The 57,671-nt window shown below is 70.9% G+C and carries 45 protein-coding genes, 1 tRNA gene and 2 pseudogenes (1 of these 48 only partly in view); 18 read left to right on the top strand and 30 right to left on the bottom strand.

Features of this window, described 5'->3' with window-relative positions:
• Positions 1-65: 65 nt before the first annotated feature.
• Positions 66-317 (bottom strand): annotated as a pseudogene (locus BM140_RS08025) (integrase core domain-containing protein); the annotation flags it as partial.
• Positions 318-403: 86 nt separating this feature from the next.
• Complete coding sequence (locus tag BM140_RS08020) at positions 404-1,567, bottom strand: hypothetical protein (protein ID WP_165616416.1); 1,164 nt, start codon at positions 1,565-1,567, stop codon at positions 404-406.
• Here BM140_RS08020 and BM140_RS08015 point away from each other — a divergent pair.
• Positions 1,551-2,741, top strand: a complete 1,191-nt coding sequence (locus tag BM140_RS08015; RefSeq protein ID WP_165616415.1) for a recombinase family protein — start codon at positions 1,551-1,553, stop codon at positions 2,739-2,741. The two genes, BM140_RS08020 and BM140_RS08015, sit on opposite strands and share 17 nt — an antisense overlap.
• On the opposite strand, the gene BM140_RS08010 is transcribed toward BM140_RS08015, so the two are convergent.
• Positions 2,712-2,788 (bottom strand) — tRNA-Arg (locus BM140_RS08010). The genes BM140_RS08015 and BM140_RS08010 overlap by 30 nt on opposite strands.
• Positions 2,789-3,277: 489 nt before the next feature.
• Here BM140_RS08010 and BM140_RS26685 point away from each other — a divergent pair.
• Positions 3,278-3,475 (top strand): hypothetical protein, encoded by a 198-nt coding sequence (locus BM140_RS26685; protein WP_425287049.1) that lies wholly within the window; start codon positions 3,278-3,280, stop codon positions 3,473-3,475.
• A gap of 149 nt (positions 3,476-3,624) precedes the next feature.
• Here the strand turns inward: BM140_RS26685 and BM140_RS08000 are convergent, their stop codons facing one another.
• The 6 genes from BM140_RS08000 to BM140_RS07975 all read right to left on the bottom strand — a co-directional run bounded on the left by BM140_RS08000 (position 3,625) and on the right by BM140_RS07975 (position 11,707).
• Positions 3,625-5,370, bottom strand: coding sequence for a methyl-accepting chemotaxis protein (locus BM140_RS08000; RefSeq protein WP_131803762.1), 1,746 nt, complete (start codon positions 5,368-5,370; stop codon positions 3,625-3,627).
• Positions 5,371-5,961: 591 nt separating this feature from the next.
• Positions 5,962-7,017 (bottom strand): SLAC1 anion channel family protein, encoded by a 1,056-nt coding sequence (locus BM140_RS07995; RefSeq protein WP_091943784.1) that lies wholly within the window; start codon positions 7,015-7,017, stop codon positions 5,962-5,964.
• A gap of 42 nt (positions 7,018-7,059) precedes the next feature.
• Positions 7,060-7,854, bottom strand: a complete 795-nt coding sequence (locus BM140_RS07990) for an SDR family NAD(P)-dependent oxidoreductase (protein ID WP_091943835.1) — start codon at positions 7,852-7,854, stop codon at positions 7,060-7,062.
• A 113-nt stretch (positions 7,855-7,967) separates the two neighbouring features.
• Positions 7,968-10,190, bottom strand: a complete 2,223-nt coding sequence (locus tag BM140_RS07985; RefSeq protein ID WP_091943782.1) for a xanthine dehydrogenase family protein molybdopterin-binding subunit — start codon at positions 10,188-10,190, stop codon at positions 7,968-7,970.
• Between the two features lie 10 nt (positions 10,191-10,200).
• Complete coding sequence (locus tag BM140_RS07980; RefSeq protein WP_091943780.1) at positions 10,201-10,647, bottom strand: (2Fe-2S)-binding protein; 447 nt, start codon at positions 10,645-10,647, stop codon at positions 10,201-10,203.
• A 103-nt stretch (positions 10,648-10,750) separates the two neighbouring features.
• Positions 10,751-11,707, bottom strand: coding sequence for a GlxA family transcriptional regulator (locus BM140_RS07975; RefSeq protein WP_091943778.1), 957 nt, complete (start codon positions 11,705-11,707; stop codon positions 10,751-10,753).
• Between the two features lie 179 nt (positions 11,708-11,886).
• Here BM140_RS07975 and BM140_RS07970 point away from each other — a divergent pair.
• Positions 11,887-12,603 (top strand): annotated as a pseudogene (locus tag BM140_RS07970) (transposase).
• A 311-nt stretch (positions 12,604-12,914) separates the two neighbouring features.
• Here the strand turns inward: BM140_RS07970 and BM140_RS07965 are convergent.
• The 3 genes from BM140_RS07965 to BM140_RS07955 form a co-directional block, all read right to left on the bottom strand.
• Positions 12,915-13,406 carry an opioid growth factor receptor-related protein gene (locus BM140_RS07965; RefSeq protein WP_091943776.1) on the bottom strand — a complete coding sequence of 164 codons (492 nt, stop codon included), beginning with the start codon at positions 13,404-13,406 and terminating at the stop codon, positions 12,915-12,917.
• Positions 13,403-14,413 carry an NAD(P)H-dependent glycerol-3-phosphate dehydrogenase gene (locus BM140_RS07960; protein WP_091943775.1) on the bottom strand — a complete coding sequence of 337 codons (1,011 nt, stop codon included), beginning with the start codon at positions 14,411-14,413 and terminating at the stop codon, positions 13,403-13,405. Before BM140_RS07960 ends, BM140_RS07965 begins: the two co-directional genes overlap by 4 nt.
• A gap of 165 nt (positions 14,414-14,578) precedes the next feature.
• Positions 14,579-15,748 carry a ceramide glucosyltransferase gene (locus BM140_RS07955; protein WP_091943773.1) on the bottom strand — a complete coding sequence of 390 codons (1,170 nt, stop codon included), beginning with the start codon at positions 15,746-15,748 and terminating at the stop codon, positions 14,579-14,581.
• Positions 15,749-15,865: 117 nt separating this feature from the next.
• On the opposite strand from BM140_RS07955, the gene BM140_RS07950 reads away from it, so the two are divergent.
• Positions 15,866-16,759 (top strand): histone deacetylase family protein, encoded by an 894-nt coding sequence (locus tag BM140_RS07950; RefSeq protein ID WP_091943771.1) that lies wholly within the window; start codon positions 15,866-15,868, stop codon positions 16,757-16,759.
• Positions 16,760-16,766: 7 nt separating this feature from the next.
• Here BM140_RS07950 and BM140_RS07945 read toward each other — a convergent pair whose 3' ends face one another.
• The 3 genes from BM140_RS07945 to tsaA all read right to left on the bottom strand — a co-directional run bounded on the left by BM140_RS07945 (position 16,767) and on the right by tsaA (position 21,259).
• Positions 16,767-19,166, bottom strand: coding sequence for a putative bifunctional diguanylate cyclase/phosphodiesterase (locus BM140_RS07945; RefSeq protein ID WP_244535339.1), 2,400 nt, complete (start codon positions 19,164-19,166; stop codon positions 16,767-16,769).
• A gap of 4 nt (positions 19,167-19,170) precedes the next feature.
• Complete coding sequence (locus tag BM140_RS07940) at positions 19,171-20,592, bottom strand: cytochrome P450 (protein WP_091943767.1); 1,422 nt, start codon at positions 20,590-20,592, stop codon at positions 19,171-19,173.
• A gap of 166 nt (positions 20,593-20,758) precedes the next feature.
• Positions 20,759-21,259, bottom strand: a complete 501-nt coding sequence (tsaA, locus tag BM140_RS07935) for a tRNA (N6-threonylcarbamoyladenosine(37)-N6)-methyltransferase TrmO (RefSeq protein WP_091943834.1) — start codon at positions 21,257-21,259, stop codon at positions 20,759-20,761.
• A 91-nt stretch (positions 21,260-21,350) separates the two neighbouring features.
• Between tsaA and BM140_RS07930 the strand changes: the two genes are divergently transcribed.
• Positions 21,351-22,838 carry an AMP nucleosidase gene (locus BM140_RS07930; protein ID WP_091943766.1) on the top strand — a complete coding sequence of 496 codons (1,488 nt, stop codon included), beginning with the start codon at positions 21,351-21,353 and terminating at the stop codon, positions 22,836-22,838.
• Between the two features lie 14 nt (positions 22,839-22,852).
• Here the strand turns inward: BM140_RS07930 and BM140_RS07925 are convergent, their stop codons facing one another.
• The 3 genes from BM140_RS07925 to BM140_RS07915 form a co-directional block, all read right to left on the bottom strand.
• Positions 22,853-24,550, bottom strand: a complete 1,698-nt coding sequence (locus BM140_RS07925) for a methyl-accepting chemotaxis protein (protein ID WP_091943764.1) — start codon at positions 24,548-24,550, stop codon at positions 22,853-22,855.
• 194 nt (positions 24,551-24,744) lie between these two features.
• Positions 24,745-27,249 carry a PBP1A family penicillin-binding protein gene (locus BM140_RS07920; RefSeq protein WP_091943762.1) on the bottom strand — a complete coding sequence of 835 codons (2,505 nt, stop codon included), beginning with the start codon at positions 27,247-27,249 and terminating at the stop codon, positions 24,745-24,747.
• 145 nt (positions 27,250-27,394) lie between these two features.
• The gene (locus tag BM140_RS07915) at positions 27,395-28,027 is read right to left on the bottom strand and encodes an HdeD family acid-resistance protein (protein WP_425287048.1); all 633 of its coding nucleotides are present in this window, start codon (positions 28,025-28,027) and stop codon (positions 27,395-27,397) included.
• Between the two features lie 181 nt (positions 28,028-28,208).
• Here BM140_RS07915 and BM140_RS07910 point away from each other — a divergent pair, with 181 nt between their 5' ends.
• The 5 genes from BM140_RS07910 to BM140_RS07890 all read left to right on the top strand — a co-directional run bounded on the left by BM140_RS07910 (position 28,209) and on the right by BM140_RS07890 (position 35,049).
• On the top strand, positions 28,209-29,399 hold the full coding sequence (locus BM140_RS07910) for an HlyD family secretion protein (protein ID WP_483127897.1): 1,191 nt from the start codon (positions 28,209-28,211) through the stop codon (positions 29,397-29,399).
• Positions 29,396-30,982, top strand: coding sequence for a DHA2 family efflux MFS transporter permease subunit (locus BM140_RS07905; protein WP_244535338.1), 1,587 nt, complete (start codon positions 29,396-29,398; stop codon positions 30,980-30,982). The genes BM140_RS07910 and BM140_RS07905 overlap by 4 nt, the downstream gene beginning before the upstream one ends.
• 601 nt (positions 30,983-31,583) lie before the next feature.
• On the top strand, positions 31,584-32,522 hold the full coding sequence (locus tag BM140_RS07900) for a pirin family protein (RefSeq protein WP_091943757.1): 939 nt from the start codon (positions 31,584-31,586) through the stop codon (positions 32,520-32,522).
• 102 nt (positions 32,523-32,624) lie between these two features.
• The gene (locus tag BM140_RS07895; RefSeq protein WP_091943755.1) at positions 32,625-34,391 is read left to right on the top strand and encodes a monovalent cation:proton antiporter-2 (CPA2) family protein; all 1,767 of its coding nucleotides are present in this window, start codon (positions 32,625-32,627) and stop codon (positions 34,389-34,391) included.
• Between the two features lie 127 nt (positions 34,392-34,518).
• Positions 34,519-35,049, top strand: a complete 531-nt coding sequence (locus tag BM140_RS07890; protein ID WP_091943753.1) for a phosphate-starvation-inducible PsiE family protein — start codon at positions 34,519-34,521, stop codon at positions 35,047-35,049.
• Between the two features lie 91 nt (positions 35,050-35,140).
• Here the strand turns inward: BM140_RS07890 and BM140_RS07885 are convergent, their stop codons facing one another.
• Entirely contained in the window at positions 35,141-36,625 is a 1,485-nt protein-coding gene (locus BM140_RS07885) for an MDR family MFS transporter (protein ID WP_091943752.1), read from the bottom strand.
• A 125-nt stretch (positions 36,626-36,750) separates the two neighbouring features.
• On the opposite strand from BM140_RS07885, the gene BM140_RS07880 reads away from it, so the two are divergent.
• From BM140_RS07880 to BM140_RS07870, 3 genes are all read left to right on the top strand, one after another.
• Positions 36,751-37,365, top strand: coding sequence for a DUF938 domain-containing protein (locus tag BM140_RS07880; protein ID WP_244535337.1), 615 nt, complete (start codon positions 36,751-36,753; stop codon positions 37,363-37,365).
• Positions 37,366-37,486: 121 nt separating this feature from the next.
• Positions 37,487-40,771, top strand: coding sequence for a DEAD/DEAH box helicase (locus tag BM140_RS07875; protein ID WP_091943749.1), 3,285 nt, complete (start codon positions 37,487-37,489; stop codon positions 40,769-40,771).
• 139 nt (positions 40,772-40,910) lie between these two features.
• On the top strand, positions 40,911-41,336 hold the full coding sequence (locus tag BM140_RS07870) for an RNA polymerase sigma factor region1.1 domain-containing protein (RefSeq protein WP_091943747.1): 426 nt from the start codon (positions 40,911-40,913) through the stop codon (positions 41,334-41,336).
• A gap of 124 nt (positions 41,337-41,460) precedes the next feature.
• Here the strand turns inward: BM140_RS07870 and BM140_RS07865 are convergent, their stop codons facing one another.
• Positions 41,461-42,615, bottom strand: a complete 1,155-nt coding sequence (locus BM140_RS07865; RefSeq protein ID WP_091943744.1) for a GNAT family N-acetyltransferase — start codon at positions 42,613-42,615, stop codon at positions 41,461-41,463.
• A 2-nt stretch (positions 42,616-42,617) separates the two neighbouring features.
• Positions 42,618-44,012, bottom strand: a complete 1,395-nt coding sequence (locus BM140_RS07860) for a lipopolysaccharide biosynthesis protein (protein WP_425287047.1) — start codon at positions 44,010-44,012, stop codon at positions 42,618-42,620.
• A gap of 359 nt (positions 44,013-44,371) precedes the next feature.
• Here BM140_RS07860 and BM140_RS07855 point away from each other — a divergent pair, with 359 nt between their 5' ends.
• Entirely contained in the window at positions 44,372-44,515 is a 144-nt protein-coding gene (locus tag BM140_RS07855; protein ID WP_165616409.1) for a NepR family anti-sigma factor, read from the top strand.
• A 309-nt stretch (positions 44,516-44,824) separates the two neighbouring features.
• Here the strand turns inward: BM140_RS07855 and BM140_RS07850 are convergent, their stop codons facing one another.
• The 5 genes from BM140_RS07850 to BM140_RS07830 form a co-directional block, all read right to left on the bottom strand.
• Positions 44,825-45,820 carry an SGNH/GDSL hydrolase family protein gene (locus BM140_RS07850; protein WP_091943740.1) on the bottom strand — a complete coding sequence of 332 codons (996 nt, stop codon included), beginning with the start codon at positions 45,818-45,820 and terminating at the stop codon, positions 44,825-44,827.
• Positions 45,742-46,878 carry an OpgC family protein gene (locus BM140_RS07845; RefSeq protein ID WP_091943737.1) on the bottom strand — a complete coding sequence of 379 codons (1,137 nt, stop codon included), beginning with the start codon at positions 46,876-46,878 and terminating at the stop codon, positions 45,742-45,744. Before BM140_RS07845 ends, BM140_RS07850 begins: the two co-directional genes overlap by 79 nt.
• A gap of 322 nt (positions 46,879-47,200) precedes the next feature.
• A complete protein-coding gene (locus tag BM140_RS07840; protein ID WP_091943735.1) occupies positions 47,201-47,959 on the bottom strand; it encodes an HAD-IA family hydrolase in 759 nt (252 codons plus the stop codon).
• Positions 47,953-48,636: a ribulose-phosphate 3-epimerase gene (gene rpe, locus BM140_RS07835; RefSeq protein ID WP_091943732.1), complete on the bottom strand. Its 684-nt coding sequence runs from the start codon at positions 48,634-48,636 to the stop codon at positions 47,953-47,955. The genes BM140_RS07840 and rpe overlap by 7 nt, the downstream gene beginning before the upstream one ends.
• Positions 48,637-48,951: 315 nt before the next feature.
• Positions 48,952-50,874, bottom strand: coding sequence for a M10 family metallopeptidase (locus tag BM140_RS07830; protein WP_091943730.1), 1,923 nt, complete (start codon positions 50,872-50,874; stop codon positions 48,952-48,954).
• Between the two features lie 222 nt (positions 50,875-51,096).
• Here BM140_RS07830 and BM140_RS07825 point away from each other — a divergent pair, with 222 nt between their 5' ends.
• The 4 genes from BM140_RS07825 (at position 51,097) to BM140_RS07810 (ending at position 54,671) form a co-directional block, all read left to right on the top strand.
• A complete protein-coding gene (locus tag BM140_RS07825; protein WP_091943728.1) occupies positions 51,097-52,647 on the top strand; it encodes a CYTH and CHAD domain-containing protein in 1,551 nt (516 codons plus the stop codon).
• Between the two features lie 140 nt (positions 52,648-52,787).
• Positions 52,788-53,294 (top strand): CYTH domain-containing protein, encoded by a 507-nt coding sequence (locus BM140_RS07820; protein ID WP_091943726.1) that lies wholly within the window; start codon positions 52,788-52,790, stop codon positions 53,292-53,294.
• 76 nt (positions 53,295-53,370) lie between these two features.
• Positions 53,371-53,568 carry a hypothetical protein gene (locus BM140_RS07815; RefSeq protein ID WP_091943725.1) on the top strand — a complete coding sequence of 66 codons (198 nt, stop codon included), beginning with the start codon at positions 53,371-53,373 and terminating at the stop codon, positions 53,566-53,568.
• Positions 53,569-53,729: 161 nt separating this feature from the next.
• Positions 53,730-54,671: a hypothetical protein gene (locus tag BM140_RS07810; protein ID WP_091943723.1), complete on the top strand. Its 942-nt coding sequence runs from the start codon at positions 53,730-53,732 to the stop codon at positions 54,669-54,671.
• 4 nt (positions 54,672-54,675) lie between these two features.
• Here the strand turns inward: BM140_RS07810 and BM140_RS07805 are convergent, their stop codons facing one another.
• The 4 genes from BM140_RS07805 to BM140_RS07790 all read right to left on the bottom strand — a co-directional run.
• Complete coding sequence (locus tag BM140_RS07805; RefSeq protein ID WP_091943721.1) at positions 54,676-55,515, bottom strand: alpha/beta hydrolase; 840 nt, start codon at positions 55,513-55,515, stop codon at positions 54,676-54,678.
• Positions 55,516-55,674: 159 nt separating this feature from the next.
• Positions 55,675-56,457 carry an anti-sigma factor family protein gene (locus BM140_RS07800; protein WP_091943719.1) on the bottom strand — a complete coding sequence of 261 codons (783 nt, stop codon included), beginning with the start codon at positions 56,455-56,457 and terminating at the stop codon, positions 55,675-55,677.
• 121 nt (positions 56,458-56,578) lie between these two features.
• Entirely contained in the window at positions 56,579-57,151 is a 573-nt protein-coding gene (locus BM140_RS07795; RefSeq protein WP_091943717.1) for a sigma-70 family RNA polymerase sigma factor, read from the bottom strand.
• A gap of 320 nt (positions 57,152-57,471) precedes the next feature.
• Positions 57,472-57,671, bottom strand: the end of a protein-coding gene (locus tag BM140_RS07790) for a L,D-transpeptidase family protein (RefSeq protein WP_091943715.1). 1,093 nt of this gene lie beyond the right edge of the window; the window shows 200 of its 1,293 coding nt (coding positions 1,094-1,293); its start codon lies off the right edge, out of view; its stop codon occupies positions 57,472-57,474.

Raw genomic sequence — 57,671 nt, 5'->3', positions numbered from 1 at the left:
GCACTGACCTTGCCCCCAGTTTGACCTTGCCCCCTGTCAGCCCCCGTTCATAACCAGAGTTCGTTCTAGTTCTGGTCCTGCTTGGACCGAGTTGCAAACGCGTTCGGGGTGAGCCCGCCGAGGCTCGTGTGAGGGCAGCAGGTGTTATAGTCGACCCGCCACGCCTCGATGATGGTCCGGGCCGCCGGCAGGCTCTGGAAGAGATGCTCGTTCAGGCACTCGTCGCGCAAGCGCCCATTCAAGCTTTCGACGAAGCCGTTCTGCTGCGGCTTGCCGGGGGCGATGTAATGCCACTCGACCGCACGCTCTTCCTGCCAGTGCCGCTAGCGGATCAATTGTCGATGCGGCTCCGCTGCGACCATTGCACCGGAGCCTACAAAGAGGCTCGGCGAGCCCATCAGCCTCAGGTCGGCCCCGCGTCCTCTGGATCGTCGTCGTCCTCGTAGGCAGACGTGCCGCTGCTGCCGTCGTCGGGCATATCGTACAGGTCGCCCTGGTCGGATACCTCCATGGCGATTCCGGCCCCGAACCAGGGGCGCCCGGGCATGAGCGTGGTCAGCTCGGACCAGACAACGGCGGTCCTGCCGGGCGACAGAGCCTCCCGATACGCCGCTTGCAGGCGGTCATACGTCTCCTCGGCCTGCCGGGGCGTCGTCGTGCCAAGGTAGCCACCGGGTGCGACGGCCAGCACGCAGCCGTACCATTCGAGCAGGTCGCTCCAGAGATCGCGGCGGATGACTTCGCGTTCGATCGCCTGCTCCAGCGCCACCCGGCAGGCGGCCCCGTCTTCGGACCGGTACCAATCGGGCAGATGGTTCTTGAAAACGGGCGCTGCCCCGACGAGATCAGGATGAACGCTGGCCAGCCGTGGCAGGAGCTCGTTCAGGTCGAGGTGGTCGACATCCAGCGAGGCGAGCGGCCGATCGTACAAGGGGAAGCGCTCACGCACGCTGAGGGGTGGCTTGCCGACGTCGAGCCAGCTCGGTGCCGAAGCCTCGACCAGCGCGTGCACCGTCTCCGGATCCAGGACGGAATGCTCTGCTTCGGGATCGGCAGGCGCCGCCGAGGCCGTGTTCGGAAGTGCCGACCCATCCGCCGATTCCGGACCGTGCCCCTCAATGGCAGGGGAGGCCGACCCCTGCTCTCCGCTTCCCGGATCGGTCTCGTAATCGGGAAGCGTCGGCGTCTCCTCGCTTCCCAGATCGGATGAGGTTGCGACCGTCGTCCCGATGGGCGACGCCGCCTGCGCGCTCGAAACCGGGGCAGGCGCGGCCGCGTCGGGCTTGCCCGACGGATCCGCCGCCGCGGCATACAGATCCGCCATCGTCAGTTCGAGCAGGCAGGCCGCACGTCGTTGCCCGAGCTCTTGCATCTTGCGGGCGAAGGCCTGTGTCGCGGCCTCCTGGTCTGCCTCGATCACCGCGAGTTGCCGCAGTAGGCGGTTACAGCGGGCACGCAGCTTCTCCTCGCCCCAGACGTACGGTGCGTCGGGACGGGGCTGCTGGGGCTGCAACCCGAAGCGGGCGCGCAGGGCCTCGAATACCTCGCGGATGTCCGGGTTGGTCACTCTCCGCTTCTGGAACGGCTCGAAGGCGCCTTACGGCTACCGAACGGTCGAGGCCGGGCAGAAGGGCAGACGGACAAAGAAGGTCCTCGCCATCGATCCGGTCGAGGCCGAGGTGGTGCGGCTGATGTACCGCCTGATCGTCGAGGGCGATGGTCAGTCCGGTCCGATGGGCGTCAAGTCGGTCTGCACGTGGCTGAACGCGCGCGGGATCCTCACGCGCAAGCTCTGTCGTTGGGGGATCGGACCGCTGCACGACATCCTGACGCGGCCGCTCTATGCCGGAACCTACCAGTTCAACCGACGAGACTCGAAGACCCGGCAGCGCAACCCGACGAGCGAGATCGTCGAGGCCCCGGCACCGGCGATCGTCAGCCAGGAGCTCTACCAAGCCGTCCAGGACACCTTGCGCAGCCGTCGCCCGTCCGAGGCTTCACCGCCCGAGGTAACGGGACCGGTGCTGCTGACCGGCCTGGCCGTGTGCGGCCGATGCGGCGGGGGCATGACCATGGCCACCGGCACCTCCAGCACGGGCAAGGTCTACCGCTACTACAAGTGCTCGCCGCAGATGCGGATCGGCGAGAAGGCCTGCCGGGGCATGAACATCGGGATGGCCAAGCTGGACGCTCTAGTCACCACGGCGCTCGAGCAGCGGCTTCTGACCACGGAGCGCCTGCAGGAGATCCTGTCGGAGCTGGCGGCGCGTCGCCAGGCGCGGGTCGGCCCTGCCCAGGTGCGGATGCAGGCACCGGCAGATGCGATGACGGATGCGGGCACGCGTCTGAAGCGGCTCTACAGCTCGATCGAGGATGGGATCGCGGATGGTGCGGATCCGACGCTGAAGCAGCGGCTCGACAAGCTGCGCACCGATCGAGATCAGGCGCGGGCCGCGCTGGAGCGTTTACGCGAGCAGATCCGGGAGCCTGTGGCGATGGCATCCGAACGCGTCGCGACATTCGCATCTGAGATGCGGGCGCGACTGCGGGAGGGCGAGGTTCCGTTCCGGAAGGCCTACATCCGTGCGGTCGTCGATCGTGTGGAAGTACAGCCCGACGAGATCCGCATCGCAGGTTGGCGTGACGTTCTGGAAAGGGCTGTTGCGAACGGACTTGCCGCCGCTACCGGCGTTCGCAGTTCTGTTCGTGAATGGCGCACCCGACACGATTCGAACGTGTGACCTTTGCCTTCGGAGGGCAACGCTCTATCCAGCTGAGCTACGGGTGCTGAGCCGCTTCGTCAGTAGCCCAACTGGACCGCCCGCGCAACGCCGCTGAGCGGGAGAAATGAAAATCCTGACCGCTCAACGGGATGAACGCGTGGCCCTCCTCAGGCAAAGGTCACACGTTCGAATCGTGTCGGGTGGCGCGGGTTGGTTGAGGCGCAGCGGCTGTTAATGTGGGGGATCGCGGTTGCAGCGCTGATGCGGCGCACGGCGTGTGCCGCTGATGTGCCGGTCGAGCGCAGGGCAGAGTCTGGATCACAGAGGAACTCGGTCGCCGTGCGGCCCCAAAACCTTCGAAGATGAGTCGCCGCCGCACTGACGAGCGGGGTTTTCTGAGGAACGCTCGCCTCGAAAGGGGTCGGCGCGGCGCGGAACATGATGTCGTGGCAAGGCGACGATTTCCGAGGTCACCCCGCAGGACCCTCTACGCGCATTCCGCTCCGGGCCGACCATAAGCGGATTGGGAGCCATTGCCGGATCATCTCGCGGCTGTGGCCGCGAGGGCGGCGGCCTTCGCGAACTCCTTCGGCTGGGCCGAGACCGCCCGCGCCGCCGGGCTCCTGCACGACATCGGCAAGGCCTCGGCCGAGGTCCAGCCTATCTGCGCGGCCAGGGGCCGAACCGCGACCATTCCATCGCCGGGGCACGGGTGGGCGCGGCGCTCGACCCGACTCTGCTCGGGCGGCTGATTGCGGCGATCGTCGCGGGGCATCATGCCGGGCTGAGCGACGGCGCTGACCTCGACCGCCGGCTCGATCCGTCCCATCCGATCCCCGATGGACCGGCCCCCACGGGATGGTCCGCGTTCGAAGTCAGTACAGGGTCATCTCCGGCAAAGTCAGGCGCGGTAGGCCATGCGCAGGCCGCCCCAGTGTCGGCCGGCCACGCGGATCGGCGCGTCGACCTCCTGCATCATGACCGTGCGCCCACCGAGGTCGCGGGCGTAGGACTGGACGAGGAAAGGCTCGGTGTTGCGGGCGGCCATCAGGCCCGCCCGGTCGTCGAAGATCCGGCGATTGCGGCAATGGGCGTTATTCCAGTCGGGTTCGCCCCGGCGCTGCCGATGCGAATAGGCACGGTTGTGGACCGGGAGGTAGCCGTTACGGTCCACCGCCACGCAGAAGACGAGGTCCGCATCCAGCCCCAGCAGTCGCTCCTGGATCGGCGGCAGCAGCCGATCCAGCGCGGGCACGGCCGCGGTCAGGTGCTGCTGCGGATCGGTGCCGGGCACCGCCTCGTAAGCCACGTCGAACAGGGCCGCCTCGGTGAGCTGACCAGCCCGGATCGCCGCCTCCAGCGCGGCGGCGATCTCGGCGGCGGCGGCTTCGGCCCGCTCGCCGCGCGGGCGGTTCTTCCGGTCGAGCGTTTCCGAGAGTGCGTCGACCCGGGCCGCGTAGGCGCCGTCCGCATTCTCCGCGCACAGGTGCAGGCCGAGGCGGCTCCGAGCCACCACCCGGGCCTCGACCTCCCCGAGTTCCGCGATGTCGAGCTTCAGCACCTGACCGGGGCCGGCCTCGATCTCGGCCTGCGGCGTCACCAGAAGGCCGTTGCGACTGACATCGACCGTGCGCGCGGGCACGCTTGCGGCAGCGCCCTGGCGGATCCGCGCCGCCAGGGCGACGGGCAGCCGGAGATCGGCGCGGCGGTTGCCGAGTTCGTTGTTGCGCAGCACGACGAGGAAACGGCCGAGCAGGCGGTCGATCGTCTGCGAGGAGGCGTCGGCGGCGCGGTTCACGTCCGCGGCCGCCTGTGCCTCCCGCTCGATCGCCTCGGTGCTACCGACCACCTGGGTCACGAACCGGGCGACCGACTCGGCCGAGCGCCTCAGCTCGGCCGTCGAGGCATTCTGCTGCTCGACGGCTGCGACCACCTCGACGAAGCGTGGGCCGACCTGCTCGACGAGCCGGGCAGCCTGCTCCACCGCATCGGCCGAGCCCATCGCCTCGCCCTGAAGCGTCTCGATCGTATGCCGGATCCGGTCGGTGGCCCGCGCCGTCTGCCCGGCGAGATCCTTGACCTCCTGGGCCACCACGGCGAAGCCGCGCCCGTGCTCGCCCGCGCGAGCGGCCTCGATCATGGCGTTCAACGCGAGCAAGTTGGTCTGGCGCGTGATGCCCGCGATCAGGTCGATGATCGTGCCGATCTCGTCCGAAGAGGCACGCAACTGGCCGATCCGGGCCTGAACCTGCCCGATGACGGCGGTCACGCCGTCCAGAAGCCCGGCCGCGGCGTGAATCTGAGCGCTGATGCTGGCGGCGGCGGCCGTCAGTTCTTGGGCGGAGCCCGCGAGCAGCCGGGCCGTTTCGTCGACCGTGCGCGTCTCCGTCACCAGGGCGTGGGTCCGTTCACCGATGCCCGCGAGCGAGGCGTTCGCCTCGACGACGGCACGCCCGACCTCGGCGGAGGTCGTCTGCACGGACCGGACGAGGAGATGCAGGTCGGCCTCGATCTGGTCGATGATTGCGCCGGGGCGTTTCCCGGGCGCGACGACCGGCGCTTCCGGCTCGGGCGCGGATGCGGGATGCGGGTCGGGCATGGACCGGGACGGCGCGGTGGCGCGCTTCGACACTGCAAACTTATGCATGTAGCCCAGCACCGCGCTCGCCTCACCCGTTCGTATTTTTCAATGATTTCGATCAATACTGCATTTTAGCAATGAATGATGTATTAATTTGAGGCCGACTAGGCCAGCTGGATCGAGCACCAAACTTGATCAGCCGTTCGGCCTAGTCATCAGCCGGGAACACCATTCAGGCAGCCTCCGCCCATGTCACGCTGAGCCGGACGATCGGTCCACGATCGAGTTGATCCGTCGCAGCAAACTGCAGGCCGATCGCGCCAGCTTCGGCATGGGCCACCGAGGCGCGGCGGCTGCGTCCGCCCCAAGCTCGACCGTAAGCCCGGTTCCGGCGCGGGGGACGCCGAACGTGCCCGCCTCGCCCAAGAGGCAGGAGGCAGGATGCGCCGAGGATAGCTCGACGAAGCTCATAGACGCAGAAAGCACTACCTTGCCGAACAGGCAGATCTTCTATGAATTTGCCCTGCCAATACCTGAGATTGAGCATCTTTTTGCGCAATGATAGACCGCAAGATTGACCGTGATCTGAGAATTTTGCTTCTGCCCTCCCTCACAACGCGCGATTTGCTGACCTGAATCAATTAAAATGATCGATCGTCACTGCGCCAGCGTGCGAAGCTCTCCACGGAAGAGGCCGATCAGGGTCCGGGCGAGCAGCCACGCGACGATCAGAGTCGTGAGCGCCAGCAGGCCGAGTGCGAGAGCGTCGATTGCAGGTCCGGGCTGAACCGTCGCGATGCGCAGAGCGGCGACGGACGCGGCGGCGAGGGGGAAGCTTACGCCCCACCAGGATACGCGAAACGGGCAGGCCCGGCCGAACCGGGCGAGCTTCGGCAGCAGCACGGCGAGAAGAAAGAGTGCGACCGCGAAGAGCGACTTCGCGAAGAGGTCGATCCCGCCCGTCGTCGCCACATAGGCCGAGAACCCGACCGCGAAGGGCGCCACGAGGATCAGGAGCGACGGCTGCAACGCGGCCGGCAGCGGCGTTTCGAACAGAAGGCGCGAGAGGATCAGCGTGAACAGCGGCAGCGCGAAGAACAACCCCACGGCCAGCCCGAAGATCATCACCCCCGGCATCGGCGGCAATCCGAGCCCCGGAAGGGCGAGCGGCACGTCGAGGAGGCCGACGACCGGCACGATCCAGGCGGGCGTCGCATGGGCGGCCTGTTGCCGGTCGCTGAGCCATCGCGTCACGATCAGCCACGCGAAGAGGGCCATGCCGACGGCGCCGACGATCCACAGCACGCGCGCCAGCGTCAGGCTCAGGGGCGCCAGCGGGATCGGCAGCAGGAGCAGGCTGATCAGCGGCGTACCGAACAGGTTGCCGGCGATGGGGTGGCGGAACTCGGCGCGCACGGCCTGCGGGGCGACGCAGGCCTTGGCGGCGTAGCCCGCCGCGATCGCGAGGAAAGCGACGCTGGCGACGACGCCGACGGAGGGACCGATCCAGGGTGGCGTCCCGTATCGAGCCTGCGCCAACGTCCAGGCGACGCTCAGGCCCGTCAGCCCCATCACCGCCGCGAACAGGCCGACAGGCAGCGCTTCGACCTGCCGCCAACCACCCGGCAGCGGTGCTTGGTCCGAGGCTCGATGGGCCGTCAACGCGGCTTCGGAGGCCGGAGCGCTCGGCGCATTCTCGACGACCTGCAGCATCGACCGTCTCCCCCTCACGCAGGCTCCCGAACGCCTCGCCTGTCAACCGACATGATAGCGGGCGGCAGGCATCCGGTGGGAGAGGTTCGGACCGAGGTGGAACCGGGCTGCCTCGAAGGTCTGCCAGTCGGCCATGTCCGGGAGCGAGGGAAGGGTGACGATCTCGCCGACGTCGAGGCCGGCGAGGGCCGCCGCCACGAGGTCGCCCGCCTCCATGATCATCGCCGCGGGGATCTGCCCGATATCCGCGCCGGCCCGATCGAAGAATTCGGTGCGGGTGACGCCGGGCAGCACGGCCTGGAGGCGCACGCCCTTGCCGCCGAGTTCGGCCGCGAGCCCCTGCGTCAGTGCGAGGACGAAGGCCTTCTGCGCGGCATAGGCGGCGTTGAAGCGCTCCGGAATGAGGGCGACGGCCGAGGCGATGTTGACGATGGCGCCGCCGCCCCGGTCGGCGAAGGCGCGCGCCGCCGCGAAGGTCAAGGTCTGCAACGCCCGGACGTTGAGGTCGAGCATGCCATCGTAGAGCTCCGCCGGACTGTCGAGGGACGGTCCCAGCGGCCCGAGCCCGGCACCGTTCACGAGCAGACGCAGATCCGCATCCGTGGCGACGCGGTCCCGCACCGCGGCGAGGTCGGACGGTCGGGTGAGGTCGGCGGCCATGACCTCGACGGCGACGCCGGCCTCCCGCCCGATGCGCTCGGCCGCCGCCCGCAGCCGGGCGGCATCGCGCGCGACGAGGACGAGGTCGTGGCCTCGGGCCGCCAGCCGGTCGGCGTAGACCGCGCCGATGCCCGAGGAAGCGCCCGTGACGAGCGCCGTGCCTGCATGCGGTGTCATCGTGGATTCCCAGAGCATCGGTCCGAAAGGTGGCCGCCGGCTTTCGGAAAAACCGATGCGGCACAAGAACCGAGCGCACCGTCCTGGATACGATATCCAGGACGGTGCGCTCGTCAGGCGGCGGAGAGCTTGGTGTTGGCGATCGGCAGTGCGCGGATGCGCTGGCCGGTCAGCGCCGCGATGGCGTTGAGGATTGCGGGCGGCACGCCCGGAAGGCCCGGCTCGCCGACGCCGCCCATCGGCGCGCCGCTCTCGACGATGCGCACATGGACCTTCGGCATGTGCTCGCGGCGCAGGACCGGATAGGTGTCGTAGTTCTGCGATTGCCGCACGCCGTCGCGGTAGACGATCTGCTCGAACAGGACCGAGGACAGGCCGAGCACGGCGGCCGATTCCACCTGCGCCTTGACGATGGCCGGGTTGACGATGCTGCCGGGGTCGAAGGCGATCCAGAGATTGTGGACGCGGGCCTCGCCCCCCTCCACCGAGACCTCGGCGATGGTGGCCGTCTCGGATCCGAACGGCGAGGCCATGGCGAGACCGCGCGCGCGCATCCCGCCTTCGCCTTCATAGGGCCCGCGCCGCCAGCCGCCGGACATCTCGGCGACCGTCGTGAGGAGGGTGCGGTGCCGTGCGCTGCCGCCGAGCAGCGCCATGCGGAGCGCGAACGGGTCCTGCCCGCCGGCGCCCGCGACCTCGTCCAAAAAGCTCTCGTAGAACGCGTCGTTCATCGAGTGCCCGACCGAGCGCCAGAACGCGATGTTCACCGGGTGGGCGATCTTCGTGAAGGTCATGCGCCGGTTGGGCACGGCGTAGGGCTTGCCGACGATACCCTCGACCGCGGACGGATCGACCGGCGTCTGCATCATCATGCTGAAGTAGCGGCCGATCGGGCCCTCACCCACCGTGCGCACTTCGAGCGCCGTCGGCTGGCCCGCGGCGTCGAGGGCGGCGCGGAAGCGGCTGAAGCTCAAGGGACGCACCGCGTCGCGGGCGAACTCCTCCTCACGCGACCACAGCACCTTCACGGGGCGCCCGGTGGCCTTGGCGAGCAGGATCGCCTGCGGGAACGGGTTGCCGGCCTCGTAGGTGAAGTGGCGCCCGAAGAAGCCGCCGAGCATCGGCGAGTGGATGCGCACCTGGGCCGGCGGCAAGCCGGCGACCTTCGCCGATACCGCCTGGAACACCTCGGGCATCTGGTTCGGGAGCCAGACGTCGAGGGTGCCGTCGGGCTCGAAGCGCGCGATGGAAGAGGGCGGCTCCAGCTGGGCGTGGGCGAGGTAGGGGGCCTCGTAATCGGCTTCCACCACCTTGGCGGCTCTCGCGAAGGCGCCGGCCACGTCGCCCTGTTCCTCGGCCACGTGGCCCGGATCGGCGGAGGCTTTGAGGGCCGCGAGCATGGTCTCGGAGGAGAAATCGGCCGCGACCGTGTCGATGCCGCTCGGCTTCGCCGCCGACCACTCGACCTTGAGCGCCTCGACGGCCTTGCGCGCCCGCCACCAGCTGTCCGCCGCGACGGCCACCGCTCCCGGCAGGCGGTGGATCGAGTGCACGCCCGGCATGGCCTTGACCTCGGCCTCGTTGGCGAGGCGCGTCGGCTCCGTGCCGAGCCGGGGCGCGTGCTGCACGGCAGCGTAGAGCATGCCGTCGACCTTCTGGTCGATGGCGTAGACCGCCCGGCCGGTGGACTTGTCGCGGACGTCGAGCCGGGGAACCGGCTGGCGGATGTAACGGAAGTTTTTTGGGTCGCGCAGGGGCACAGCCTCGTTGGGCTTCAGCTTCAGCGCGTCGGCCGCCAGCTCGCCGTAGGGCAGCGCGCGGCCCGTGGCGGCGTGCAGCACGACCCCGTCGCTCGTGGTGAGTTCGCTATCCTGCACCTTGAGCCGGGCGGCGGCCGCACGGATCATCAGGTCGCGGGCGGTGGCGCCGAGGCGGCGCATGGTTTCGTAGCTCGACCGGGTCGAGAAGCTGCCGCCGGTCATGCGGATGCCGTTCACGACGGCGTAGTCGGGGCCGGGCGGGGCGCATTCCACGACGAAGCGGGAGGGCGGCACGTCGAGTTCCTCGCCGACGATCTGCGCCATACCGGTGGCGATGCCCTGGCCGCCCTCCACGAAGGGGCTGAGCAGCTTGATGGTGCCGTCCGGGTGGATCTCCAGAAAGGCGGCCACCCGCGTCCCCGGCTTCGGCGCCAGCGCGCCGGCGCCCTCGGCGGGACCCTGCGCTTCCGCACGGGCGAGGCGCACCGGAAGGACGGCGCCAAGCACGAACGCGCCGCCAATGGCCGTCAGGAAGGTGCGGCGCGACGGAGACGCGCCAGGGAGAAGCGGGTGCATCGCGAACTCCTCAGGCGGCGGCCTGCCGCACGGCGGCGGCGATGGCATTGTAGGTTCCGCAGCGGCAGAGATTCGTCATCGCCTCGGCGATGTCGCCGTCGGTCGGATGCGGCGTCTGCTTCAGCAGGGCGGTGGCGGCCATGACCTGGCCGGATTGGCAGTAGCCGCATTGCGGCACCTGCAGCGCCACCCAGGCCTCGACGACCTTCCGGCCGATCTCGTCCTGCTCGATCGCCTCGATCGTGGTGACGACTTGATCACCGACGCTTTCCAGCGACACCTGGCAGGAGCGCGTCGCCTGCCCGTCGAGATGAACGGTGCAGGCCCCGCATTGGGCGATCCCGCAGCCGTATTTGGTGCCGGTCAGCCCGAGCGTGTCGCGCAGGACGAAGAGCAGCGGCGTATCCGGCTCGGCATCGACGGCGTATTGGCGACCGTTGATCGTCAGGCTCACCATGGCCGCGGCTCTCCGACAGTAAGCAGCCCCCAGGGCCATGCTTACGCAGAGGTTTCGGAACGGCCTACGTCATAATTGCCACGTTTTCGGACATGCCGGCGGGTCACACGACGGCGAGCGGTCCGGCCGCTCGACGAATCGCCCGCGGAACGTCGCCCTGGACGCGAAGGAAGGCCCGGCGCATCCGCTCGCGATTGGCGAAGCCGGCGGCGTCGGCGATCTCCTCGATGGGCAGGCGGCTCTGCTCCAGCAGGTGCTTGGCAGCCTCGACCCGCATCGCCTCAATCGCCTTGGCCGGCGATACTCCGGTCTCGGCCCGGAAGGCCCGCGTGAACTGGCGGGGACTGAGACAGGCGACCGCCGCGAGATCTTCGGTGGTCAGCGGGAGCCGTAGATTCTGCCGCGCGTAGGCGAGGACGCTCTGGATGCGGTCGCTCGGCGCATCGAAGTCGAGGAGTGCCGAGTGCTGGGCTTGTCCCCCGGCCCGCCGACGCTCCATGACGAGCCCCCGCGCCACGGTTTGGGCCACCCCGCGGCCGAGATCGCGCTCGACCATGCCGAGGGCGAGATCGATGCCGGCCGACATGCCGGCGGAGGTCCAGATGTTGCCGTCCGCGACGTAGATCTTGTCGATATCGAGCTTGCAATCGGGATAGCGGGCGCGGAACTGCGGCGCGTAGTGCCAGTGCGTCGTCGCGCGCCGTCCATCGAGAAGACCGGCCTCGGCCAGGATGAAGGCCCCGAGACACAGGCCGGCCAGCCGCCGCGCGGAACCGGCCGCCTCCTGCACATAGCCGAGAAGGTCCGCACTCGGCACCGGGATACCGACCCCGGCCGCGACAAGGATCGTGTCGAAGGCGGACGAATCGCCCAGCCGCTCCGTGTCGATACTGGGCCCCAACCCTGAACGAACGAGGCCACCGGTCTCGGAGAGGACACGAACGTCATAGGCCGGCTCGCCGGTGTATTTGTTGGCGACTGCGAAGGGCGAGGTCGCCGCCAAGCCCATGAAATCGAAATCAGGGCAAATCACGAGACCAATGCGCCGGACGCCAGCCATCGATGTCCTCTCCAGCCCGCCTGCCTAACTCCGAGTTCTACATCAGGCGATAGCCGAGCCGGGGCAAGCAGGGCGGCCGAAAACGAGGCATATTCGTCCAGGGCCAGCCCCGCCCGATGGCCTGCTGCCGGTTTCCCGGACACCCGGTTTAGGTGAGATGGTGAAGCCGGAGGTACTCCATGCAGCGTCGCAAGTTCGGACGTGAGTTCAAGATCGAGGCGGTCCGACTGGTTCGGGAACGCGGTGTCAGTGTTGCGCAGGCGGCGCGCGACCTCGACGTTCACGAGACGATGCTGCACCGGTGGGTGAAGCAGGCGGCGGCCGATCCCCAACACGTTTTTCTCGGCCAGGGGCAGATGAAGCCCGAGCAGATCGAGATGAATTTCGCCTTCATCGCAAAGCATCGCGCTGTCTGGCAGGTCGCGTGGATGTGCGCGGCGCTGAACGTGTCGCGCTCTGGCTTCCACGCGTAGCTCACCCGGCAGCCCAGCCAACGCGCGCGGGACGACGGAGCCATCCTGAGCAAGGTCCACGCGAGCTTCGTGGCCAGCGACCGCACCTACGGCGCGAGGCGCGTCTGGTATGACGTGCTCGCCGAGGGCGTCTCGTGCAGGCTGCACCGCATCGAGCGATCATGCGCGAGAACGCCCTGCGGGCACGGCCACGCCGACGTGACCTGCTCGATGAGCCGGTCGGGCAACGTGTGGGACAACGCGGCGATGGAGCGCTTCTTCTCGTCGCTGAAGACCGAGCGCACCGCCCGGCGGACCTACCGCACGCGGGATGAAGCCCGTGGGGACGTGTTCGATTACATCGAGCGCTTCTACAACCCGGCGCGGCGGCACTCGACTCTGGGCTACCTCAGCCCTGTCGAGTTCGAAAACCGTGCCCAATGAGCTTAGGACGGTGTCCACCAAACCCGCAGCAGCCCAGCCAGAGCCGCCCGTCTACAGAACTCGACGCACCGAACCGCACATATCCGCCCCCGGCTGATCCTCTCAATCAGCCAGGTCCATAGCCAGCCGGTCAGGTCAGCACCTACAGGGTGGCTCAGGTTCAAGGTCATTGCAGGGGTGGCCTTGGCTTTACGGATCGCTTGGCCGGTGGAGCCGGTCGGGTGAGCACAGCCGGCCAAGTCCAGGGCAATCGAAGCGGCGCGTCGGCGCGCGCCCTCGATCTCGTCGCCCCGACGAATGCGCCAAGAGCCTCATGAACTCAGGATACGTTCCCGTGCGCAATCAGCGCTCTCAACAGCCCGCTGCCAGAACACGAGGCTGTCGGGGTTCACGGGCGAACCCGCCGCCTGAACCCTTCGCATCACCGCCTCATGAAAATCCCGCGCAGCGTCGCGGCCGATCAGGTCGCGGAGCGCCGTGAGGATGCGGGTGATGCGCAGGTGGTTGTGATCGTAGGCGCGCAGCCAGCCGTCGGTGGCCTCGTAGAAGCGCGCCATCCGGGCGGTCGCCGCCCTCAGCCCGTCGAGGGCCGCCGGGTCCGCGCGGATGGCCTCGGCCTCCGCTTGCGTCAACACTGGAGCGCCGGGGACGACGCGGCTCGCCTCGGGGAGCGGAAAGCACCACTGGATGAAGTCGTGGACGCCCTCGATGCGGGCATCGTCGAAGGCGAGCACGTCGGCGAGACGCCGCCCGGCGCCGTCGCGGCCGTGGCCGGCGAGGAAGGCGTGGATCCTGTCGCTCACTCGACCTCCCCCTTGAGCGGGCGCGACAGCAGGCGGCTCATGGCGGCGTCCACCGTGAGATCGCCTGCGACCACCGCGGCCACGGCCTCGGCCACCGGCATCTCGACCTCGCGGGCGCGGGCGAGGCCGACGAGGGCGGCGGCCGTGAAGGCGCCTTCCGCGAGCTTGCCGCCCGCCGCCTCGTCGGGCGTGGCGCCTCTTCCGAGCCGTTCGCCGAAGGCGAAGTTGCGCGATTGCGACGAGGAGGCGGTCAGCACGAGATCGCCGAGCCCCGACAAGCCCATCAGCGTCTCGGCCCGGCCCCCGTAGGCGCGGGCGAAGCGCATCAGCTCGGCGAAGGCGCGGGCGATGAGCGCGGCCCGCGCGCTCTCGCCGAGGCCGCGGCCGGCGACGATGCCGGAGGCGATGGCGAGCACGTTCTTGCCCGCCCCGCCGATCTCGACGCCGCGCACGTCATCGGTGTGATAGAGGCGGAAGGCCGGGCCCGAGAGCAGGCCGGACAGGCGCGCGGCCTCGCGCCCGTCGGCGCAGGCGAGCGTCACCGCGGTCGGCAATCCCCTGGCGACGTCGACGGCGAAGCTCGGCCCCGACAGCACCGCGACCGGGCGATCCACCCCGATCACCTCGGCGGCGACCGCGCTCATGAAGCTGTCGCTGCCGCGCTCGATCCCCTTGGCGCAGAGCACGATGGGGGCGTCCGGCCGCAGCACGGGGGCGAGCGTCCCGAGCACGCCGCGCAGGGTCTGGGCCGGGACGACGAGGAGGACGGTGCCGGCCTCACCGAGCGAACCGATCTCGTCGGTCGCCCGCACGCCCTCGTGCAGCCCGATGCCCGGCAGGTAGCGCGCATTGGTGCGGCTCGCCTGCATCCGCGCGGCGGCCTCCGCGTCGCGCAACCAGAGCGTCACCGGATGCCCCGCGGCGGCGGCGGCGTTGGCGAGCGCCGTGCCCCAAGCCCCGCCGCCGATCACCGCGACGCCGCGCGCTCCGTCCGATGCCTGCCCCATCCCGCACTCCGCCGGCAATTCTTGGAGGGGGCCGTCGGCGCGACGGCCCCCGTACCGGAGCTAGATGTGCGTTCCCCGGGCCTTGTCTATCCGAATCCGGAGGGGGCGGCCCGAATTCGGGGGGGCTCATCCGGATCCGGATCGTCCCCGAGCACGCAAAAAAAATTAAGCCGCGGCGGTCGGGCCCGTCTCCAGCGGCGCGGCCTCGCGGGGGCGGATGTCCATCGGGTTGCCGCGCCAGACGATGGCCGTACGGCCCCAGGCGCTGACCCAGACCGCCGGCAGCAGCGCGTCGCGCACGAGGAAGGCCGGCACCAGAAGCGGCGAGCGGGGCCAGCCGGCCCGGACGGCGAGCGCGTACTCGGCGCCGTACCAGAGCGCGCCGGCACCTGCGAGCAGGGCGCTCGCCTCCGCGCTGCTGATGGCGAGCGCCGCGAGCGTCAGCGGCAGCAGGGGGGCGATGCCGATCTCGGGGGCGAAGAACAAGGGGAAGGTGACCCGCCGCAGCCGGGCCCAGCGCACCTGCCGCGACCAGACCTCGTTGAGGCTGCGCCGTCCGAGCGGCTGGCGGAACGGCGCGGCGACGAGATGGACCCGGCAGCCGGCGGCGCGCACGAGCTTGGTCGCCGCCGCATCCTCGGCGATCTCGGCGTTGAGCGCGCGGATGCCGCCCCGCGTCTCGAGGAACGGCTTGTTCCACAGCATGCTCTTGCCCTGGGCAAAGCCCAGGCCCAGGGCCTCGCCGGCATATTGCCAGCGCGCCTGGAGGGTGTTGAGGAAGGCGCATTCGACCAGCGCGAAGAACCCGTCCGGCCGGTCGCCGATCGGCGTCGAGCAGACGAGACCGGTGTCGGGCCGCCACGCCGCCTGCATCTGCTGGATGTAGTCCGCTGGCATCATCACGTTCGAATCGGCCAGGATCACCCAGTCGTGGGCGGCCGCGTCCCAGCCGCGGACGCAGTTGTTGAGCTTCGGGTTGCCGCCGAGGCGCTCGTCGCCGAGGATCAGCCGCGAGGGGATGTGCGGGTATTCCGCCCGCATCCGTTCCAGCATCGGCAGGATCGGGTCGGCGGCATCGGCCACGCAGAAGATCAGCTCGTAGGCCGGGTGATCGAGCCGGAAGCTCGCCCGCAGGGTCTCCTCGCTGAAGGCCTCCAGGCCGCGCAGCGGGCGCACCACCGAGACGGGGGCGTTGGCCGGAAACGCGGAGGAGCGGCGCCGCCGCCCGATGCGGAGCATCGCCACCGCGAGGCTCGCGAGGTTGACGAGCACGAGCGCGAGGGCCGCCCAGAGGACGAAGCTCGCGAGCGTGCCGCTCTCCGGCAAGGCGACCATACGGGGCGTCTCCGAACGACGTGATGCGGCATCGGGCGCGAGGGCGCGCCCCTTCACGGCCCTAGCAGCGCCGCCGTATCAGGCGTGTGACATCGCAAGCTGCCCGAAGGCGCCTCCTTGCCGCCGATCGTGTTCCATCCGGCCTACGAGGCCGCCCTGCCGGAAGGCCACCGCTTTCCGATGCAGAAATATAGCCGGCTCGCCGAGATTCTTCGTGCGCGCGGCCTGGTGCCGGACGGCTTCGTCACGCCCGAGCCCGCCGACGCGGCCCTGCTCGCGGGCGCGCATGATCGGGCTTACGTCGAGGCGGTGCTGACCGCGCAGGTGCCGCGGGCGATCGAGCGGGCGATCGGCCTGCCGGTCACCGAGGCGGTGGTCGCCCGCTCCCGCGCCTCGTCGGGCGGCACGCTCCGCGCCGCGCGGCTCGCGCTGGAACACGGGCGGGCGGGCAGCACGGCGGGGGGGAGCCATCACGCCCGGCGTAGCGGTGGGGCGGGCTTCTGCGTGTTCAACGACGTGGCGGTGGCGGCCCTCGCGCTCAAGCGGGAGGGCCGCATCCGGCGGGCGCTGGTGGTCGATCTCGACGTGCACCAGGGCGACGGCACCGCCGATTGCCTCGCCCGCGAGCCCGACCTGTTCACGCTCTCGGTCCATTGCGAGCGCAACTATCCCACCGACAAGGTCCCGGGCGACCTCGATATCGGTCTGCCCGACGGGCTCGGCGACGCCGCTTATCTGGCGGTGCTGGAGGCGCGGCTGCCGCCGCTGGTCGAGGGGTTTGCGCCCGACCTGATCTTCTACAATGCGGGGGTCGATCCCCACCGCGACGACCGGCTCGGCCGGCTCGACCTCACCGACGACGGGCTTGTGGCCCGCGACCGCTTCGTCGTCGGGCTCGCGATGTCGAAGAAAATCCCGCTCTGCGCGGTGATCGGCGGCGGGTACGGCCGCGATGTCGACGCTATCGCGGCGCGGCATGCCTTCGTGTTCGAGGCTATGGCGGCGATGTGAGCGCGTTTCAGGCCGCGCTCGCCTGCGGCGGCGGCCTCCGCCCGCCCTTGAGCGGGATGCTCTCGATCAGCCCCGGCACCTCGCGCGCGGGCTGGGCCGGGCTGTAGAGGAAGCCTTGCGCGCTGTTGCAGTGCTTGAGCCGCAGCAGCTCGGCCTGCTGCACCGTTTCGACGCCCTCCACCGTCACGTCGATGGAAAGGTCGCGGGCGATGACCATGATCGCCTCGATCACGGTGAGGCATTCGCGGCGGTGGATCAGGTCGCGCACGAAGGCACGGTCGATCTTGATCTTGTCGACGGGAAACTGGGTCAGGTAGCTCAGCGACGAGAAGCCGGTGCCGAAATCGTCGAGCGCGATGCGCACGCCCAAGGCCCGCAGGCGGCGCAGGTTCTCGATGACGTTGGGCGTGTTGCCGAGAAAGATCGTCTCGGTGATCTCGATCTCCAGGCGACCGGCCGGCAATCCCGTCGCCTGCAACGCCGCCTCCACCTCGCCGACGAAGCCCGGCAGGCGGAAATGGATCGATGAGATGTTGACGGCGACGCGCAACCCCTCGGGCCAGCCCGTCGCCTCGGCGCAGGCTTTGCGCAGGGCCCAGCGTCCGATCTCGATGACGAAGCCGGTGCTCTCGGCGATCGGCACCGTTTCGGCCGGCGAGACCGCGCCCTCGCCGGGCCGGTTCCAGCGCAGGAGCGCCTCGAAGCCCACCACGCGCCCGTCGTCGCCGAGGCTGACGAGCGGCTGGTAATGCAGCGCCATCTCGCCGTTTTCCAGCGCCGGGCGCATCGCCGCGTCGAGTTCGCGCTGGCGCTGGGCCCGGCGCTCCAGGCTGGCGTCGAAGGCCTGCCAGCGTCCCTTGCCGGCTTCCTTGGCGGTATAGAGGGCCAGATCCGCCTTGCGCAGCAGGCTCTCGGGATCGGTGGCGTCGCGCGGGGCGTGGGCGAGGCCGACGCTGACGCCGATCTCGGCGCGCACCCCGTCGATCCAGTACGGCTCGCCGATCGTGGTGACGCAGGCCTGGGCCAGAGCTTCCGCCGCCTCGATGGGCCCCCGGTGCAGGATCGCGAACTCGTCCCCGCCCAGCCGGAAGCCGTGGGCCGACGGCTCCGCCGCGGTGATCGCGCGGATGCGGTCGGCCACCTGCCGCAGCAGGGCGTCGCCCGCGCCGTGGCCGGCGCTGTCGTTGACGAGCTTGAACCCGTCGAGGTCGAGATAGAGCAGGCTCTTCGTCCTGCCGCCGGGCTGCGCCGCCGCGCGGCAGGCCGTCTGCGCGATCTCGTGGAACACCGCCCGGTTCGACAGGCCGGTCAGCGCGTCGCGGGTCGCGAGAAAGGCGATCCGCTCCTCGGCGGCGCGGCTCGCGGTCACGTCCGAGCCGACCCCGCGGAAGCCCGCGAACACCCCGCGCCGGTCCTGGAACGGCTTGCCGCTGAGCCGCAGCCAGCGGATGCCCTCGGGGCCGGCGAAGGCGACGAGCCGCTCGCGGAACGGTTCGCGACCGGAGAGGCACGCCAGAATCTCGGTCGCTCCGTCCCCTTCCGGCTCGTCCTCCTCCCGCGCGGTGCCGCCGAGCAAGGCCGCGAGGCTCGTTGCATGCAGCTCGTCCTCGGTGCGGCCGAGCGCCTGCGCCATCCGGGTCGAGACGTGCTGGAACCGGCCCGCTTCGTCGGTCTCCCACAGCCAGTCGCTGGTGTTGGCCTCGAACTCGTTGAGCAGGAGACCGATGGTCTGGCCCTGATCCTCGACGCGCACGCGGTCGTGGATGCGCTCCCGCGACAGCCGGCTCATCCGCGCCACGCTGGCGAGCACGAAGATCGCGTAGACGACGAGCAGCACGCCGATGCTCAGCGCGATCGCCTCGCCCGAGCGGGCGAGCCCGACGAAGCTGCCGAGGATCAGCGGCACCGCGAACAGGAACGAGACCGAGAGCAGCGGCCCGACCACGTAGGCGTCCGAGATCAGCCCGGCGGCGGTGGCGACGATGATCAGGCGCTGGTCGTCGCTGGCGGGCGCGAACAGCATGATCGGCATCGTCGCCCAGGTCAGCCCGAGGGCCAGCGCCAGCCCGGCCGCCATGCGGTAGCCGCGCGCGACGCCGATTTCCGACACCCCGTCCGCATAGATCCGGCGGTAGAGCCGGTTGGTATAGAGGGTCAGCCCGATGATCGCCGTCACCACGACGAACAGCCCGGCGAGGTAGACCCGCGAGGCGGTGTCCCAGAACAGGATCGGGATCACCACCGCCACGGCGAAATGCGTCACCGCGGAGATGTTGGCGAGCTTCAGGGTCTCGTCGAGGAGGTCGGTGCGGATCTGGTGCCGGTAGCGCTCCGGCGGCGCCTCGGTGACGGCCCAGCCCAGCCGGCGCGCGAGCCAGCCGTCCCCGTACTCGGTGCTCTCTCGCACGGCGTCATCCGGCATGGCGCGTCACCACACGCATGGGCACTCCGCCCCGCGGCCGCAGGGTGACGCGGAACTGCGCCTCCGGCATCTCGGCCCGTTCGGGAATGAAGTGCAGGGCCGGCAGGAGGGTCGCCAGCACCACGAGGCATTCGGTGATCGCCAGCCCCATGCCGATGCAGACCCGCGGGCCGGCGCCGAACGGCAGGTAGGCGTAGCGGTCCCGACTCGCCTGGAGCGCCGGAGCGAAGCGGTCGGGATCGAAGATGTCGGGCCGGTCCCACAGGCCGCGATTGCGATGCAGCGCGTAGACCGGCACGTGGACCGACTCGCCCGCCGGAATCCGTGTCTCGCCGAGCCGCACCTCGGCGGTCGTGCGGCGCACGATCAGCGGAGCGGGCGGATAGAGCCGCATCGATTCGAGCAGCACCTGCTTCGTGTATGTCAGGCGCTCGATCCCGTCCGGGGTCTCGGCGAGGGGCGAGCCGAGCCCGGCGATCTCGGCCAGCATCTTCGCTTCCACCTCGGGACGGTCGGCGATCAGCCGCAGGGTCCAGGCCAGCGCCAGCGCCGTCGTCTCGTGGCCGGCGGCGACGAAGGTGAGGAGGTTATCGATCAGCGCATCCTCGGGCAGGCCGAGGCCCGTCTCCGGATCGCGCGCCTCGAGGAGCGCCCCGAGCAGGTCGCGGCCAGGCTCGCCGCGGGCGCGGCGGCGGGCGACGGTGCGGGCGGTCTCCTGGCGCAGGAAGCGCGCGGCGGCCGCGCCCCGGCGCGCGCCCGGATGCGGCACCCAGGCGGGCGCGCCGAGATGGGCGAGGGCGATCTTCCATTGCGTCTGCGAGAGGTAGTCGTCGATCGCCCGGCCGAAGGGGCCCACCTCCATCTCGGAATCGCCCGAGATCATGGTGGCGACGATGATCTCGAAGGCCGTGCGCATCAGCTCCGGCAGGATGTCGGCGGCACGAGCGCCCCGGGCCTCTCGGGCGTCCTGAGCCGCAGCCGCCTGCCAACGGGCCCGCCCGGCCTCCGCCGCCGCGGCGATCGCCGGAACGAAGCCGCGGATGCGGTCGGGCCGGAACATCGGCGCCGCGGTCCGGCGCTGTCCGCGCCAGAAGGCGCCGTCCGCCGTGAGGATGCCGCGTCCGAGCGCGGGCGCCAGCGCCCGCAGCATGAAGGTCTCGCGCTCCAGCGCGTCGGCCTGATCGACCAGCAGGCTGCGGATCAACGCCGGCTCGCAGACGAAGGTGGTGCGCTTGCCGAGGAAGCGGGTGGCGACCGAGGGCTGCGCGTAGACCTCTTCGGGCCATGCCTCGATCATGCTGTGCAGCATGGTCGCCAGCAGGGGCGGCACCGTCAGGGCTTCGGTGAACGCGTCCTTCAGCGAGGGCGGACGCTGATCGCACAGCCGGAATGTGGTCGATACCGATGCCATCGCTCTCCTCGACGGCATTCAGTAGCTGCCCCAAACATAAAGAATGTCTTAATCGGCGTTATTCTTCGACTATGATGTTGGTGATCGACTGTTCTTCCGCAATGTTAACCATCACATGATGGTTCGGTCACGGATTGTTCGGGCCGCGCCCGAGATCATCGGTTTCTCAAACCTTGGCGGCCGTGCCGGCGCGGTCGACCCGTGCTTCCGGCCGGCTGTCGGTCGTGGCGTAGTAGGGCTTGATGTCGAGCAGCGGCGTGCCGTCGATGCAGTCGAGGCCGCGCACGCGGAGCGTGCCTTCGTCCACGCCCAGCAATTCGACCACCGAGAGCGCGATCGGGTTCGGGCGCGCCGGCGAGCGCAGCGAGAAGGTGCCGCGGCTGCCCTCGGCGTGGCGCGGCTGCTGGCGCACGAGGTCGCGGGCGGCCCGGTCCATCCAGTAGAGCACGATCAGGTGGGTCGCCCCGGTCACGTTCTGGAGGCCGGGGCGGTAGGCCGGATCGACCTCGAGCGTACAGACGGCGTCGGTCTGGCGCCCGTTCTTCGGACATTCGGCCCGGCTGCCCCAGGGCGTGCGGACCCTCCCGATGAAGTAGAGCCCGGCATCGTAGCGCTCGGGCAGCGCGACGGTCTCCTCGCCGGGGCGGCGCTCGGCTTGCTCGTGCATCGCGTCGTGATCCTTCCGCATTCCCGAACCGGCTTGCCCGCCGCCGCGCTCGCGCCGATGTAGAGGCCGCGACAGTCGAAGAGGAGGGGGCATGGTCAGCGACGAGTTGCGGCCGATGGAGGCGATCGCCGATCCGGAGGAAGCCGTCGCGCGGCTGGAGACGCTGCATGCGGGCGCGACGCGGGCGCTCCAGACGGCACTCGCCCGCTACCTCGACACCCGCGCGCCGCCGAGCCCGGCCGAGCGGCTGCAATTCCGCTATCCCGAACTGCGCCTGACCTATCGGCCCACGGGGCCGCTGCCGCGGCTGGAGCGGGCGACCGCCAAGTTCCAGGCGCCGGGGGTCTATTCCACCACGGTGACCCAGCCGGGCTATTTCCGCCCCTACCTGCTGGAACAGCTGCGCCCGCTGGTGCGCGATTACGGCGCGGCGATCGAGGTCGGGCTCTCGGCCCAGGAGATTCCCTATCCCTACGTGGTCGAGCCCGGGACCGATCTCGGCGGCAGCGGCGCGAGCGCCAGCGACCTCGCCGCCTTGTTTCCCGTGCCCCTGCTCTCGGTGGTCGGCGACGAGGTCGCCGACGGGCTGTGGCGGGAGGAGCCGGGCGAGCCGCGTCCGCTCGCGCTGTTCGACGGCATCCGCACCGATTACTCGCTGCGCCGCCTCGTCCATTATACGGGCTCGGACTGGAGCGAGATCCAGCCCTGGATCCTGCTCACCAACTACCACCGCTACGTCCACAACTTCGTCCGCCACGCCCTCGAGCGGCTGGCGGCGGGGGAGGGCGAGCGTCTCGTCCTGCCGGGCGGCGTGGTGGTGCGGCAGGCCGATGCCGCGGGCGCCGACCCGGAGGCGCTGATCGCCGCCTCGCCCTGGCACCGCTTCCAGATGCCGGCCTATCACCTCGTCGCCCGCGGAGCCGACGGGGCGCCCCAGGGCACGACGCTGGTCAATATCGGCGTCGGCCCCTCCAACGCCAAGACGATCACCGACCATCTCGCGGTCCTGCGCCCGCATTGCTGGCTGATGGTCGGCCATTGCGGCGGGCTTCGTCAGTCGCAGACCATCGGCGACTACGTGCTGGCGCACGGTTATCTGCGCCGCGACCGCATCCTCGACGACCTCGTGCCGCCCGACATCCCGGTGCCCGCCCTGGCGGAAGTGCAGATCGCCCTGCAATCGGCCGCCGCCGCGGTGACCGGCGAGCGGGCCGAGGCGCTCAAGCGGCGCCTGCGCACCGGCACCGTCGTGACCTACGACGACCGCAACTGGGAGCTTCGCTTCAGCCAGGAGCGGCGGCCGATCAACCTGTCGCGGGCGATTGCCGTGGACATGGAGAGCGGCACCATCGCGGCCCAGGGCTTTCGCCTGCGGGTGCCCTACGGGACCTTGCTCTGCGTCTCCGACAAGCCGCTCCACGGCGAGATCAAGCTGCCGGGCTCGGCCAGCGCCTTCTACGAGCGGGCGGTGGCCGAACACCTGAAGATCGGGCTCGCGACCCTCGACACCCTGCGCGCAGACCGGGCGGGGCTGCACTCGCGCAAGCTGCGGAGCTTCGACGAGCCGCCGTTCCGGTAGGAAGGCGACCGGCCTCAGGCCGCCCGCACCGTCGCCAGGAAGCGGCTCACCTCCGCGCGCAGCTGCTCCGACTGCCGCGAGAGGTCGCCCGCCGCGCCGAGCACCTGAGCGGCGGCCGCGCCGGTCTCCTCCGCGGCACCCGCCACGCCGGTGATGTTGCCGGTGACCTCGGAGGCGCCGGAGGATGCCTGCGCCACGTTGCGCACGATCTCCTGAGTCGCCGCGCCCTGCTGCTCCACCGCCGCCGCGATGCCGGTCGCCACGCTGTCGATGTCGCGGATGCGCGCCGCGATGCCGCCGATGGCCGAGACCGCCTGACCGGTCGCGCCCTGGATGCGGCCGATCTGCTGCGCGATCTCCTCCGTGGCGCGCGCCGTCTGCGTGGCGAGTTCCTTCACCTCGGCGGCGACGACTGCGAAGCCGCGTCCGGCCTCGCCCGCACGGGCCGCCTCGATGGTGGCGTTGAGGGCGAGCAGGTTGGTCTGGCCGGCGATCGAGGAGATCAGGCCGACCACGTCGCCGATGCGCGCCACCGCCCCGTCGAGTTCCTGCACCAGGGCGGAGGTGTTGTCGGATTCGGCGACCGCCGCCTGCGCGAGGTCGGCGGAGCTCGAGACCTGCCGGCCGATCTCGGCCACCGAGGCGCCGAGCTCTTCCGCCGCCGCCGCGACGGTGTTGACGTTGACGGCGGCCTCTTCCGCCGCGGCCGCGACGGTGCCGGCCTGGGTCGCGGTCTCGTTCGCCGTGGACGACATGGTCGAGGCCGTCGCCTGGAGTTCGGTGGCCGCGGACGACACCGTGCCGACGATGCCGCCCACCGCCCGCTCGAAGCCGTCGGCGAGTTCGATCATCGTGCGCTTGCGCTCGGCCGCCGCCGCGGCGTCCGCGATCTGGCGAAGCTCGGCCTCCTCGGCGGCCTTGCGGGCGACCATGTTCTTGATGCGCTCCACGGCACGGCCGACCTGCCCGATCTCGTCGCCGCGCCGTGCCTCCGGGAGATCCGCGTCGATCTCGCCCTCGGACATGCGCCGCAGGACGGCGACGAGCCGACCGAGGGGGCGCGTGATGCCGAACACCACGATGGCGGCGGCGAGCGCGAGGGCCAGCAGCAGCGCGAGGCCTGAGCCGGCGATCAGCATCGCCTTGGTGCGCGCCGTCTCGTCGAGCATGGACTTCTTCTCGGCCTGCATCTCCTCGCCGATCTTCGCGATGCGGCCTTCCACGATCTCCCGCAGCTTGGTGCGGGCCGGCGAGGCTTCCTGCTGCGCGATCTTCATCCCGCCCTCGGCGTCGTTCTTGAGGCCCAGCTCGGTCGAACGGGCGAGGATCGTGAAGTAGGTCTCGGCCGACTGGCGCATGGCCTGATTGAGGGCGCGGCGCTGCGGCCCGTCGGACAGCGCGATCTGCGTGTCGATCGCCGCGAAGGTCGCCTGGATCGCGGCCTCCTGCTTGGCCTTGTAGGCGTCCATCTTCGATTGGTCGGTCTCGATGATGATGTTGCGGTTCTGGATCGTCGCCTCGGTGATGCCGACCTGCGTCCGCAGGATGCTTTCCTGGCGTACGGCCTGCACGTCGGTGAGGTGGCGGGTCTGCTCGGCCAAGCCGTCCAGGGTCCGGCTGGCATAGGTGACGGACCCGATCGACGCCGCGACGAGGAGACCGAGCGGCACCGCGACCTTCACGAGGATGCGGGTATTGGCGACTATCTTCACGGAAGCGGCCCCAGAATCACACGATCGTGAGGCAATATTGTTCACCTAGGTTAAGGTCGGCTTACGAGCCGCCCCTCACCCGGCATTTTGGATATCGTATCCATGGCGATGCGCTCGGCGCATCGGATGCTTCCGACAAGCCGGTGGCGGCCGTTCGGGTCGCGGATCCGGTTGTCGGGACGGCGCGGCGCCGCTCACCGCTCCCGCTGCCACAGGCCGGCCCGCTCCGCGCGGGCCTGATCCTCCGCCTCGACGAGATCGGGCGGCGCGTCCTCGGTGGCGCGCGCCCCGCCCGCGGTGACGATGAGCGCCGCGAGGTCGTCGCCGTCGAGGCGGCAGCGCATCTCGGCATCGCCCGAGCACACCACCTCGCGCCGCCGCAGGTAGCGGGCGAGCTGGCGGGCGAGCGCGCCCCTTTCGCCGACGACGCCGAGCAGCCGCACCGTGCGCCCGCGGATCGACAGCGTGCCGGTATCGACCACCTCCGGCACGCCGCGCACCTCCGGCCCGGCGTTGTCGGGGATCGGGCCGACATTGCTGGGGATCGAGGCAGGGGGCGTGGGCGGTGGCGGGGCGACGGCGGTCGCCGCCACGGTCTCGCCCCGCGCCGCCGACGGCGTCGGGCGCTTGCGCCCCTTGAGCACCTTCTGGGCGCGCTCGACGAAGTCGTGGAACACGCGGGCCGGGATGTCGCCGCCGGTAACCTTGTTCATCGGCGAATTGTCGTCGTTGCCGACCCAGACGCCGACGATCATGTCCGGCGTCAGCCCGACGAACCACGCATCGCGAAAGTCCTGGCTGGTGCCGGTCTTGCCGCCGACCGCGACGCCCGAGACCCGCGCGGCCTTGCCGGTGCCGGAATCCACCACCGCCTGGAGCGAGTCGAGGATCATGGTCTGCACCTGCGCGTCCATCGCCGTGCCGGGCTTCGGCGGGCTGCGCTGGTAGAGCGGCTGCGGCGGTCCGCCCTTCACGGCGCGCACGAGATAGGGCTCGACCGGCACGCCCGGCCCCAGCACGCCGGCATAGGCGCGGGTCATGTCGATCAGCGTCACGTCGGCCGAGCCGAGCGCGAGGCTCGGCACGTTGGGCAGATCGGTCTGCACCCCGAGCCGACGCGCCTCGGCGATGATCGCCGGAATCCCGACCTCGTCGCCGAGCTGGGCCGCGATGGTGTTGACCGAGAGCGCGAAGGCCTGCCGCAGGGGCAGGGCCCCGCGGAAGCGGTTGTTGGAGTTCTGCGGCTCCCATTCGCCGATCTGGGTCGGGCGATCGACCAGCACGCTGTCGGGGAAGTAGCCCTTCTGGTAGGCCGCGAGGTAGACGAACAGCTTGAACAGCGAGCCCGCCTGACGCTTCGCCTGGGTCGCGCGGTTGAACTGGCTGTCCTCGTAGTCGCGGCCCCCCACCATGGCGAGCACGGCGCCGTCCGGCGCCAGCGCCACGAGCGCGCCCTGGCCGACCTTCTTCTTGGCGCCTTCCGCGTCGAGGCGGCGGGCGAGCACGCCCTCGGCGAGGCTCTGGAGATCGAGGTTGAGGGTCGAGCGGACGGTGACGTCGCCGGTCTCGTTCGTCAGGCGGCGCACGTCGGCCTGGAGCGCGTCGAGATAGTAGTTGGTGCCCGGTGGCGTCTCGGACGGCGTGTGGAGCGTGAGCTTCTCCTTGCGCGCCTTGTCGGCCTCGGCCTGGCTGATCGCGCCGGTCTCGACCATCGCCTGGAGCACGAGGTCGGCCCGCTCCTTGGCGCCGCCGAAATTGCGGGTCGGCGCGAGTTGCGAGGGTGCGCGCACGAGGCCCGCCAGCATCGCGGCTTCCGGCAGGGTCAGGCCTTGCGCGCCGTGGCCGAAATAGCGCCGCGCCGCCGCATCCGCGCCGTAGGCGCCGGCGCCGAAATAGGCGGTGTTGAGGTAGCCCACCAGGATCTCGGGCTTCGACAGGGTGCTCTCCAGGCGAAGCGCCAGGAACGCCTCCTGGATCTTGCGCCGGAGCGTCTTCTCCTGATTGAGCGAGGTGAGCCGCGCGTATTGTTGGGTGATGGTCGAGCCGCCCTCGCGCACGCCGCCGCCGGTGGCGTTGCGCCAGAGCGCGCGGAACAGCCCGCGCAGGTCGATGCCCCAGTGGCTGTAGAAGCGCCGGTCCTCGATCGCCACGATGGCTTCGGCCAGCCGCGGCGGCAGGGTCTTTTCCGTGAGCTTCTCGCCCTGGAAGGCGCCGCGGGTGGCGAAGGTGCGGCCGTCGTCGGCCTCGACCACCAGCGCCCGCTGCCCGGCCTCCGGCACCACGCCGCCCAGCGGCGGCAGCGTCGCGAAGGCGGCCAGGACGTAGATCGCCAGGACTCCCAGCGGCACCAGCACGGCGAGGGCCGCCCCCGCGAGGAGGGGCCGGCGGCGCAGGCGGGCGAGGAGGCCGGCCCGGCCCGGGACCGGCTCGGGGATGACCGGTCTCGGCGCCGACATCCGCGTGGAGCTGGGCCCCGGCGCCGGGCCGCGCTCGCGGCGAAGGGCCGGTCCGGCCGCACGGGCCGTCCGCCCCGCCGCCTCGCGGCCCTGCCGCCACAGGCTGCGCCCGGCGCTGCCGGCGAGCCGCCCGAGCTGGCGTGCGAGCAGGCCCGCGGTGCGCGCCGCCTCGCGGGCGGCGGCGGCGGCCTCGCTCCGATCACGTCCCGTGCCGTCGGGGCTGTCCGGTCCCTGCGCCGTCATCGAGACCCGTTCACGCCCGCCATCTCCGCCCACTCATGGACATCACGGGGCGACCTTAGCGGAGGGAGAAGGGCTTGGGCTACGGCTGCTTACGCCGCGTCGCGCACAGGCGGGCGCCGGGTGGCCGGAAGGACACGCCCGCCGCCTACCGCGCCGCTCCACCCGGGGCGGTATGCCGCCCGCGCAGCGCGAAAGCGAGGATCAGCAGCGCCACGCCGAAGGCGACGGCGTAGCTGCCCATCCACCATGTCAGCACCAGCGCCGACATGCCGGGATTGATCAGCAGAAGGATGCCGAACAGCGCCGAGACGATGCCGCCGGCCAGCAGCCATCCGCGACCGTAATGCAGGTGCAGGCGGAACGCCGCCGCGATCATCAGACCGCCGCTGAGCAGCGCCCAGAACGCGACGAGATAGACGAAGGCCCACACCGCCGCCGCGGGCACGAGGAAGGCGGCGACCCCGACCGCGATGTCCACCAAGCCTTCGAGCAGCAGGAAGCCGTAGCGCTCGTGCCGCTGCGCAGCCCGGAGCGCCGAGGCGATGGTGACGATCCCGTCCACGACCATGTAGGCGGAGAAGAACAGCACCAGCGATAGCACGAAGGCGCCGGGCGCCACGAAGGCGACGGCGCCGAACAGGATCGCCAGCACGCCGCGCAGGGCCACGAGCCACCAGTTTCGGGCGAGCACCGCGCTCATCGCATCGAGCCGCGCCGTGCCGACGAGCGGTATGCCGGAGGGAGAGGTCGGGGGCAGCGGCGAGGGGCCGGACGTCACGGGAGCGGTCTCCGTGGAGGGGGATGCTCTCGCTGAACGCCGCTTTCGCGGTGCCGTTCCGCATTGCGACATCGTTGGGACGGAACCGGACGGCGCCTTCGATTTTAATCCCCCGAGGCGGGTGGCTTTTTTCTGTCAAGCGGTTCGGGCGGATCGCCCCCCCCGCGCAGGCTCCATGATCATGCTCGACGAACGGCAGCCCCCGTCCGGCCCTGTCCGGACCGACGAGACCTCGCGCGCGCCCAGGCCCGACGAACCGCGCGCATTGAAGGAGAGCCGCGAGCCGCCGCAGCGGCAGGCGGAACCGTCCCAGGACGACGGCTCCGCCAAGGAGACGAAGCGCCCGAACATCCTGCGCCGCCACCCGCTCTGGTTCGTCCTCGGCGGGATCGTCCTGATCGCGCTGGGCGTCGCGGGCTATTTCTACTGGCTCACGGCGATCCACCCTTACGAATCGACCGACGACGCCTTCGTCGATGCGCGCCAGTTCGCGGTGGCCCCCAAGGTGTCGGGCTACGTCGTGGACGTGGCCGTCACCGACAACCAGCATGTCGAGCCGGGCGACGTGCTGTTCCGGATCGATCCGCGCGACTACCGCATCGCGCTCGATCAGGCGAACGCCCAGGTCGCCGCCGCGGAGGCCTCGATCCGCAACATCGACGCGCAGGTGGCGGCGCAGCAGGCGCAGGTCGATGTCGCCAAGGCCCAGGTGGAGCAGGCCGACGCCGCCCTCGAATTCGCCAACGAGGATGCCGACCGCTACCGCACGCTGGCCCAGCGCGGCGCCGGCACGGTGCAGCAATCGCAGCAATCCTCCTCGAACCTGCAGCAGCAGCAGGCCAATCTCAGCCGCGCCAAGGCGTCGGTCGTCGCCGCGCAGAAGCAGGTCGGCGCCCTCGATGCCCAGAGGGCCAGCGCCCAGGCGAGCCTCGCCCAGACCCAGGCCCAGCGCGCCCAGGCCGAGCTGAACCTCGGCTACACCACCCTGAAGGCCGAGCAGCCCGGCCGCGTCGTGCGCCTCACCGGCGCCAAGGGGCAATACGCGCAAGCCGGCCAGAGCCTGTCCATGTTCGTGCCCGACCGGAAATGGGTGACCGCCAACTTCAAGGAAACGCAGATCACCGACATGCGCCCCGGCCAGTCAGTGGACATCGAGATCGACGCCTATCCGGATCGCAAGATCACCGGTCGGGTCGATTCGGTGCAGCCGGGCTCCGGCACCGCCTTCAGCCTGCTGCCCGCCGAGAACGCCACCGGCAATTACGTGAAGGTGACGCAGCGCATCCCGGTGAAGATCGACGTCGAGGACTGGCCGCAGGACGTGGCCATCGGGCCGGGCATGTCGATCGTGCCGACGGTGCGGGTCCGGTGAGCGCCGACACCGAGACGGCGACGGGCGGGCACAATCCCTGGATCATCGCGGTCGTCGTGGCGCTCGCGACCTTCATGGAGGTGCTGGACACCACCATCGCCAACGTCGCGCTCCGCTACATCTCCGGCGGCCTCGCGGTCGGGCCGGACGAGGCGGCCTGGGTCGTCACCAGCTATCTCGTGGCCAACGCCGTCACGCTCACCGCGTCGAGTTTTCTGGCCAAGCGCTACGGCCGCAAGGCGTTCTTCCTCTGGAGCGTGGCCCTGTTCACGCTCTCCTCGATCCTGTGCGGCTTCGCCTGGAGCCTCGAATCGCTCTTGTTCTTCCGCGTGCTGCAGGGGCTCGGCGGCGGCGGCATGGCCCCGCTCGCCCAGTCGATCCTGGCCGACTCGTTCCCGCCGGAGAAGCGCGGGCAGGCTTTCGCCCTCTACGGCGTCGCCATCGTGGTGGCGCCCGCCATCGGCCCGACCATCGGCGGCTGGCTGTCCGACAACGCCTCCTGGCACTGGTGCTTTCTCATCAACGGCCCGATCGGCGTGATGGCGCTCGCCCTGATGTATTGGGTGATCCAGGACCCGCCCCAGGCGGTGGCCGAGCGCAAGCGCCTGCGCGAACAGGGCGTGCGGTTCGATCTCGTCGGATTCCTGCTGGTCGCGACCTTCCTCGGCGCGCTGGAAGTCGTGCTCGACGAGGGCCAGCGGAAGGACTGGTTCGGCTCGAACCTGATCATCGTCTTCACGGTCATCGCGGGCCTCGCCTTTGCCGCGATGATCCCCTGGCTGCTGACCCGCAAGAACCCGGTGGTGGATCTGCGTCTGATCGGGCAGCGCCAGTTCGGCGCCTGCTTCCTCGTGATGCTGGCGACCGGCGCGATCCTGATCTCGACCACGCAATTCCTGCCCCAGCTCACCCAGGAGCTCTACGGCTACACCGCGACCCTGTCCGGCCTCGTGCTCGGGCCGGGCGGGGCGGTGACCGTGGTGATGATGTTCGTGGCCGGGCGCCTTTCGGGCTTCGTCGCGCCGAAATGGCTGATCGCGACGGGCGCCAGTATCATCGCGGTCGGCATGCTCGATCTGACGCGCCTCAACGGGCAATCGAGCTTCTCGTTCTTCATGTGGTCGCGCATCTACATCGGCATCGGCCTGCCGATGATCTTCCTCTCGATCACGGCGGCGTCCTACCAGGGCATCGCCAAGGACCGGACCGATCAGGCCTCGGCGCTGATCAACGTCGCCCGCAACGTCGGCGGCTCCATCGGCGTCTGCATCGCGCAGAACACGCTCGCCTACCGCCAGCAATTCCACCAGAGCCGGCTCGGCGAGCACGTCTCCTCGGTCGAGCCCGCGTATCAGGAGACCATGCGGCAGGCGACCGCCTACTTCTCCCAGCGGGGCCTGGCCGGCCCCGACGCCGAGCGGCAGGCGCTGGCCTGGATCGCCCAGCAGGTCCAGACGCAAGTGGCGCTCTGGGCCTATATCGACGTGTTCAAGGTGCTCGCCCTCATGGCGATGACGGCGGTGCCGCTGGCACTCCTCCTCAAGAGCGCCAAATCCGGCGGGCAGGCACCCGCCGGGCATTGATTCTTTATGGTTTGGTGCGTCCGCTGTATCCGTTGCCACCTCGTCGTCGCTCGAGGAACCGAAGCGACACAAGGCCCCATCCGGCTTCTGCAGAAGTCGTGCTTTGGCCGCGTGAGAGCAGGTTCTTGTCGTTTGGATGGGTGTGACCTGCTTCCGGTTTGGCGACCACCGCCCTCAGCTGACGGGATACGGTTTTCGAAGGCGACAAGGCTGAGTTAGCCCAAGGTCGAGTGCCACCATACAGTTGGTCCGCCGGACGGTGCGCTCCATCCTGGGCCACGAGAAGCAGATCCCCGTCGCGGCGTGGCGGCCATTGGCCGGCGATCGGAGGCGATCCAGGCGTCAGGCAGACGCGCTCGGCCACTGTGTTCAATTCGTTGCGCCGCTGGCTCACGCGGCATCATCCCACTCGCTGCGCCGTCCCTAGCTAGGGACAAGCTCAGGCGAAGAGCTAAGGCACCTCGGCTTCATTCTTTCAAAAACAGAAACGATGCGTTTCGATCGTTTCCGTTTTCATCGCAAGGCATTTGCCGCACCTTACCGTCATGCCCGGCGCCGGGCCGGCGCCGCCTGCGAAGCCTCACCTCAAGGAGCCGACACGATGAGCTGGCACGGTGCCGACGATCCCGTTCCGGGCGACCCTTTCAGCTGCGACGCGATCCAGACCCTGATCGTGCCGCGCTCGCGCGATCTCGGCTCCTTCGCGGTGCGCCGGGCCCTGCCCTCGACCGAGTGCCGGATGGTCGGCCCGTTCGTGTTCTTCGACCAGATGGGCCCGTCCGAGTTCCTGCTCGGCGCCGGCATGGACGTGCGCCCGCACCCGCATATCGGCCTCTCGACCGTGACCTACCTGTTCGAGGGCGAGATCATGCACCGCGACAGCCTCGGCACCGCGTTGCCGATCCGGCCGGGCGAACTCAACTGGATGACGGCGGGGCGCGGCATCACCCATTCCGAGCGCACCGCGCCCGATCTTCGGGCGAAGGGCTCGACGCTCTTCGGCATCCAGAGCTGGGTGGCCCTCTCGGCGGCCGACGAGGAGACGACGCCGGCCTTCGAGCATTACGAGGCCGATGCGCTGCCGGTGCTGACCGGCGAGGGCAAGACCGTGCGCCTGATCGCGGGGGAGGCCTTCGGCGCGCGCTCGCCGGTGCGGACGTCGAGCCCGATGGTCTATGCCGATGTGGCGCTGGAGGCCGGCGCCGTGCTGCCGCTCGATCCGACCTACGACGAGCGGGCGATCTACACGGTCTCGGGCGCCATCGAGATCGCGGGCGACGGCTTCGGGCCGGGCCAGCTCCTCGTGTTCCGCCCCGGCGACCGCATCAGCGTTCGGGCGACCGAACCCGCCCGCTTCATGGTGCTGGGCGGCGAGCCGATGGACGGGCCGCGGCACCTCTGGTGGAACTTCGTCTCGTCGCGTCCCGAGCGGATCGCCCAGGCCAAGGAGGATTGGCGCCAGGGCCGGTTCGACACCGTGCCGAACGATTCCGAGTTCATCCCCCTGCCCGAGGACCCGCCGCCGGTCCGCTACCCTTGAGTTGACGCAGCCACGGCCCTCGTTCACGGCCGCGTGATCGCGTTCCCTCCGAAGCCGGGCGCCCATCCGGCTTCCTGCCCCATTCCTGAGAAAGGACCCGCCATGGCCGCTGAAGCATCGGGCGCCGCGAGCGAACTCGTGCAGGTCGTGTCGCTGCTGGCGGCGGGCGTGATCGCGGTGCCGCTGTTCAAGCGGCTCGGGCTCGGCTCGGTGCTGGGCTACCTGCTGGCCGGGCTCGCCATCGGCCCGTTCGGCCTGCGCCTCTTCACCGACGCCCACGCGATCCTGCACGTGGCCGAACTCGGCGTGGTGATGTTCCTGTTCATCATCGGCCTGGAGATGGAGCCCTCCCGCCTCTGGGGCATGCGCCGCGCCATCTTCGGCCTCGGGCTGGCCCAGGTCGGCGCCTGCATCGCCGCGCTGACGGGGGTCGGCCTCGCGCTCGGGTTCTCGCTGCCCGTGGCGTTTGTGGCCGGCACCGGCTTCGTCCTGACCTCGACGGCGATCGTGATGCAGCTGCTGGAGGAGCGCGGCGCGCTCTCGACGCCGAAGGGCCAGCGCATCGTCGCGATCCTGCTGCTCGAAGACCTCGCCATCGTGCCGCTCCTCGCCGCGGTCGCCCTGCTGGCGCCGGGCGGCGCCGAGACGAGCGGATGGGATCGGGTCATCGCGATCGCCATCGCGCTGGCCTCGCTCGCCGCGCTCGTCGCCGCGGGCCGCTGGCTGCTCAACCCGCTGTTCCGCCTGCTCGCCGCCGCCAAGGCCCGCGAGGTGATGACTGCGGCGGCCCTCCTCGTGGTGCTCGGCTCGGCGCTCGCCATGCAGCTCGGCGGCCTGTCGATGGCGATGGGGGCGTTCCTGGCCGGGGTGCTCCTGTCGGAATCGAGCTTCCGCCATCAGCTGGAGGCCGATATCGAGCCGTTCCGCGGCATCCTGCTCGGGCTGTTCTTCCTCGGCGTCGGCATGTCCCTCGACCTCACCGTGATCGCGGCGAGCTGGGGCCTGATCCTGGCGAGCGTGGCCGCCTACATGACGGTCAAGAGCCTCGTGATCTACGCGGTGGCCCGCAGCTTACGCGCGTCGCACGCCGAGGGGCTGGAGCGGGCGGCCCTGATGGCGCAGGGCGGCGAGTTCGCCTTCGTGCTCTACGCGGCGGCCGCCCATGCCGGCCTCATCGACACCACCACCAACGCGGTGCTGACCGCCACCGTGATCCTGTCGATGGCGCTGACGCCGCTGATGGTGATCGCCTTCGACCGGCTCGGCCCCAAGGCGGTCCCGTCGCTGGACGGCGTCGAGGCGCCCGAAGACCTCGTCGGCAGCGCCTTGATCGTCGGCTTCGGCCGCTTCGGGCAGATCGCCAGCCAGCCGCTGCTGTCGCGGGGCTGCTCGGTCTCGATCATCGACTCGAATCCCGAGAACATCCGGCTCGCGGAAGGCTTCGGCTTCAAGGTCTATTACGGCGACGGCGCCCGGCTCGACATCCTGCGCGCCGCCGGCGCGGCCACCGCCCGCGCGATCCTGATCTGCATCGACGAGCCCGAGACGGCGCGGCGCATCGCCGAGATCGCCAAGGCGGAGTTCCCGCTGGTCCCGGTGCTGGCCCGCGCCCGCGACCGGGAGCACGCCATCGCGCTGATCGAGGCCGGCGTCGCCTACCAGATCCGCGAGACGCTGGCCTCGGCGCTCAGCCTCGGCGAGCGGGCGCTCCTGACCGTCGGGGCCGACCCGGAGGCGGCCGACGACATCATGGCCGAGGTGCGCCGCCGCGACGCCGAGCGCCTCGATCTGGAGACCGTCGGCGGTCTCCATGCCGGTCTCGACCTGATCCACGGCAACGCGGCGGCCCCGGCTCACCGGGCCGGATGAAGGCACCGGTTGACAAGATCGCGACCGGCTTCCGAAACCCCGTCCTGCGGCAAAGCCGATCGCGTCCGATGCTGGACGCGCGACCGCCGTTCCTGTCTGATCGCGGATACGGGGACGGGGGGCAACGATGGCCAGGGGCGACGACGATCAGGGCCGGCTCACGCGCGCGGCGAGCTTCGTTTTTCTGCATACGGAACACGCGATCTACGCCGCGCTGGGCGTTCTCCTGGCCTTGACCGCGCTGGTGGCGCTGATCGACGCCGCGGGACTGACGTGGAGCGCGATCATCGCGCTGGGCGGCGCCGCCCAGATCCTGGAGGTGGTGGACCGGCTGCTGTTCCTGCTGATGCTGATCGAGATCCTGCACACGGTGCGGGTGTCGATGCGCTCCGGCCGGCTCACCTGCGAGCCGTTCCTGATCGTCGGGCTGATCGCCTCGATCCGGCGGGTGCTGGTGATCACCCTGCAATCCTCCGAGATCACCCATTCCAAGGATTGGACCCCGGAGAAGCAGGCCCTGTTCCAGGCCGCGATGATCGAACTCGCGGTGCTCGCCGGCCTGATCCTGACCATGGTGATCGCGATCTTCATTCTCCACCGCGCCCGCGACGACGGCAAACCCGCGGGCGAGGAATCCGAGGAGCACGCGGGCTCGTAGGGCCGCGCCCGCAGAGGGCGTCCGGCGGACGCCCGCCGCCCCGCCATCGCGGCGGCGATCGGCGATGCGTCAGACTCATCGCCGATCGGTATCAGCCCGCGGATTTCTTCGCAGCCGCATCCTGCAACGGCCGCTCCTCCACGAGCGCGAGGCTGGCGAGCGCCAGGACGAGGCCGAGGCAGGCCGCGAGGAAGACCAGGCGGAAGGTCTGGCCGAGCTGGTGCGCATCGGCGCCGCGGATCAGCGCGGCCATGTCGTGCACCGCCCCTTCGCCCGCCCCGCCGAGCACCAGGGTGCCGAAGATCGCGACGATCAACGCGCCGCCGAGCGCGCGAAAGAAGTTCATCGAGGCGGTGGCGATGCCGAGCTGCTGCGGCGCCACCGCGTTCTGGACCACGATGGTCGAGAGCGGCAGCACCGTGCCGATCCCGACCGAGAGCAGCACGAACAGCACCTCCACGCCCCAGAGCGGCAGCCCTTGGCTGAAGAGAGCGAGCGTCGCGCAGGCGCCGACGCTCAGGCTCAGCAGCGCAACCGGCACGCGCTTGTAGTGGCGGAAATGGACCATCGAGCGCCCCGAGATCGTGGCGCCGACGACCGTGCCGACCATCAGCGGCACCATCGCGAGCCCGGAACGGCTCGGATCGAGCCCGATCACCCCTTCGAGGAAGATCGGCACGTAGATCGAGAGCCCGATCAGGGTGCCCATGGCGAAGCAGGCCGCGAGCGTCGCGCTCGCGACCACGCGGTCGCGCAGGACGCTCAAGGGGATCAGCGGCTCGGCCGCGGTCGCGAGACGGGCCACGAAGGCGGCGGCGCTCAGCAGGCCGAACCCCAACAGCCCGAGCACCGGAGCGGAGGCCCAGGGATCGCGCACGCCGCCCCAGCTCAAGCCCAGCATCAGGCTGGTCGAGCTGACGACGAGGAGCGCGGCGCCGGGATAATCGACGCTGTGGCGCCGCTCGCGGCGGGGCAGCAGCTTCAGCTTGTCGTTGGTGAGGAGGAAGGCGGCGAGGCCGATCGGCAGGTTGATCCAGAAGATCGCCGACCAGTGCAGGTGTTGGGCGAAGAAGCCGCCGAGCAGCGGCCCGGCCAGCGAGGACACGGCGAACACGCCCGCGATGTAGACCTGATAGCGCGCCCGCTCCTTGGCCGTGAGGATGTCGGCCAGGATCGTCTGCGACAGCGCGATCAACCCGCCGCCGCCGACGCCCTGCAGCCCGCGGGCGAGCGCCAGCGCGATCATGCTCGGCGCCACCGCGCAGAGGAGCGAGCCGAGGCTGAAGGTCACGATGGCGATGAGCAGCATGATCCGCCGCCCGTGGATGTCCGAGAGCTTGCCGTAGAGCGGCGTCACCGCGGTCGAGGCCAGGAGATAGGCGGTGACGATCCAGGGGAGGTTGGCGGCGTCGCCGAGTTCGAGCCCGATCGTCGGCAGGGCGGTCGCCACGATGGTCTGGTCGAGGGCCGAGAGCAGCATCGCGGCGACGAGGCCGATGATGATCGAGCGGATCTGGTCCGGGCTGAGGCGCGCGGAGGCGGCGTCGGCGGCTTCGGCGCGATGGGGTGCGTTCAAGACGAGGGCCTCGGATGGGGCAGCGTCCCGGCGGTCGGCGGGACGGCGCGGGATCGGACCACACAGAGCTTGATTGGGGCGAGAGGGAGGCGCAGGCACGGGCCGGGTCGTCGGGAGGAGGGTTCGTGGGCGAGAGCATCGATGAGGGGGCCCTGTTCGCGCCGGCCACCGCCCGCAACGGGGCGGCGATCCTTGAGATTCTGCAGGCGGTCCTGCCGCCCGGCGGCACGGTGCTGGAGGTGGCGAGCGGGACCGGCGAGCATGCCGTGCGCTTCGCCGCCGCCCTGCCGGGGCTGACCTGGCAGCCGAGCGATCCGGACCGGCGGGGGCTCGCCAGCATCCGGGCCCATGCCCGCGCGGCGGGCCTGCCGAACCTGCGGCCCGCGCTCGAACTCGATGCCCGATCCGAAACCTGGCCGGTGGCGCGGGCGGAGGCGATGGTCTGCATCAACATGATCCACATCGCGCCCTGGGCCGCGACGGAAGGGTTGCTCGCGGGCGCCGACCGGCTGCTGCCGACGGGCGGCCCCCTCGTCCTCTACGGCCCGTTCCGCCTCGGCGGCGCGCATACGGCCGAGAGCAACGCGCGCTTCGACGACGACCTGCGGATGCGCGATCCCGAATGGGGCGTGCGCGACCTCGAGGCGGTGCTGGCGGCGGCGGCCCGGTACGGCCTGCATCTCGACCAGCGCATCGCCATGCCGGCCAATAACTTGAGCGTGGTGCTGCGGAAGGCCTGAGCCGTCGCGGCAGGCCTCGCGCCCCATTCACCTGGGGATCACGATGCCGCAGCGGGACCCGGCCGCGCCGAACCGGGTTTTGGGGAAAGCCGGTCCTGAACCGGCTCATCATGGATCCCCGATGGCCCAATCCGAGATTGCCGCGTCCAAAGCCGCCCCGGAGCCGAGCGCCGTCCCCCTGGTCCCGACGGGGGCGCTCGCCGTCTCCCTGCTCGGCCTTCTCGACGGGCCGCGGCCCCTGGTCCATGTGGCCCGCGACGGGCGTCGGCTCGACGAGGTCGCCGGGATCCTGCGGGCGCTCGCGCCGGAGCGCACAGTCGCGGTCTTTCCCGAATGGGACTGCCTGCCCTTCGACCGGGCCTCGCCCTCGCGCGGGATCATGGGCGCGCGGGCCGGGGTGCTGCGCTGGCTGACCGACCGGGACGCCCTGCCCGACCTCCTCCTCACCACCGCGCCCGCCCTGCTGCAGCGGGTGCCGCCCCCAGGAACCTGGGCCACGGCCCATGTGGAGATCCGCGTCGGCGACCGGCTCGATCCGGAGGCGTTGACGGCGCAGCTCGCCCGGCTCGGCTACCAGATCGACGACCGGGTGGACGAGCCCGGCGAGGTCGCGGTCCGGGGCCGGACCATCGACGTGTTTCCCGCCGCCGCCCCCCTGCCCTGCCGCATCGAGCATGCGGAGGGGCGCGTCACGGCGATCCGCGCCTACGATCCGGTCTCGCAGCGCTCCCGCGTCGAGACCGAGCGGCTGGTGATCGATCCCGCGACCGAGATCGTGCCGGATGCGGAGTCCGGGGTCGCGGTGACGCCGTTTTCCGGCGAGGAGCACCGGTTGGCGCGCCACTACCGCGAACTCGCGACGGTGCTGGATTACGTGCCCGAGGCCCGCCTCGTGGTCGAGGCGGGCGTCGACGAGCGCGTCGCGGCCTTCTTCGAGCAGCTCGACGAGGCGCGGGAGGAGAGCCCAGGATCCACCAACGACGGCGCCCTCTATCTCCGACTCACCGACTGGACGGCTTTGGTCGAGAAGCGCGGCCTCGCCACCGCCAGCGCTGCGGAAGGAGACGCGAACGCGTTGTCGCCCTTCGTGCGAGAGCGCCGCCCGGAATCCGCCTTCGCCAAGACCCTGAAACAACGCCTGAAGGCCGGCGACCGCATCGTGCTCGCGGGCCCCAAGGCCCCCTTACGTCGACTCGTGCGGGCGGCGGCCGAGCAGGACGGGCGCGACTTGCGCCTGATCGACGGCTGGAGCGAGGTGGCGGACGCCGCGCCGGGCGCGATGCTGGCGCTCGAAGCGCCGATCCGGGCGGGCTTCCGCGTGCCGGAGGCCGGCGCCACGGTGATCGCCGCCGCCGACCTGTTCGGCGGCGCCGAGGCGGACGCGCCGCGCCAGGTCGCGATGCTGCCCATCGGCGAGGTCGAGCTGCGCGTCGGCGACGTCGCGGTCGATCGAGACCACGGCCTGTGCGTGTTCGAGGGGCTGGAGGCGATCCCGGGCGGGAACGGCGCCGAGGAGGACGCCTTGCGCCTGCGCTTCGCCGACGACGCCGTCCTGATGGTGCCGGCGGCCCAAGCGGACCGCATCTGGCGCTACGGCTCGGAGGCCGAGGCCGTCTCCCTCGACCGGCTCGACGGCGGCACCTGGGCCCGGCGCCGGCTGGAGACGGAGGCCGCCCTCGCCAAGGCGGCCCGCGCGATGCTGAAGGCGGCGCAGGAGCGGCGCACGGCCCGCGCCCCGCGGATCGTTGCGCCCGCGCGGGACATGGAGCGCTTCGCGGCGGGCTTCGGCTTCGCCCTCACGGGGGACCAGGCCCGCGCCATCGAGGCGACGCTGGCCGATCTCGCGGGCGAGGCGCCGATGGACCGGCTGGTCTGCGGCGATGTCGGCTTCGGCAAGACCGAGGTGGCTCTGCGCGCGGCGGCCGCGGCCGTCTTCGCCGGGCGGCAGGTCGCCGTGATGGCGCCGACCACCGTGCTGGCGCGCCAGCATGCGGAAACCTTCCAGCGGCGCTTCGCCCGCTTCGGCATCGCGGTGGCGCAGCTCTCGCGGCTGGTGGCGCCGGCCGAGGCACGGCGGGTGAGACAGGGGCTCGAAGACGGCTCGGTGCGCCTCGTCGTCGGCACCCAGGCCCTCGCCGGGCGCGGCGTCCGCTTCCACGATCTCGGGCTGTCCATCATCGACGAGGAGCAGCGCTTCGGCACCAAGACCAAGGCTGCTCTCCGCAAGGCGGCGGGCGACGCGCATCTCCTGACGCTCTCCGCGACGCCGATCCCGCGCACGCTCCAGACCGCGATGGTCGGTCTCCAGAGCCTCAGCGTCATCGCCACGCCGCCCGCCGTGCGCCGCCCGATCCGCACGGTGATCGCCCCGCTCGCGGACGACACCTTGCGCGCCGCGCTGACCCGCGAGCATCGTCGCGGCGGCCAGAGCTTCGTCGTGTGTCCGCGCATCGAGGACATCGCGCCGATGCGCGAGCGCCTCGCCGCCCTGGTGCCTGACCTCGACGTGGTGACGGCGCACGGCGCGATGAAGCCCGCGGAGATGGATGCCGCCATGGTCCGCTTCGCCGACGGCGCGGGCGACGTGCTGCTCGCCACCAGCATCATCGAGAGCGGGCTCGACGTGCCGCGGGCTAACACGATGCTGGTCTTCGACGCCGAACGCTTCGGGCTGTCCCAGCTCCACCAGCTGCGCGGCCGGGTCGGGCGCGGGCAGAGGCGGGGCAGCGTCTGGCTGTTGGGTCATCCCGACAAGCCGCTGAGCGCCACCGCCGAGAAGCGGCTTCGCACGCTGGAGGCCCTCGACCGGCTGGGGGCGGGCTTCGCCATCGCGGCGCGCGACCTCGATCTGCGCGGGGCCGGCGACCTCGTCGGCGAGGCCCAGGCCGGGCACGTCGCCCGCGTCGGCCTCGGGCTCTATCAGCACCTGCTGCAACTGGCCCTGCGCGCGGCCAAGGGCGAACCCGCCGAGGATTGGAGCCCGGAGGTGCGGATCGGCGTCGCGGGGCGCGTGCCCGCCGACTACGTGCCGGAACCCGAAATCCGCCTGAGCCTCACCGCGCGGCTCCTGCGGCTGCGGGCCCGGAGCGAACTCGATGCCCTGCGCGACGAGGTCGAGGATCGGTTCGGGACGCTCCCTGAACCGGTCGAGGCGTTGTTCGCCCTGGCGGGCCTGCGCATGGGCTGTCTGTCGCTCGGGATCGTCCGGCTCAGCGGCGGCCCGCAGGGGATCGCGGCGGATTTCCATCCCGACCACAAGCCGCCGACGATGGGGGTCTCGGACGAGGTCACTCTGCGCGACAACCGCGTCGTCTGGCGCCGGGGCGGCGAGGATCCGGCGGAGCGGGCGCGGCAGGCCGCCGCGCTGTTGCGCCATCTGGAGAAGGCCTCCGCCCGGCACAGGTGATACCGATCGGCGATGATCCTGACGCATCGCCGATGGCCTCCGCGACGGCGGGGCGGCGGGCCTTCGCCGGACGCACGGAACAGGACCATCGGTCGGGTTCCGGGCTGCTTGGTATGAGAGCGGAGAAACGGGACGCCGCATGACCACGCCGATCGACCGCGCTACCCTGGATCGCCTCGTCGCCCTCGGGCGCGAGCGCGGCGAACTCACCGCCGACGACCTCCAGCGCCTCCTGCCGATCGATGCGATGGACGTGGACGCCCTCGTCCTCGTGATGCTGGAACTCGATGCGGCCGGCGTCAGCGTCGAGCCGGATGCGTTCGGGCCGCGGGGCGAGCGCCCGGTCACGGCGGTGCCGGACCTGCCCGCTCCGGAGCGCGGTGCGGCGGCCTCGGCCCCCGTTCCGGTGGGGGCGCCGGAGGCCGGGGGCGGTGCCGGACGCGCAGGCGCCGGAGCGCCCGCCGCATCGAACGAGCCCGCCGGGGCGGGATCGGTGGACCGGATCGTCCTCGTGGCCGGTCTCGCGGCGTTCGTCGTCCTGGCCGGCGTGCTGCTGCTGGTGTGAGGCCAGCGTCGCGAGGATCGTCTCTTTCCGAAAGCCGGTTCCCACTTTTCGGGCCGATGCTCCACGTTGTCGTGCCGCATCGGCTTTTCTCCGAAAGCCGGTTCCCACCTTTCGGGCCGATGCTCTATCGCCGTCCCATCAGCCGCTTCACCTCCGCCCGCGCCCGGTGCTCGAAGCGGGCGAGGTCGGCCCGGCGCTCCAGAGGGAGCAGGCTGCCGCCGGGCGGGAGCGCCAGAATCTCGGCGATCCGCATGCGCTCGGGAAACAGGCTCTCCAGGGGCGAGCCCGGCAAGGTGGCGGAGTCGAGCCGGTCGGCGAAGGCGGTGTCGTGCAGCGCCCGCACGATCTCGTCCTCCAGCACCAGGCCGGGAGCGTGGGCGCGCAGGGTTTCGTCGTAGGCGGTCTTGAGGAGATAGGCGGTCGAGCCCGAGACCAGGGCGAGGCTCGCGGCGATCACCCGGCCGTCGAGGCGCAGGGTATCGGCGCGCACCCGGGGCGGGCCGGAGGTGGCGCCGTCCTGCCGGAACAGGGCGTGGGCGAAGCGCGTGCTGTCGGCGCGACTCGCCAGCGCCGTACCGGCCTCGCCCTTCCAGCCCGCGGCCTCCAGGGCCAGGAACGCGTCGAGCGCCCGCTCCAGGGCCGCGCCGTCCGTGGCGACCTCGAAGGTCAGCGCCCCGGCCTCGTCGAGACGGCGGCGGCGGCGGCGCAGGTCCTTCAGGCGGCCCTTGTGGGGATGATCGGCCAGGAAGGCGGCCAGATCCGGCCGCCGGTCGAGCACCGGGCGCGCGAAGCGTCCCACGAGGGCGACCTGCCAATCGGCCCGCTCCATCGCGGCGACGAGGGCCGCGCCCAGGCGGCTCTCGATGGCGAGCATCGGCCAGCGCCAGCAGCGCCCGCCCGAGGCCAGCGCCAAGCCCGCCACCAGGGCGTCGAGCCGGTCCTCGAGATCGCGACCGTCGAGGACGAGGGGCGTGCTCGCCGTGACGTAGGGCGAGAGGAAGGGCTGCCCCACCGCGGCGCCGAGACCGGTGATGTCGGCCCGCAGGACGAAGGGCAGCAGAGCCGCCAGACCGTCGGGGTCGCGCACGACCACGGCGGCGAGGTCGGCAGGGCCGAGCCCGCTCGCCCGGTGCGCCTCCACCGGGCGACGGGCGTAGAACGGGTTCGGATCGGCGGCGCGCCGGGCGAGCGCGTCCCAGGCCGCCGCCTCGATGGCGGCGACGGGCTCGACGGTGACGTCGAGGACGGGCGACGGTGACCGGCGCAGCGGCAATCCCATGGTCAGGCCGCCCCCTTTCGGCCGGGCGACGGCGCGGCGCGGGCGAAGGCCGGCGTGGCGATGCCGTGCACCGCCCTGGCGCCGGCCGCCATCGCGAGACCGCGCAAGGCCGTCGCGCCCGCCATGGCCAGAGCCGCCCCGACGATGCCGAGCCAGGGAATGAGGACGAGGCAGAGCAGGACGGCGAGCGCCAGCATGGCGAGGGTGATGGCGACGCAGAGCCGCTCGCCGCCGAGCATGATCAGGATGTCCTCGCCCGGCCCGAACAGGCTCGCCGTCACGCCGCCCGCCACCAGGATCGCCAGCACCGGCAGGCTGTCGTGGAAGTCCGAGCCGAACAGCCCGAGGAGAAGCGGCGCGGCGGCGATGACGCCGAGGCCGACCACGACCGTGCCGAGGAAGGTCCAGCGCGCCTGCATCCGAACGAGGGCCGCGAGGCCCGCCTCGTCGCCCTCGGCGCGGGCGGCGGCGAAGCGCGGGGCGGTGGCGGCGGAGGCCGCGTAGGCGACGAAGACCACGAATTGCTGGATGCGGGTGGCGGCGAAATAGAGGCCCACCGAAGCGGGCGGGGCGAGGAAGCCGAGCAGCACCACATCGACGAAGCCGAAGGCGCTGGTGGCGAGTTCGCCCGCCGCGATCGGCAGGCAGGCGGTGAGCCAGATCCTCCAGCGATAGGTCCGGGGCCCGGCGGGCAGGTGGCGGCGCAGCCGCGCCAGCAGCACCGCGCCCTGCACGGTGGCACTGACACCGGTGGCGACCAGCGTGCAGGCGATGGCGACCCAGGCATGGGCGGGCGCGCCGAACAGCACGGCGCCGATCATGCCGGCCATGATCAGCCCCTGGCGCAGCAGGTAGGGCGGCGCGATGGCCAGCATCGGCCAACCCTGGCTGCGGGCCACGCCTTCGAGATAGTCCTGGAAGGCGAAGAGGGGCACGACGACGACCGCGACGAGGATCGGGCCGCCATAGAGGCCGTCGAGGACGTCGTGCTGGATCTCGGCGATGGCGAGGCCCGCGAGCGCGAGGCAGAGGCCGCCCGCCGCGCTGGCGAGCGCCCCGCCGACGAGGAAGCCGCGCACCGCGTCGAGTTGGCCGCGGGCCCGCTCCACGGGGAGGAAGCGGCAGGCCCCCTGGGCGAGCCCGAGCGTCGCGGTGTGGCCGAGGATGGCGATCCAGACCCAGACGGTGGCGAAGATGCCGTATTCCTCGCCGCCCATCATCCGGGCCATCAGCACCTGGGCGAGATAGGCGCAGCCCGCGGCGGCGATGCGCAGGGAGAACACGCCCAGGGCCGCGCCGCCGGCTCCGGCACGGGCCGCCCGCAGCCGGGCGCGCACCCGGCGGAACGGGGACGCCGCGTCCGGGAAGGGGCCGGCCGCCCACTCATCCGCCGCCACGGCCACGCCCTCCCCCGAGCCGGACGCACCGGCACACTCGACCTTCAGGCTAGAGGGGCCGGCGTTTCGGCGAGGTTAAGTGTCTCTCACAAAACTCCCGCTGCGCCGTCGCACCCGGAGAGGATACCGGCCGTGGACGGGCGTTTTGTGAGGCCCTTCGAGCCCGAGGCGCTTCGAGGGGCACCGCTCGCAGCGAACGCCTCGGCGCTCGGGCTTTCGCGGCGCCCGGCGGCCCGGCAAAAGCGAGGCCCGTCCCGCGCTGCACTCTCCGTGCTTGCCTTCCGGCCGCGCCGATCAATGTAGGTCTTATGGTTCACGCGCGGGCACAGGATGCATCGTCGCCGGCCCCAGGGGGGCCGGTGCTGGATGCGCAGACACGGGAACGGCTCGGACGCCATCTCAAGGCGCTGTACGAGCCCGTGCTCGACGAGACCCTCGATCCGCGACTGGCGGAACTGCTCCGGCAATTAGAAAGCGACAAGCGCGAGCGGGGCGGATCCTGAGGATCGGCCATGGTGCGAAAGCGCACCACGCTGCGCGTGCGGCGCAGATCATGCACAGGGCGCAGCCTGACGAGGCTTGCTTTGTGCGCCGCACCATATAACTTCGCATCATACGAGATCGCGATGGCGTCGCGGTCCCGTAGCCCTTCTTGGGCGTTTCCTCCCTAGACTTCGGGCCGCTCCCTCAACCGGGGCGGCCTTTTTTGTCGAAGTGGCGATGGTTTAGCCGTCTTGCCGGCCAGCGCCAAGCAAGATTTTGCTGACTCCCGGCGCAATGCCCGAAATTTTATCTCACACGCCCCGCGCGCGTCAGTTCCCTCGCGTGGCGGGAGCCGCTTCGGTCGAGTCGCGGCCCGGCGTGGGACGGGCGGCGGTGCCGGTCCGGTCCGGGATCGTGTTCGGATCCGGCTTCGCGTCGGATTTCGGGTCGGGTTTGGCCGGATCGGATTGCAGCAGCGACAGGGTGATCGCGCGGGCCGCGTGCTCGGCCATGCAGCGCAAGCCCAGGTCGTTCAGGCGGAACCGGTGCCCGAGCATGTGCGCCTCGTCGGTGCCGCGGGTCGAGAGGAAGCGCATCGCCGCATAGCGGTGGACCAGGGGGACCGCCTCGCGCCGGGCGACCTCCTGCACGGTGCTGACCATGCGGTTGTAATAGTCGTCCTCGGCGAGGCTCGCAGTGAAGACCGGATCGATCAGCACGATGTCGATGTCGTGCGACATCACCCACTTGACGGAATCGTCGAGCGCCTCGGCGAAGCTGTCGATATCGACCCGCGCCAGGGCGTCGTTGGTGCCGACCTGCCAGATCACGAGATCGGGCTCGACCTCGGCCACGAGGGTGCGCAGGCGTTCGCCCGCGCCGCTCGCGACCTCGCCGGGGAGCGAGCGCGATTCGACCTCGACCTGAACGTCCGGCAGCGCGCTCTCCAGCGCGTTCTCGAGCTTGACCGGATAGCTCGACCCGGTGCCGAGCCCCGCCGAGGACGAGCCGATCGACAGCACCCGAACCGGCCGCTTCTCCTTGAGCGCGGCCTTGACCGCGTTGAGCTTGGCCAAGGTGTAGAGCTTGGAACCCGGCACACGGCATTCCGGCGACAGGCTCTGGTCGAGCGCCTCAGCCGCCTGAACCGGCGCCACCTTCACCGCCTGGGACGGTGACGGGACGGGCGAGGGCGTCTCGGCGCCGGCCGGCGCGGACGCGATCAGGCAGGCCCCGAGGGCGAGACTCAGGCCGGCGGAGAGGCCGGGCGCGAGGCGGCGCCGTCGGGCGGCGTCCGCGGGGCGCGCGGCTTGCGGGCACGCCATTCGACGAACCATGCGGTGAAACCCAGTGCAAACAGGCCGGAGCCTACGACCGAAACGTCGACGATGATACCGCCTCCGGTCTGGAAGCGCACGAACTGCCCGGCGAGGCTCAACAGCGATCCCATCGAGAACACCGCGAGCGAGTTGCGCCCGAGCCCCGAGAGGAACCGGGCGAGCGGCATCACCCGCGGCGCGATCAGCCCGTAGACCGCCTGGAACGCCAGCACCATCCCGCAGAAGTGGATCAGCCGGCCCGGCGACAGATACGTCTTGTCGAAGGTGAAGACGAGGCGCGGCTCGGGCGCCAGCATCGGGTCGGGGCGCAGTTCCCACACGGCGAGGACGAAGCCGAGCGCGACGAGCGCGATGCCGAGGGGGGTCAGCCGCCGGGCGAGGGAGCGCAGACGCGGATTCTCCCGGCTCGCCTCGTTCGAGACGAAGCCGAGCACCAGCAGGAGCTGCCAGCACAGCGGATTGAAGAACCAGTCCCCCTCGCCGGGCCAGGACGGCAGGTTCCACTCGAACACGAGGCTCGCGGCGTAGAGCGAGAACGACAGGGCGAGCACGAGCGCCCGGCTGACGCGGCCGAGCAGCACCACGATGGGCGCGATGGCGATCAGCACGACGTAGAGCGGCAGGATGTTGAAGAAGCCGAGCTGGTGCGTGAGCACCACGATGCCGACCATGGTCTGGATCGGGTCGGCGAAGAAGCCGCCGGCATTGTGCCATTCGAGGATGAGCGGATTGTCGAGATAGAGCGCGCAGCCCGCGATCATGGCGAGCGCCAGCGACATGATGACGATCTGGGCCCGGTACACCTCGATGGTGCGCGACAGGAGCCGCAGCACCGTGGTGAGCCGCGGCTCGGGGGTGCCGTCGCGCCCGCGGGTCGCGAGCCCGATCGACCAGCCGGCCAGGAACACGAACAGCTCGGCGGCGTCCGAGATGCCGTATTGCGAGAAGGTGTAGCGCTCGAAGAAGTTGCCCGGGATGTGGTTGATGAAGATCGTCACGAGCGCGACGCCACGCCAGAAATCGATCGCGTTCGGCTCGCGCATCAGGTTCCACGGTCCGGCGGTGTGACGTCGAAGCGGCAGGCCCCCGGCCTCCCGGGCCGGGACGCGAGGCCCCCGCCCGGCGCCGCTTCGGGACCCGCGACCCGGAAGCGGAAGGCCGGCCCTGATAGACCGCGCCGGGGCGGCTTGGAAAGCCACGGACGGGTGATGGGGGGCGATCCTGCCGCAGGGTCGGGCCCTGGGAGGTGCGCGGGGGACTCGCGCAGGAGGCCAGCGTCGAGCGAAGCGAGAATCCCGGGGGACGCCCGGAACAGGACCATCGGTCCTGTTCCGGGCCGCTTGGTACGAAGCCCCGCCGAAAGGATCAGGCCGAGCCGTGGAGCTGGCCGGCATGCCATCGGGCCAGCGCGTCGAGGGTGACGACGCCGTCCGGCCAGGCCACGCCCTGGAGGTGGGTGTGGGGCGCCCCCGGTTCGCCGAGATCGGAGACGGCCGAGAAGGCGCCGTCCAGGGCGTGGCGGTTGGTGTAGCGGCTGCGGGTGGCGAGCACCGGCAGGCCGGCACTGAGCGCCGAGCGAATGCCCGCGGCCGAATCCTCGAACGCGATGGCCTCGGAGGGATCGATGCCGAGGCGGTGAACCGCCAGCGCGAAGATGTCGGGGGCAGGCTTCTTCTGCGCCGCCTCGTCGCCCGCCGCGATCACGTCGAAGGGCTGCTCGTCGGGGAAGTTGAGGCGCAGCAGCAGGTCGATGTTGGGCCGGCTCGTGGTGGTGGCCACCGCCAGCCGCACGCCGCGTTCCCGCGCTTGGCCGACCAGCCGCCCGACGCCGGGCCGCAGGCCGAGATGGCCGCCCTCGGCCAGTTCGCCGTAATAGCGGGTCTTGAGGTCGTGAATCTCGGGCAGCCGCGCCTTCAGGGCCTCGGCCTCGCCGGGATGATAGCGCTCGATGTAGTGGACGAGCCGCTCCTTGCCGCCCATCACCTCGAGCAGTTCGGCGTAGAAGTCCGGCGTCCAATGCCAGGGCAGGCCGAGCGCCCGGAAGGCGCGGTTGAAGCCCTGGCGGTGGAGGTCCTCGGTCTCGGCCAGCGTCCCGTCGACGTCGAAGATCAGCGCCCTCAGCATCGTGCGCCGTCCCGCCCGGTGGCCGTGGCGGCGGCCTCGCGGATCGCCGCGATGTTCTTTCCGTACTCGGCCGGGCCGCCCTTGAAGGCCGCCGAGCCCGCCACCAGGATGTCGGCGCCCGCCGCCGCCGCCGGGCCGGCGGTCTCCGGCGTGACGCCGCCGTCGACCGAGATGCCGATGGTCCGGCCCGCGGTCAGCGCCTTGACCCGCGACACGGTCTCCAGCGCCGAACCGATGAAGCTCTGGCCGCCGAAGCCGGGATTGACCGTCATCACCAGCACGAGATCGACCATGTCGAGCACCGGCTCGATCAGGCTCGCGGGGGTGCCGGGGTTGAGGGCCACGCCCGCGCGCTTGCCCAGCGCCCTGATGGTCTGGAGCGAGCGGTGGATATGGGGGCCGGCCTCGACATGGACCGTGATCGCGTCGGCGCCGGCCTCGGCGAAGGCGGCGAGGTAGGGATCGGCCGGCGCGATCATCAGGTGGACGTCGAACAGCTTGTCGGTCCAGGGCCGCAGCGCCTTCACGATCGCCGGACCGAAGCTGATGTTGGGCACGAAATGCCCGTCCATCACGTCGAGATGGATCCAGTCGGCCCCGGCCTCGGCGATGGCCCGCGTCTCCTCGCCGAGGCGCGCGAAGTCGGCGGCGAGGATCGAGGGGGCGATGACGGTCATGGGCGGGCTCGGGGCAGCGGCTCGGGGCATGCGGCGCGCCGCCCGCGGAAGGCGGCCCACCGCGAAGGAGTCTAGGGCGGTCGATGGACGGGATGTAGGGGCCTCGTCTCCCGATCGCACGGGGCGAAGCGTGGGACGGCCCGCCGTCCTTACCCCAAAGATGCCGCTCGCGTGAGAGGCTGCCGCAGCCTTCCTTCGCCCGCTCACGCGCAAAGGCCGCGCCCGACCCGACATATCGGATCGGACACGGCCCCGGACCGCACGCGTCGTTCTGGGATGCGCCCTACTCACGGCCGGGCGCATCCCCGGCCCGCATCAGGCGATGAGGAAGTCGGCGTGGGTGATCGCCGCCTTGTTGTCGAGCACGGCGAACTTCACCGCCGCCGCCTTGCCGGAGCCGTCGGCATCGTAGAACAGGTCGCCGTTGCGGCTGTCGTAGAGGATGTGGTCGTCGGCATCGACCTTGGCCTTGGCGATGTCCTTGAACTCGATCCCCTTGAGCTCGCCCGGTGCGAGCGCCGAGAAGAGGCTCTTGCTCAGCCGGATCGTGTCCTCGGTGGCGAAGTCGACGATGTGATCGACGTTGCCCCGACCGAGAGTGGTGGCGAAGACGAAGGTGTCGCTGCCGCCCCGGCCCATCAGCACGTCGAGGCCGGCACCGCCGTTCAGCACGTTGGCGCCGTTGTTGCCCACCAGAGTCTGGCCGAATTCGTTGCCGGTCAGGTCGAGGGCGGCCTTGCCGGTCGAGGAGAGGAGCTGAAGCCCCTCGACCTCCTGCCCGGCGGACAGCGTATAGCTGACGAGGGACAGCACCTTGTCGTTGCCGCCTCTCACCGCCTCGACGACGCGGTCGCCGGCATTGTCGACGATGTAGGTGTCGTTGCCGCCGCGGCCGTTCAGCAGGTCGCGGCCGCCGCCGCCGTTGAGCACATTGGCGCCGTTGTTGCCCACCAGCGACTGGCCGAATTCGTTGCCCGTCAGGTCGAGCTTCGCCTGGCCGGTGGCGGAAAGCAGTTGCAGGGCCTCGATCTGCTGCCCGGCGGACAGGGTGTAGTTGACGAAGGACAACACGATGTCGCTGCCTGCCGAGGCCGCCTCGACGACGGCGTCGCGGGCGTTGTCGACGATGTAGGTGTCGTTGCCGGCCCCGCCCGCCATCCGGTCCGCGCCGGCTCCGCCGTTGAGGATGTTGTTGCCGACATTGCCGACGAGGGTGTCGGCGGCCGACCCGCCCGTGGCGTTCTCGATCAGGTTGACGATGACGCCGTCGACCGTGTGGGCGAGGGCGAGGCCGATGTTGTTGGCGACCTTGCCGATGGTCGAGAAGGCGCCGGGATTGAGGTCGATCTTGACCGAGCCGCTCTGGTTCGACGCGTCGAGCGTGTCGATGCCGCCGGCATCCCAGACGGTGAGGAGCGCGGTGCGGCCGTTGGCCAGCAGCCCGCCGTCCTTGAGGGCGTACTGGCCCTTGGCGCCGAAATAGGTGGTGGCGCCGGTGCGGGTCTCGAGGTTGGCGCCGTAGAGCTTCTGGATCGCGGCGATGTCGTACATCATCGGCGTGATCGGCCAGTCCTGATCGGCGGCCGGGATGCCCTCCATGCCCGGATGGGCGACGTAGGACATCACGGTGTACTGGTTGTTGTGGAAGGGGGTCGGCGAGGTCGGCTCGCCCACGCCCGCGGGATGCTCGAGGCCGAGAGCATGGCCGAGTTCGTGCAGATAGGTCTGCCAGCCGGTGTTGCCGTAGACGGCGCCGACCTGGAGCGGGTTGCCGGTGTTGACCCAGAAGTCGCCGTGCGCGGACGGTACGCCGAGCCGGCCCGCGGGGTTGTCCGCGTCGGTGGATCGGGGCAGGGCCGGCACGAAGCCGAACAGGTTCTCGTCCGCGAATTCGTAGGAGCCGAGGGTGATGTCGGCGGTCTTCACGCCGGGTCCCGGCTTGACCTCGACGAGGTTGAGCTTGGCCACGTCCGCCCACTCACGGATGGCGAGCCGCGTCAACGCCGCCTCTGCCTTGCCCATGGCGACGCTCGCACCAAACGGGACGACCGAATTCAGCGCCGGATTGTCGTCCTCCGAGATCAGGTAGGAATCGACCTTGCCGTCCTTGTTGGTGTCGATCGTGGGGTAGTAGTCCGGCACCTGGGTGATGAAGGCGTAGGTGATCGTCCGATTTCCGGTGTGCCAACCGCCGGCATCGTCGACGAGCAGGGAATCGGGGGTGATGGGGGAAGCCATGGTCGTGTCACCGGTTTGAGGGCGACCGCACTTCTATAAGCTCGACCGTAACGGTTCCACAAAACGGTTTGACAATTTTCGCGACGGTCGGGGGCCTGAGGAAGGCCCGCGGGATCGGGCCCGCGCAGGCCCGATCCAACGGCGTCCTGCCGCGTTGTCCGATCGCATGAACGGCCGCGCCGCGGCAGAACACGACACAGAACGAGGATCGGAACGAACCGGATGAGCGAGCCGCGGGAGATCGAACTGAAGCTGGAATGCGAGCCGTCGGACCTCGCCGTGCTGCAGGACCATCCGCTGCTGCGGGAGGCATCGGAGCGAGGCGAGGCGGACCTCGTCTCGGCCTATTACGACACGCCGGAGCGGGACCTGCGCGAGGCCGGTCTCGGGCTGCGGGTCCGCCGGATCGGGGAGCGCTTCGTCCAGACCCTCAAGGCGGAGGGCGACGGCCTGTTCGCCCGGCCCGAATGGGAACAGGCGATCGAAGGTCCCGCGCCCGACCTCGGCGCCCTCGCCGACACGCCGCTTCCCGGCATCCTCGACGCCGACGCCACGCTCGCGCCGCTCTTCACCACCGCGGTGACGCGCAAGACCTATCGGGTGAGCCAGGGCAGCTCGACGGTCGAAATCGCCCTCGACACCGGCCGCATCGAGGCGCCCGCCGCAGGCGACCGGATCGCGACGATCTGCGAGATCGAGCTGGAACTGAAGGAGGGCGAGGCCAGCGACCTGTTCGCCCTGGCCCATGCGGTGGCCGCCCTGGTTCCGGTGCGGCTCGGGGTGCGGACCAAGGCCGAGCGGGGCTATGCGTTGGCCGACGGCACGCTGGAGCGCGTCCACAAGGCCGAGGCCGTGCCGCTGCGGGAGGGGGCCAGCGCCGCGGACGCCTTCCGGACCATTGCCCATGCCTGCCTGCGCCACATGCGGCTCAACGAGGCGGTGCTGCTGGAGCGGCGGGACGCGGGCGCGCTGCACCAGATGCGCGTGGCGATCCGGCGTCTGCGCTCGGCCTTCTCGCTGTTCGGCGACCTCGTGGAGGACGCGCAGGGCGAGCGGCTGCAGGCCGAACTGAAGCGGATGACCGAGCCGCTCGGCCGCGCGCGCAACCTCGACGTCTTCCTGTCGACCACCCTGCCGGCCGAGCGCGAGCGCCATCCCGACGAGGTCGGCCTGCTCGGCCTGGAGCGGCAATTGGAGGAGGCGCGAACCAAGGCCTATGCCGAGGTCGAGGCGCTGATCACCTCCGAGGCTTGGCGCGCCCTCCTGCTCGACCTGATCGGCTGGATCAATGCCGGCCCGTGGCTGCGGGACCGGAGCGGCGACCGGCCGGTGCGCCGCGACGAGCCCGCGCGCGACTTCGCCGAGCGCGAACTCGACCGCCGTCGTCGGCAGGTGAAGAAGCGCGGGCGGCGCCTCGACCGGCTCAGCCCCGAGGAGCGCCACCGGGTCCGCATCGCCGCCAAGAAGCTGCGCTACGGTGCGGAGTTCTTCGCCGGCCTCTATCCCGGCCGCAAGGCGGGCCGGCGCCACGCCGCCTTCGCCAAGGCGCTCTCCGGCCTTCAGGATCAGCTCGGCGCGCTCAACGACATCGCCACCGCCCACGAGGTGGTGCGCACGGAAGTGGTGGCGGAAGCCGGGATCGCCGCCGGGGCCTCGACGCTGTTCGCCGCCGGCATGGCCGCCGCCGATGTCGAGACCCGCGAGCGGGAGCTGCTCGATGAGGCCGCGGAGGCGCATGCGGAACTGGTCGACGCCAAGCCGTTCTGGCGCTGAGCCGTCGTCGGGATGCGGCGAGCCCCGCGCGCGCCGCATCCACCGGACGCTTCACCTCGGATGGCGCGCAATCCGGTTTTAGCCTAAGCGACCGGTATGAAGGAGGCGGGCGGGCCCTGCCCTCCAGCCACCCAATCGTGATGCGTTTCGAGATCGAGCGGAAGTTCCTGGTCGTCCATGACGGCTGGAAGGCGGGCGTGATCGGCCGGCGGCGGCTGACCGACGGCCTCGTCGGGCAGTTCGAGAACGGGAAGGTGCGGGTGCGGCTCGACGAGGAGCGCGCCTACCTCACCGTGAAGGGCGAGCGCCAGGGCCTCGGCCGGCCGGAATTCGAGTACGAGATCCCGCGGGCGGACGGGGAGGCGATGCTCCGGCTCGTCTGCGACGCCTGCCTGATCGAGAAGACCCGCCACCGGGTGCTCCATGGCGGGCTGATCTGGGAGGTCGACGTCTATAACGGCGCCCTCGAAGGCATGATCCTGGCCGAGGTCGAATTGGAGCACGAGGCCCAGACCTATTCCCCGCCCGACTGGCTCGGCCGGGAGGTCACCGCCGACCCGCGCTTCCGCCAATCGACCCTGCTGCGGCTCTCCCGCGAGGCCGGTCGCACCGTGACGCTCGACGAGGTGCTCTCCGCCGTCCTGTGAGACCCGCGACATCGCTGCCCGGAACGGCGCCCGCGGGGTGAGGTTGCCCGGTCTCACGCTGGAAGGAGATCCGAGGATGTCGAAGCACCTCAAGACCGACACCCCGACCGACGCCGACCTCAAGGGCAATCCCGGCATCGGCCAGTCCAAGGGTCTGGCCGGCACCGACCCGGCGGACATCGAGGCCGACGCGACCTTCGAGGGCGACGTGGAGAACGAGACGACCCCGGAAGGCGGGATCGATCCGGATCATCGCGGGCGCAAGAACGCGTAGGCGCGTCAGGGCCGTCGCTCGAAACGCTGGCCCCGGTCGATGCGTCCGGCTCCCCTTGACGGATGAGCGCCCGCCGGGCTCTCCAACGAACCGGCCTCGAATCGGCCAGGGGAGTGACGGGTGTTCCCGCCGCTCTCCGGACAGACCGGAAGAGACGACGGGTGCAAGGGGAGCAGGAAGGTCGCGGCGGGGCAGAACTGGACGGTTCGCTGTTCCGGCGCTTCCTTCCGGAGATCGACCACCGCACCACCGGCGAAATCCTGAGCCATCCGGATTTCGCGCGGATGCGGCCCGTCTACATCGCCGCCACCACGGCGCAGTACGAGATCACCGCGCTGCCGGGACAGTGGCAGAGCACCGCCGGCCGCGTGGCCGCGCTCGGTGCCATCATCTGCAATGATGCCGTCTTCGATCCCGCGGACCGGGCGACCTGGCCGACGCTGGCGCGCTTCAAGCAATCGGTCGCGGTGTTCGGCCTGACGAGCCCGCGGCAGAACGACGAGATCGTCGCCCGCCTCGTGACGACCGGCCACCTCACTCTGGAGCGCCCGCCCGAGGACGGACGCGTGCGGCTGCTGCGTCCCAGAGAGTCTCTTCTCGCCTGGGACCGTGAGGTCATCGCCTCCTATTACGGCGTGCTCCGACAGCTCTATCCCGAGACCGGGTACGGTCCGGCGCTCGCCCGCGACCCCGCCTTCCAGCGGGCGCAGCGCGGCGTCGCCACGACGATGTTCCCCGTCATCGGAGGCTTCCTGGCGGCCAACACCGACCTTCTGCCGTTCCTCTCGATGAACAACGGCGTGCATGTGCTGCTCATGCTGGCGGAGGCGAGCGCCGCCGACCCGACGGCCCCGGTGCGCGAGAGCGCCCTCGCCGGGCTGAAGCCGCGCTTCGGCTTCTCCCGCTCGCATGTCCGCAACGTGCTGATCGCGGCGGAGGCGCACGGCCTCGTCGTGCGCCGGGGTCCGGTCGGCCTCGGACTGACCCCGCGGGGCTCGGCGGCCCTCGACCGGTTCATCGCCGACACGCTGGCCTCGCACGACATGACCTACCGCATGGCCCGGCGGGCGATGGAGACGCCGCCGCTGCGGCCTTGCGGCTGACGGCTCAGGGCGCCGCCGCCTGAGCCGACCCGGCGCCGCACCGCTCCTTCAGCCGGGCACGGAACAGCGCCTCGGCCTCGGCGTCGGCCTCGCCCAGGATCGACACGTGGTCGCCGGGGATCAAGCGGAACTGCGCCGACGGGCCGGCGGCGGCGGCGAGCCGCGCGGCGAGCTTGGCCGGCACGACGGGATCGTGCGTGCCTTGGACGATCAGCACCGGCTCGGTGCGGCCGGTAATGCGGCGGTCCGAGCGATAGGTGTCGGCGAGCAGCCAGCGGCTCGGCACGAACGGGAACCGCAAGGCGACGAGGTGGCTCATCGAGTCGAACGGGGCTTCGAGATAAAGCCCGAGATGCGGCGCCCGCTCGGCCACCGCGACGGCGACGGCGGCGCCGAGGGAATGTCCGTGCAGCAGGATCGGCGCGCCAGGCGCCCGCTCGGCGGCGGCGACGTAGGCGGCGATGCCGTCGCGAATCAGACCATCCTCGCTCGGGCGACCGGTGGAACCCGGATAGCCGCGATAGGACGGGGCCAGGACGCCCCAGCCGCCCTGCCGCCACGCGGCCTCGGAGAAGCGCTCCGCATGGGGCTCCGGCACGGAGGCGTTGCCGTGGAAGCTCACGACGACGCCGCAGCCCGGCAGCGGCGGCCGCCAGAGCGCGTGCAGGCTCTCGCCGTCGGCGGTGTGCAGCGTGATGGCCTCGGCCCCGGCGACCGCCGCGGCGGACGGGCGCTCCAGCCAAGCCCCCGGATAGATCAGCCGCCGCTGCCCCAGGGCAAGGGACAGCACGGCGACGCCGTAGAGGCCGGCAAAGGCGAGGACGAGAAGGCCGAGGACGCGCATGGACCCGAGGCTGCGGCGAACACAACGGGAATAAGGCGCGGGCCGGGAATGGGTAGGGCCAATCCCGCGACCGTGATCGGCGGAGACGCAAAGCCCCGCGCCGGATCGGGAAATCCGGAACGGGGCTCGGGACGTGAAGCGCCGACGGCGCGGTTCGGATCAGTGGCGTAGGGAGGCGAGGCGGGCGGCGGCGGCGTGCAGGCCGGGCTCGTCGCGCGGGCCGCTGAGGGCGTAGGCGGTGTGGCCGTTGCGCCAGTAGGCGGTGGTGCCGTCGCCCGAGCGGGTCACCGGCTCGCTGCCCTCGGGGACGACCGTGCCGCTGCTGCGCTTGGCGAAGAGCGACAGCTCGCCGATGTCCTTCGCCTCGATCTCGATCTCGACGCCGGTGCCGTGGCGGCCGGGGAAGATCTGCACGTCGCGAACGACCCAGCCGTTCGGCATCTCCGGCAGATCGATGCCGGTGGCGGCTTCGAGATCGGCGGTGTCATAGGCCGCGCTCGCGCGCTGCGAGACCGTGCGAGCCCGGATCTGCACCGCTTCGCGCGCCTGCTGCGCCTCCTCGGCCAGGGCCGGGTCGATCGGCGAGGCGATGGAGATCGGCACGCCGAAGGTGCCGATCTCGGTATGCGCGAGCCAGCCGGCGCCGACGAGGACGGCGATGGCGGCGGCCCGGCGCAGGCGGTTGCCGACCCGCTGCCACGCCAGCGCCCGGTCGATGCGGCGGGCGCCGGAGCGCAGGCGCTCGGGGCCGCCGGACATCGGCAGCGCGACCGGCTGCGCGAAGGCCTCGCGCAGGGCGTCGCGGTCCCGCAGGTCCGCCATCACCACGACGGCGTCCTCGGGATGGCGCGCGAGATGCGCTTCGACCTCGACGCGGCGCATCGGGTCGAGTTCGCCATCGACATAGGCGATGAGATCGGTTTGCGTGATCGGGTCGACCATCAGCCCACTCCGATTGTCCTTTCCGCCAGCCAAGCCTTTCGACCTTCTGGCCCGATGCCTCTTCCTTCGCCCCCTCGCACCGGGAGCGCTCTCGTCGTCTCTCGCATCCTGAAACGCCGGATCAGGCGGCGCTTTCCCGGCCGACGATGCGCAGATGCGGTCGTCCTCGCTCGGAGGGCTCGTCGGACGCGGAGGCCGAGCCCCGCGACTTGCGGCTGCCCTCCTCGAAGGCGCGGAGCGCCGCGCGACCGCGGCCGAGCCGCGACATCAGGGTGCCGATCGGGATGCCGAGCACCTCCGCCGCGTCGGCATAGGCCATGCCTTCCAGGGTGACGAGGTGGAGCGCGGCGCGCTGTTCCTCGGGCAGGCTCTCGAAGGCCTTGCGGATCTGCATGAGCCGCACCTGACCCTCCTGGGCGGGCAGCGCGACATCGTCGGAGAGCTGGACCAGCACATCGGCGTGCCGGGCCTCGACCCGCTTGCGGCGCTGGTCGTCGATGAAGACGTTGTGGAGCACCGTCATCATCCAGGTGCGCAGGTTCGTATCCGGCCGCAGGTTGGCACGAGATTCGAGCGCGCGCACCAGAGTGTCGTGGACGAGGTCGTCCGCCTTGATCGCGTCCCGTGTGAGCGAGCGGGCGTAGCGCCGCAACGGCACGAGGAGATCGACGATTTCGGGGCGTTTCGAGCGCATGCGATCTGGCACCATGTCGAGTTAACGCGGGCGCCCTCGCCTTTAATCCCTCACCGCGCAGGAAACCCACACGGGGTTGAGGCAACGTCTTGGACATCGGACTCGGCATGCTGTCTCAAGGCGCAAGCCGGCGGCGACCGACCTCGCCGAGGGGCGCATTTTCGGAGAGTGTGGCGGTTCCACGACGGGGCCGGCGGCTTGCGATCCATCGCGGGCCCGGACGAGTCGTCCACCCATGGATCCGCCCATGAAAAAGCCCCGGCGGACAGACATCCGCCGGGGCCCAACGAGGGAAACGGGAGAGACCGAGCCGCTCGGCCTTACTCGTCGCCCGGCTCGAAGGTCTCGGGCTGGGTCGCGGCGGCGCTGGCGACCGGGGTCGGCGCCTCGAGGGTCGAGGGCACGTTGACGCCGTCGCGCTTGTAGATGTCGTCGCGGAACTGGACGGTGCCCTCCGGGGTCGCCCAGGCGGTGATGTAGGTCCAGTAGACCGGCACGGGCTGGGCGAGGCGCGCGTCGA

Source organism: Methylorubrum salsuginis (assembly GCF_900114375.1).
Lineage (GTDB): Bacteria > Pseudomonadota > Alphaproteobacteria > Rhizobiales > Beijerinckiaceae > Methylobacterium > Methylobacterium salsuginis.
This window is presented reverse-complemented; position numbering and strand designations above follow the sequence as displayed.

Excerpts from the sequence above, each read along its gene's own strand:
- BM140_RS08015 (WP_165616415.1), top strand. The coding sequence starts at position 1,551 with ATGTCCGGGTTGGTCACTCTCCGCTTCTGGAACGGCTCGAAGGCGCCT.
- BM140_RS08000 (WP_131803762.1), bottom strand. The coding sequence starts at position 5,370 with ATGCATAAGTTTGCAGTGTCGAAGCGCGCCACCGCGCCGTCCCGGTCC.
- BM140_RS07995 (WP_091943784.1), bottom strand. The coding sequence starts at position 7,017 with ATGCTGCAGGTCGTCGAGAATGCGCCGAGCGCTCCGGCCTCCGAAGCC.
- BM140_RS07990 (WP_091943835.1), bottom strand. The coding sequence starts at position 7,854 with ATGACACCGCATGCAGGCACGGCGCTCGTCACGGGCGCTTCCTCGGGC.
- BM140_RS07985 (WP_091943782.1), bottom strand. The coding sequence starts at position 10,190 with ATGCACCCGCTTCTCCCTGGCGCGTCTCCGTCGCGCCGCACCTTCCTG.
- BM140_RS07980 (WP_091943780.1), bottom strand. The coding sequence starts at position 10,647 with ATGGTGAGCCTGACGATCAACGGTCGCCAATACGCCGTCGATGCCGAG.
- BM140_RS07975 (WP_091943778.1), bottom strand. The coding sequence starts at position 11,707 with ATGGCTGGCGTCCGGCGCATTGGTCTCGTGATTTGCCCTGATTTCGAT.
- BM140_RS07960 (WP_091943775.1), bottom strand. The coding sequence starts at position 14,413 with ATGGGGCAGGCATCGGACGGAGCGCGCGGCGTCGCGGTGATCGGCGGC.
- BM140_RS07955 (WP_091943773.1), bottom strand. The coding sequence starts at position 15,748 with ATGGTCGCCTTGCCGGAGAGCGGCACGCTCGCGAGCTTCGTCCTCTGG.
- BM140_RS07940 (WP_091943767.1), bottom strand. The coding sequence starts at position 20,592 with ATGGCATCGGTATCGACCACATTCCGGCTGTGCGATCAGCGTCCGCCC.
- tsaA (WP_091943834.1), bottom strand. The coding sequence starts at position 21,259 with ATGCACGAGCAAGCCGAGCGCCGCCCCGGCGAGGAGACCGTCGCGCTG.
- BM140_RS07930 (WP_091943766.1), top strand. The coding sequence starts at position 21,351 with ATGGTCAGCGACGAGTTGCGGCCGATGGAGGCGATCGCCGATCCGGAG.
- BM140_RS07920 (WP_091943762.1), bottom strand. The coding sequence starts at position 27,249 with ATGACGGCGCAGGGACCGGACAGCCCCGACGGCACGGGACGTGATCGG.
- BM140_RS07910 (WP_483127897.1), top strand. The coding sequence starts at position 28,209 with ATGCTCGACGAACGGCAGCCCCCGTCCGGCCCTGTCCGGACCGACGAG.
- BM140_RS07900 (WP_091943757.1), top strand. The coding sequence starts at position 31,584 with ATGAGCTGGCACGGTGCCGACGATCCCGTTCCGGGCGACCCTTTCAGC.
- BM140_RS07895 (WP_091943755.1), top strand. The coding sequence starts at position 32,625 with ATGGCCGCTGAAGCATCGGGCGCCGCGAGCGAACTCGTGCAGGTCGTG.
- BM140_RS07890 (WP_091943753.1), top strand. The coding sequence starts at position 34,519 with ATGGCCAGGGGCGACGACGATCAGGGCCGGCTCACGCGCGCGGCGAGC.
- BM140_RS07875 (WP_091943749.1), top strand. The coding sequence starts at position 37,487 with ATGGCCCAATCCGAGATTGCCGCGTCCAAAGCCGCCCCGGAGCCGAGC.
- BM140_RS07870 (WP_091943747.1), top strand. The coding sequence starts at position 40,911 with ATGACCACGCCGATCGACCGCGCTACCCTGGATCGCCTCGTCGCCCTC.
- BM140_RS07865 (WP_091943744.1), bottom strand. The coding sequence starts at position 42,615 with ATGGGATTGCCGCTGCGCCGGTCACCGTCGCCCGTCCTCGACGTCACC.
- BM140_RS07850 (WP_091943740.1), bottom strand. The coding sequence starts at position 45,820 with ATGGCGTGCCCGCAAGCCGCGCGCCCCGCGGACGCCGCCCGACGGCGC.
- BM140_RS07845 (WP_091943737.1), bottom strand. The coding sequence starts at position 46,878 with ATGCGCGAGCCGAACGCGATCGATTTCTGGCGTGGCGTCGCGCTCGTG.
- BM140_RS07840 (WP_091943735.1), bottom strand. The coding sequence starts at position 47,959 with ATGCTGAGGGCGCTGATCTTCGACGTCGACGGGACGCTGGCCGAGACC.
- rpe (WP_091943732.1), bottom strand. The coding sequence starts at position 48,636 with ATGACCGTCATCGCCCCCTCGATCCTCGCCGCCGACTTCGCGCGCCTC.
- BM140_RS07830 (WP_091943730.1), bottom strand. The coding sequence starts at position 50,874 with ATGGCTTCCCCCATCACCCCCGATTCCCTGCTCGTCGACGATGCCGGC.
- BM140_RS07825 (WP_091943728.1), top strand. The coding sequence starts at position 51,097 with ATGAGCGAGCCGCGGGAGATCGAACTGAAGCTGGAATGCGAGCCGTCG.
- BM140_RS07820 (WP_091943726.1), top strand. The coding sequence starts at position 52,788 with ATGCGTTTCGAGATCGAGCGGAAGTTCCTGGTCGTCCATGACGGCTGG.
- BM140_RS07815 (WP_091943725.1), top strand. The coding sequence starts at position 53,371 with ATGTCGAAGCACCTCAAGACCGACACCCCGACCGACGCCGACCTCAAG.
- BM140_RS07805 (WP_091943721.1), bottom strand. The coding sequence starts at position 55,515 with ATGCGCGTCCTCGGCCTTCTCGTCCTCGCCTTTGCCGGCCTCTACGGC.
- BM140_RS07800 (WP_091943719.1), bottom strand. The coding sequence starts at position 56,457 with ATGGTCGACCCGATCACGCAAACCGATCTCATCGCCTATGTCGATGGC.
- BM140_RS07795 (WP_091943717.1), bottom strand. The coding sequence starts at position 57,151 with ATGCGCTCGAAACGCCCCGAAATCGTCGATCTCCTCGTGCCGTTGCGG.